This window comes from Methylovorus sp. MP688, assembly GCF_000183115.1.
Lineage (GTDB): Bacteria > Pseudomonadota > Gammaproteobacteria > Burkholderiales > Methylophilaceae > Methylovorus > Methylovorus glucosotrophus.
Window position 1 is genome coordinate 922,747 of the sequence record NC_014733.1, and the last position, 55,647, is coordinate 978,393.

A 55,647-nucleotide genomic window follows, 5' to 3' on the forward strand; every position below is an offset into this window, starting at 1 on the left:
GTACGCGCTTCACGCACGATGTAGCGGGCCACGAATTCCGGCGTATCTTCAAACATGTGGATGAAGCCGTTCAGTTCGCGCAGGATCTCATTCGGGATATGGCGGCTGGTGCGGGTTTCACCATGCAGGAAAATCGGGATTTCCTCATTGCGGTAGCGGATTTCGTCGACGAATTTGCGCAGGTTATCCAGCGCTTCTGGCTTCTCTTCGACGAACTCTTCATCGTCAATCGACAGAATGAAGGCCGAGGCGCGACTTTGCTGCTGAGCAAAGGAGGTCAGGTCACCATAACTGGTCACGCCCAGTACTTCAAAGCCTTCTTCTTCGATGGCTTTGGCCAGCACGCGTATGCCGAGACCGGAGGAGTTCTCCGAGCGAAAGTCTTCATCAATGATGACGACAGGAAATCTGAACTTCATATAGGCCTCCGAAGGCTGCCCGAAATGGCGAAAGGAGCGGAATATAGCACGTTTTCGTGACGTGACAAGCCTTTGAGCAGTAAAGCTTTGTCCGTGTGGAATCGAATATGCGAATTGGAGCGGCTTGGCGGCCGAACGTTCATAAAAATGTCATATTGGCGCATGCATTTTCTGGGGGCTGCCGGGGGCAAAATCGCGACTTTTAGAGCCTGTATTTCTGGCGGTCTGGTTATGCTTGCAGCAGCCCAGACGAAATCAACGCCTGGGCAACCATATTTTTCGCCATAGTTCCCGCGCAGCGCCCCTAGAGCTGCATCAGCGCATCGCGCACGCGCAACTCGTCGACGCCTTTGCCAATAAAGACAATGCGGGTCAGCGGCTCGTCTTCATCCCAGCCTTCCAGCAGGGTGGGGGGGTAGAGGGTATGTTGCACCGCATGCACGGCAATCGGCGCAGGCTGGTCTTCGGCGTGAATAATGCCCTTGAGCCGCAGCAATTGCTCGCCAAAGGTCGCGCATAGCCATTTCAGCACCGGCTCCAGTTGATCCCAGGTCAGCGGCTTGGGCAGGGTGACGGTGAAGCTCACAATCTCGTCATCGTGCACGGCCTTGGGCAACATGCCGCGGCCCGCCTTGGAGCGCGTGGGTGCGCGCAACCAGCGTTGTGGTTGCGCCTGCTTGCCATCCTGACTGAACAGGCCCACATCAATCAGGTGTTCGGGCTCAATCTCGCCATGACGGATCATGTGTTGCGTAGCGCCTGGGTTGAGCTCAGTGAGCGTCGCCGCCAGCGCTTCCTGCTGTTCCGGTGTGGCCAGGTCGGACTTGGTCAGCAGCAGCACATCGGCCACGGCGGCCTGCTTGCGTGCTTCGCCATGTTTTTCAATCTGCTGAATGCCATATTGACTGTCGATGGTGACCACCACCGCATCCAGCCGGTAGGTCGAGCTGATCACCGGCTCGTTCATCAGGTTGGCGAGGATGGGGCCTGGGTCGGCCATGCCGGTGGTTTCGATCACCAGGCGCTTGAATTCGGGAATCGCTGATAACGCGCGCTTGAAGAACAGATCGCGCAGGGTATCGGCCAGTTCATTGGTCAGCGTGCAGCACAGGCAGCCCGAGCTAAGTAACACGGTGTTGTCAGCGACATGCTCGCTTTCCACGGTGCGGGCCAGTATGTGGTCCAGCCCGGCCTCACCCAGCTCGTTGATCACCACCGCCGTATCTTTCATGCCGGGGTTGTTGAGCAGCTTGTTCAGCAGCGTGGTTTTGCCGCTACCGAGAAAGCCGGTGAGCAGGGTGACGGGAATGCGGGGATCGTGGCTCATGGATAACCTGTTGCTTGGGGCCAAAAGGCAGAGTTTAAAAGGTTGGTGATGTGTCGTTGCCAGGAATGCGCCAGACCAGACTCTTGCCTGACCCGGCTACATCGCTCAAGTTCTATTGTAGCCGCAGAATCTTCAGCTTGGAAAACCGCTCATGCTGCGTCTTGCTCTTCTTCATGCGCCGCATGCCACGCCGGGAAGGGGTCGGGCAGTTTGCGCCAGTCAGATACGCCGCTGGCCATTTCCTCATCGCTTAGCAGGCAGGCATCAAAGCCTGCCCGTATCGCGGATTCGTTCATGTTCATGCCTATCAGCACCAGTTCCTGCTGGCGGTCGCCCCAGGGTTCCAGCCAGCGCTGCTTGATCATGGCGAGGGACTCTTCGTCCTGCGGCCAATAGTCAGAAGGGGTAGCCGCCCACCACATGCCCGCCAGTTCATTGCGCGAGATGGCCCCCGCTTGAGACCAGTTGGCGCAGAAATCAGGACGGCTGGCCAGCCAGAAGTGGCCTTTGGATCTGACCACACCTGGCCATTCCTGGCCCAGCCATGCCCACAGGCGTTCTGGATGAAACGGTTTGCGCGCCCGGTAGACAAAGCTGCTGATGCCATATTCCTCGGTTTCAGGCACGTGTTCGCCACGCAGCTCCTTCAGCCAGCCAGGGGCATCCTGTGCGGCTTCGAAGTCAAAGCGGCCGGTATTCAGCACGCGATCCAGCGGCACCTTGCCGAAACTGCTGTGCACGATGTCGGCACGCGGATTCAATGTCTTGAGGATGCCTTCCAGCTGGCCGATCTCGGCAGGCGTCATGAGATCGGTTTTATTGAGGACGATCACATCACAGAATTCCACCTGCTCGACCAGCAGGTCGACCACGGTGCGCGTGTCTTCTTCGCCCATGGTTTCGCCACGATCCGCCAGGAAGTCACGCGAGCTGTAGTCGCGCAGGAAATGGTAGCCATCGACCACGGTGACCATGGTATCCAGGCGCGACACATCCGACAGGCTGACATCGTTTTCATCGCGGAAGGTAAACGTCTCGGCCACCGGAAGTGGTTCCGAGATGCCGGTGGATTCGATCAGCAGGTAATCAAAGCGGTCCTCGGCGGCCAGGCGGCGGATTTCCACCAGCAGGTCTTCGCGCAGTGTGCAGCAGATGCAGCCATTGCTCATCTCCACCAGCTTTTCTTCGGCGCGCGATAGTGCCGCGCCGCCTTCACGTACCAGGTGCGCGTCAATATTGACTTCGGACATGTCGTTGACGATGACCGCGACGCGGCGACCTTCGCGATTATTGAGAATATGGTTGAGCAGCGTGGTTTTGCCGGCGCCGAGAAAGCCGGAGAGCACGGTGACAGGGAGTTTTTTCATGGGATGTCCTTCGCTAGGGAGTGTGGCTGGTGTCGGTGGCGCTCAATGCCCGAACTGGCGCTCGCGACGCTCGTGTCTTTCCTGGGCTTCCACGCACAGCGTGGCGGTCGGGCGGGCCAGCAGGCGTGCCAGGCCGATGGCTTCGCCGGTTTCTTCGCAGTAGCCATAGCTGCCTTCTTCAATCCGGCGCAGCGCGGCATTGACCTTTTTCAGCAATTTGCGCTCGCGATCGCGCGCCCGCAGCTCCAGTGTGCGGACTTCTTCCTGGGTGGCGCGGTCGGCCGGGTCGGCGGCATCTTCGGTTTCGCGCAGGTGCTCGCCGGTATGGGCGGCGTTATCGCTGATTTCGGCCTTGAGGCTTTGCAGCAGATGGGCAAAGTACGCCAGTTGCTCTCCGTTCATGTAGTCGGTGGCGGGCATGGCGAGTAGCTGTTGTGGGGTCAGGTCTTGTGGCATGTGGGTCAGCAGGGGCTGAATATGTTTGCAACAATGTTGCGATCCCGTGCATGCTAATGCCTGGCGTTAAAAAATGCAACCTAGTTGCATTTATGAAGGTGGTGTTGCAGGTAATGAAAACGATGCCGTGTTAAAGACAGGGGCTGGAAGGTGAGACTGGCTGCCACGGATGAGTGGCAGGGGTTCGAGGCTTAGGCCTGCGCGCGCTGGCAGTCGGCGCAACAGCCTTTAATGTTGAGTTCGATGGAATCGACGGTAAAATGCTCGGGTATCTGCGCAGGCAATCTGGCATGCACGCCTTCCAGGCAAAACACCTTGCCGCACGAGGTGCATTTGAAGTGAGCATGCTGATGCAGCGTATTTTTTTGCGTGTGCTGGAAGCGGCGAGCCCGGTCATGCCCCATAATAGCGTGCGCCAGACCATGCTCCAGCAACCAGTCCAGAACGCGGTAGAGCGTGACCCGGTCAAACGATGCTTCGCTGCCCAGAGCTTGCAGGATTTCAGGATGGGTGAGGGCGTGCTGAGCGCCCGCCAGTACATTGAGTACGGCAATACGTGAAGGCGTGGGACGTTGTCCGGCGTCCCGAATCAATTGTTCTGCGTTTTCCATAGGCTTGAAAAGGTTGTCAGCTTTCAAGTGTCAGAGATAACGCCGGAAACGTCAACCACATGCCCACAAGGGCGGAAAAAGAATCAAACACGCATGAATGTATTTTACGAAGAGGATGGTGGCTTCAAGGTTGCCGCCATCATGACCGAGAATCCGGGTTCCTTGCAGGTCGAGGCCCTGACCGGCAAACGCTCCAAGATCAAGTCTGCCAATGTGCTCATGAAGTTTGAGCAATCCCTGTCCGGGTTCATGGAAGCCGCCAATGCCGAGGCTGAGCAGCTGGATATCCCGTTTTTGTGGGAATGCTGTGGCGAGGACGAATTTGCCTTTGATGCGCTGGCGCAGGATTACTACGGACAAAAACCCACGCCGGTGCAATCAGCCGCGGTGGCGATTCGCTTGCACAGCGCGCCGGTGTATTTTTATCGCAAGGGCAAAGGGCACTACAAGGCCGCGCCTGCCGATACCTTGAATGCCGCGCTGGCCGCGATTGAAAAGAAGCGCCTGCAAGCCGAAAAAATTGCCACCTTTGCAGAGCAACTGAAGGCAGGTGAGCTGCCCGAAGAGTTCCGCAGCAAGCTGGACATGCTGTTTTACGATCCCGACAAAAACTCCATGGAATGGAAAGCGCTGGAGCAGGCGGCGGCCGAAACCCATACCGGGCATGTGCAAGTGCTGGCGGCTGCGGGTGCCATCGCTTCCATACACGATTACCATCTGGGCGCTTTTCTGCGCGAATATTTCCCCAAAGGCACAGGCTTTGATGCTGTGGACGCCTTGCCACCGGTCGACGACCTGCCGCTGGCCGAGGTCGAAGCTTTCAGTATTGATGACAGCACGACCACCGAAATCGATGATGCCCTATCGGTAACGCCGCTGGGCAATGGTCTCACCCGTGTCGGCATTCATATTGCCGCCCCGGCGCTGGGTATTCTGCCGGACTCACCGTTGGATGCGGTCGCGCTGCACCGTTTGTCTACGGTCTATATGCCGGGCAACAAGATCACCATGCTGCCGGAAGAGGCCATTGAGCCTTTCAGCCTGAATGCAGGCCATGAGCGGCCTGCGCTGTCGCTGTATCTGGATGTGGCGGCGGATTTCAGCATTGTGCATCGCGAGAGTCGTGTGGAGCGCGTGCGTATTGTGGAAAACCTGCGCCATGATGCGCTGGAGCCTTACTTCAACGAAGCCACGCTGGCGGAAGATAGCGGGCATCCCTATTGGGCGCGCCTGCTGTTCCTGTTCAATCTGGCCGAAGCGCTGGAAAAAGCCCGTGGCAAATACGACCCGACGCGGCCGCCACAGCTCGATTACAACTTTTATGTCACCGACGGCAAGGTGCAGATCGTGGCGCGCCGTCGCGGTTCGCCCATGGACAAGCTGGTGGCCGAGCTGATGATAGAAGCCAACAGCCAATGGGGTCTGCTCTTGAAAGAGCATGCCATTCCCGGTATTTACCGTGCGCAGAATGGCGGCAAGGTTTACATGACCACGCAGGCTGAGCCGCATCAGGGCCTGGGCGTGGGGCAATATGCCTGGAGCACTTCGCCTCTTCGCCGCGCGGTGGATCTGATTAACCAGCGCCAGGTGATCTCGGTATTGCGCGCGGAGCCGCCGGTATATCCGCCGAATAGCGATCTGCTGGCCTCGGCCATGCGCAATTTTGACCAGACTTACAATGCCTACAATGAATTTCAGACGCGCATGGAGCGCTACTGGTGCCTGCAATATCTGGTGCAGGAAAACATCCAGGAAATCGGCGCCACGGTGTGGCGCGAGAATCTGGTGCGGCTGGATAACCTGCCGTACATTACCAAGGTGCACAGCCTGCCGGAGCTGGCACCGGGCACCCGCGTCAAGCTGGAAATTCGTCAGGTGGATACGCTCATGATGGAACTGGACACCCGATTCAAAGGCGTGGAGACACCCGTAGCCGAGGTGGCAAATGTTTAGGATGGGACGCAACATCGCACGCAGCATACACCGGGCCATTACGCATGAAGACAGCGTGGATGTGAGCGAGATCGACGGCGTGCGCTCGCTGCATCTGGGCTCGGATACCGTGCAAAGCTCCATGCGGGTCAAGGCGCCTTATGATCTTGAACTGAAATACACGCGCGGCATGATGGTGTTTCTGCTGTTCAACAAGCAGGTGCGCAATCTGGTCATGATCGGCCTCGGTGGCGGCTCGGTGCCCAAGTACATCTACCAGTACCTGCCGCAGATTGCCTGCAAGGTGATCGAGATCAATCCCCGCATTATCCAGGTGGCACGCAGTCACTTTTTTGTGCCGCATGATGAATACCTGCCTTCGGGCGAGGCGCGTTTTGAAGTCGTGCAGGCCGATGGGGCCGTGTATGTCGCCGAAAATGCCGACAGCATGCAGGTGCTGGTGATCGATGCCTTTGACAGCCGCGGCATCCCGCAGGACCTCTGCACCCAGTCTTTCTTTGATGACTGCTTTGAAGCGCTCACGCTGGATGGCATGCTGGTGGTCAATCTGTGGGGCTCGGACCGCAACTTTGATGTCTACCTGCAACGCATCGAGCAAAGTTTTCATCAGCGCGTGCTGGTTATGCCGACCGGCCGCCCTGGCAATATCATCGTATTTGCCTTCAAGCGTGCGCCGCAGGATCTGCGCTGGAGCTCGCTGCGCGAACGTGCGCGTGCGCTGGAAGCCGAATACAAGATCGAATTCATGGATTTCATTGAGCGCTTGCGCGACCATAATCCGAATACCCCCAATCGCTTGCTGCTGGAAAGAGAGTCCGCGGAATGAAATCCCATCAATTTTTTGCCACCTGCCCACGCGGGCTGGAAGCGCTGCTGGCCGAAGAGCTGCAGCAACAGGGCGCGCGCGCCGTGCAGGTGACCGATGGTGGCGCCTCGTTTGGCGGCGACATGGCGGTATGCTACCGCGTCAATCTGCACAGTCGCCTGGCGACGCGCGTGCTGCTGGAAGTGGTGCGCGGCAACTATGCCAGCGAAGATGATCTTTATCAGGCCGCGCTCAAGTTCAACTGGCCGGAGTGGTTTGATGTGGGCCGCAACTTCATGGTCAAGGTGACTGGCGTCAAATGCCCGTTGAAAAGTCTGGAATTCGCCACCCTGCGTATCAAGGATGCCGTTTGTGACCGTTTCCGCCAGGCCGTGGGCAGCCGCCCTTATATCGATACCAAAGAGCCCGATGTCCGCATCCACGCCTATCTCGCTGCCGAGCATTTTCAGTTTTACCTGGATACTTCCGGCCATGCGCTATACCAGCGCGGTTTGCGCCGTGCCAGCATAGAAGCGCCGCTGCGTGAAAACCTCGCCGCGGGGATCCTCAAGCTGTCCGGCTGGCAGCCGGGCACCTCGCTGCTGGACCCGATGTGCGGCAGCGGTACCTTTTTGCTCGAAGCCGCCATGATGGCCTTGCACATTGCGCCCGGCAGCCGCCGTCATTTCGGCTTTGAAAAGCTGAAGAATTTTGATGCCGACAAATGGAAGACCCTGCGTCAGCAAGCGCAGAGCCAGGCCAAGCCTGCGACCTTCCAGAAAATCTACGGCAGCGATCAGGATTTGCGCGCCGTGCGCGTCACCAAGCAGAATCTGCAGGAGGCTGGGTTGCTGGAAGCCGTGCAGCTGAGCCATGCCGATATGGTGGAAGTGCCGCCGCCCGCCGAAGCCGGTGTGCTGGTGGCCAACCCGCCTTATGGCGTGCGTATTGGCGAAGATGAAGAGCTGGCTGCGCTTTACCCCAAGATGGGCGAAGCGCTCAAGCGCAAGTTTGCTGGCTGGAACGCCTACTTTCTGACCAATGACCTGCGCATGCCCAAGCTGATGCGACTGGCGCCTTCCAAACGCACGCCTTTGTTCAACGGCCCGCTGGAATGTCGTTTGTTTGAAATCCGCATGGTGGCAGGCAGTAACCGCAAGGAGAAGCCTGCCGATGAGTGACAGCCTGGATGAACTGCGTGCCCGGGTAAATGCCTTCGTCGTCGAGCGCGACTGGGCGCAGTTTCATACGCCCAAAAATCTGGCGATGGCGATGATCGTGGAAGCGGCGGAAGTAGTGGAGCATTTTCAATGGGACACCCCGGCAGAAAGTGCCACCATGGATGCTGCCCGCAAGACGGAGATTGGTCATGAGTTGGCCGATACCTTTGTCTATCTGCTGCGGATTGCCGAAGTCTGCGGCATAGACCTGATCGCCGCGGCCAATGCCAAGATAGACCTTAACGCGAAGAAATATCCGGCTGATCTGGCGCGTGGCAGCAATGCCAAATACACCGCTTATCAAGTGCCGCCTGAGACGAAAGACTAGCGCTCAAACGCCTTGCCATGCTCGCGCCATCTCTGGCTAGCCTGCTTGATCAATACACCGGTTTGCCCTTGCAGGGCAGAGCAGCCGAGGTAATGCGGCCTATCCAGGCCGTATTGCCCATATCGCTCTCCGGCAAAAACAATTCCCCTAGCGTTTTCTGGCCTTTGACGTCCGACATGCTCAGCACAAACAGCACGCGCTGATCGGCACGCAGGCGTATATCCCAGCCATGCGCGGTCTGATCTACCGTGCTGGTGCGGTTGGGGTAGGATTCGGCCAGCCTTTGCAGCAGGCAATAACTCGCGTTTTCACTGCTATCGGCAAACTGGTAGCGCGCCTTCAGCAGCATGGCGCTGGATTGCGGAGCGTTGCTGGCACAGCTGCTTAGTAACAATGCGATCAGCATACTGGCAAATGTCAGCATGCCGGGGTTGCGGCCTTGATGCATGGCGATTCCTCGCAGGGTGGTCATGATGCGCCGGATTTTAGCAGGCAACAGGCGAGGAATAGGCGGCGGTTTCTGGTAAAATTACATTTTTGCCAACGTCCTGAATTTATTCATGTCCAGCCTCCAAATGATCAGCCTTCGCGGCAGCGCAGCACTCTCCGATTTTCGTCTCGATAAAATTCTCACTGCGCTCAAGGCAACTGCCCCGCGTATCAGCCATCTGTATGCCGAGTTCTGGCATTTTGCCTGGTCTGAAACCACGCTGACCGCTACTCAGCAGGACACCCTGAAGAAGATTCTGACCTATGGCCCCAAGCTGCACGAAGAGCAGCCGCAAGGTGAATTGCTGCTGGTGGTGCCGCGCCCCGGCACCATTTCGCCCTGGGCATCCCGTGCGACCGATATTGCCCGCCACTGTGGGCTGGAAGCCATGCAGCGCCTGGAGCGCGGTGTCGCCTACTATGCGGCCACGGCGGATGGCTCACCGCTGACCGACGCGGAAAAGCAGGCGCTGAAAGCGCTGATTCATGACCGCATGACCGAAGCCGTCTTCCCGACGCTGGAAGATGCAGCCCGTCTTTATCACATTGCCGAACCAGCGCCGCTGGCCACGGTGGACATTCTGGCCGGTGGCAAGCCCGCACTGGAAGCGGCCAATAGCGAAATGGGCCTGGCGCTGTCGCCGGACGAAGTGGATTACCTGCTGGAAAACTTCACCCGCATCGGCCGCAACCCGACCGATGTGGAGCTGATGATGTTTGCCCAGGCCAACTCCGAGCATTGCCGCCACAAGATTTTCAATGCCGACTGGGTGATAGATGGCGTAAAACAGGACAAATCGCTGTTTGCCATGATCCGTAATACGCATCAACTGAACCCAGGCAATACCGTGGTGGCGTATTCCGACAATGCCTCGATTGTGCAGGGTGAAACCACCCGCCGCTTTTACCCGCAAGCTGATGGCGAATATGGCTACATCGAGGAAGACATGCACTTCCTGATGAAGGTGGAAACGCATAACCACCCCACGGCGATTTCGCCATTTGCCGGTGCTGCTACCGGTGCTGGCGGTGAAATCCGCGACGAAGGTGCGACCGGTTCCGGCTCCAAGCCCAAGGCTGGTTTGACCGGGTTTTCCGTGTCCAACTTGAATATTCCCGGCTTCAAGCAGCCGTGGGAAACCGATAACGGCAAGCCATCGCGCATTGCTTCGGCCTTGCAGATCATGATTGACGGCCCACTGGGTGGTGCCGCCTATAACAACGAATTTGGCCGCCCCAATATCGCGGGTTATTTCCGTACGCTGGAACTGGAAGCCGCCGGTGAGCTGCGCGGCTATCACAAGCCCATCATGCTGGCGGGTGGTGTGGGCAATATCTCCGCCAAGCATTCGAAAAAGAATCCGATTCCGCCGGGCGCCTGTCTGATTCAGCTGGGCGGTCCCGCCATGCTGATTGGCCTGGGCGGCGGCGCGGCATCCAGTATGGATACCGGTGCCAATACCGAAAACCTGGACTTTGACTCGGTGCAACGTGGCAACCCTGAGCTGGAGCGCCGTGCGCAGGAAGTTATCGACCGCTGCTGGCAGCTGGGGGATGACAATCCTATTCTGAGTATTCACGACGTCGGCGCTGGTGGTATCTCCAATGCCTTCCCCGAGCTGGTGAACGATGCCGGTGTGGGCGCGCTGTTCGAGTTGCGCAATGTGCATAACGAAGAGCCCGGCATGTCCCCGCGTGAGCTGTGGAGCAATGAAGCGCAGGAACGCTATGTCATGGCGGTGGCGGTGGAAGATCTGGCACGCTTTGCCGAGATTTGCGAACGTGAGCGCTGCCCGTTTGCCGTGATTGGCCATGCCACCGAGCAACGCCACCTGACCGTGGCCGACAGCCATTTCTACAACAAGCCTGTGGACATGGATTTGTCCGTGCTGCTGGGCAAGCCGCCCAAGATGACGCGCACCGTGACGCATCTGGAGCGCGACCTCAAGCCTTTTGATGCCAAGGTGTCGCTGAAAGAAGCCGCCGAGCGCGTATTGCGCCTGCCAGGTGTGGCCGACAAGACCTTCCTGATCACGATTGGTGACCGCACGGTGACCGGCCTGATCGCCCGCGACCAGATGGTGGGCCCATGGCAGGTGCCAGTGGCCGATGTGGCGGTGACGCTGGCCGGCTACGAAACTTACCGCGGCGAAGCCTTTGCCATTGGCGAAAAAGCGCCATTGGCGCTGATTGATGCCCCGGCTTCCGGCCGCATGGCGATTGCCGAATCCATTACCAATATTGCCGCCAGCCGCATTGAGCACTTGTCTGACCTCAAGCTTTCTGCCAACTGGATGGCGCCTGCCGGTCACCCCGGTGAGGATGCTGCACTGTTTGATACCGTGCGTGCCGTGGGCATGGAGCTGTGTCCGCAACTCGGCATCAGCATCCCGGTCGGCAAGGATTCCATGAGCATGAAAACCGTGTGGGAGGAGGGCGGCGACAAGAAAGCCGTGACCGCCCCGATTTCGCTGGTGGTCACTGCCTTTGCCCCCACGCCCGATGCACGCCAGACCCTGACGCCACAACTGCGTACGGATCTGGGCGATAGCAAGCTGATATTGATTGATCTGGGCAATGGCCGCAATCGCATGGGCGGGTCTGCGCTGGCTCAGGTATATGGTGCCACCGATAACGTAGCGCCCGATCTGGATAAACCGGAACAGCTCAAAGCCTTCTTTGAGCAGATTCAGGCGCTGAATGCCGCTGGCAAGCTGCTGGCATACCACGACCGCTCGGATGGCGGCTTGTTTGTCACCCTGGTAGAAATGGCGTTTGCTGGTCGTTGTGGCATTGATATTGATCTTTCTGCCTTGTCTGGCGATGCCGTCAGCGTGCTTTACAACGAAGAGCTGGGCGCCGTGATTCAAGTGCCCGCTGCCGAAGCATCGACCATTGCCGAGCAGCTCAACCAGGCTTTGCAAGGCTGTGCGCATGTGTTGGGCGCACCGGTAACCAACAATCACGGCATCATCATTCGCCAGCATGGTGAGGTGGTATTTGCCGAGCTGCGTACTGATCTGCATCGTATGTGGTCCGAGACCACCTACCAGATGCAAAAGCTGCGCGACAACCCGGTATGTGCCCAGCAGGAATACGACCGTATTCTGGATGTGCAAGACCCCGGCCTGCATCAGTACCTGACCTTTGATATCGCCAACAAGATCGAAGCACCTTATGTGGCAACCGGTGTGCGTCCCCGCATGGCCGTGCTGCGCGAGCAGGGCGTCAATGGCCAGGTGGAAATGGCGGCGGCGTTTGATCGCGCTGGCTTCCAGTCGGTGGATGTGCACATGAGCGACATCATCAGCGGTCGCGTCAGTCTCAAGGACTTTGCCGGTGTGGTGGCCTGCGGTGGCTTCTCCTATGGCGATGTGCTGGGGGCGGGCGAAGGCTGGGCCAAGTCCATCCTCTTCAATAGCCGCGCTAACGATGAGTTTTCAGCTTTCTTCCAGCGCGAGGACTCTTTCGCGCTGGGTATTTGCAATGGTTGCCAGATGATGAGCAACCTGCGCGACCTGATTCCCGGTGCCAGCCACTGGCCGCATTTTGTGCGTAACCGCTCCGAGCAGTTCGAGGCGCGGGTGGCCATGGTGGAAGTCCTGGATTCGCCTTCGCTGTTTTTCAGTGGCATGGCGGGTAGCCGCATGCCGATTGCTGTCGCGCATGGTGAAGGTTTTGCGGAATTTTCTGATGAAAGTGCGGTCAACAGCGTACTTGCCGACAAACTGGTCAGTATACGGTTCGTTGACAATACGGGGAGTGCGACGGAAACCTATCCATTCAACCCCAATGGTTCGCCACAGGGTATTACCGGACTCACTACGCGCGATGGGCGTTTTAGCATTATGATGCCGCATCCGGAGCGTGTATTCCGTACCGTGCAGCACTCGTGGCATCCTGATGGTTGGGGTGAAGATGGACCGTGGATGCGTATGTTCCGTAATGCACGCAAGTTCATCAGTTGATGTGTGAACGTGGATGTTAATTAAAATACGATAATAAGATTAGAGAGAGAACAGCATGAAAACAATCAAGGCAATCCTGTTGGCAGCAGCACTCTGTATTCCGTTTTCGGCCTTTGCGCTGACAGGCGATGAGCAGGTCGAGTACACCGATGCACTGGGTACCGGCAAGCTCAAGGTGGTCAAGAAATACTTCAGCGAACACAAAGTGGACGTTAACGACAAATACTTCGCCTGGTCGGCTTTGCAGATTGCCGCCAATAAAGGCCAGTTGGCCGTGGTGAAGTATCTGGTTGAGCAAGGCGCTGATGTGAATTACCAGCACCCCATGACCAAAATGACGCCGCTGCATCTGGCGGCCTATGATGGCTATACCGATGTCGTCAAGTACCTGATTTCCAAGGGCGCTGACGTCAATATCAAGATGCGTGGTGGTGTTTCCATCGTGCGTGCCGTCAGGGACACAGGTAACACCAAGATGGTAGAAGTGCTGGAAGCTGCAGGCGCCAAGGACGATGGTTGCGAAGGCCAATGTAACTAGGCTTGTTATCAAGCCCATGCAGTTAAAGCTGGTGTTTAACCCGCTATAATCCGAAGAGCGAAGCCTGTCATCGAACACAGGCTTCGCTCTTTTGCATTTCCCGGCCGCTTGGCCCAATCCTGCAACGATTGGTAGCCCATGAAACTGATAGCCTCATACTGGATTCCCGCCTTGGGAATCCTCACATGTATTTCCGGTAGCGCTTATGCGCAACCTCCGCAATATTCCCCCCATATTCAGGTGCTGGCTGCCTCCTGCGCGGCCTGCCATGGCACCGATGGCAATAGTGTCGGTGGAACGCCCGTGCTGGCCGGTCTCGATAGCCTGCATTTCATTCGCCAGATGAAAGCATTTCGTTCTGGCGAGCGTCCGGCGACCGTGATGCAACGCCACGCCAAAGGACTGACGGAAGACGAGATCGTAGGCCTGGCTGCGTTTTTTTCCACGCAGCCGCGGGTGACTGGCAAGCTTCCTCCGTCCATGAAGCTGGAGCCCTCCCATGATTGATAGACGCAATTTCCTCAAGCTCGGCTCGGCGGCGGCACTGCTGACCGGGTGCTCGCCTTTGCTGCGTGCGGCCGGGAGACCCAAGCCCAGAGTCGTGGTGGTCGGCGGTGGCTATGCAGGTGCGGCTGCCGCGAAATATCTCAAGCTGTGGGGCGGTAATGCCGTCGATGTCGTGGTGGTGGAGCCCAGCTCGCAGTTTGTCTCCTGCCCCTTAAGCAATCTGGTACTGGGTGGCAGCAAAACCATCGACGACCTCACCTTCAGCTATGCCGCGCTGAAGAAAAACCATGATCTGCAATGGGTGCGCGACTCGGTGGTGGCGATTGATCCTGAACATAAAAAGCTGATCCTGGGCCGCAGTGATTTTGGCTATGACAAGCTGATCCTCGCTCCCGGCGTCGACTTTATTTACGATGCGCTGCCGGGGCTGGAAAGCGACGCTGCCCGCAAGCAGGTGCCGCATGCCTGGAAAGCCGGGGAGCAGACGGTCAATCTGCGCCGCCAGCTGGAGAGCATGCCGGACGATGGCGTGTTTGTGATGAGCATCCCCAAAGCGCCGTACCGGTGTCCGCCCGGGCCTTACGAGCGCGTCTGCCAGGTGGCATTTTACTTCAAGCAGCACAAGCCTAAGGCGCGCATTATCGTGCTGGATGCCAATCCGGAAATCGTCTCCAAGAAAGGCTTGTTTACCAAAGCCTGGGCGGATCTTTACCCCGGCATGATTGAATACCGTCCCAATAGCGTGGTGGTTGAGGTGGATGTGGCGGGCCATACCCTGATGACGGAGTTCGATAGCATCAAGGGCGATGTGCTGAATGTGATTCCGCCACAACGCGCCGGTATCCCAGCGCAACTGGCGCAGGCCAACAATATCGACAAGCGCTGGTGCGAGGTCGATTTTCTGACATATGAATCTATGGTGGTTCCGCATGTCCATATCATAGGCGATGCGGTATCAGCGGCCCTGCCCAAGTCGGCGCACATGGCGACATCGCAAGCCCGGGTATGTGCCAATGCCGTGCTGGCTGCGCTGACCGAGCAGCCGATTGATACATCGCCGGTGTTTGCCAACACCTGCTACAGCTATGTCAGTGACCATATGGCGATGCACGTTGCCAATGTGTACCGCTACAACCAGGCGAAAAAAATAATGCTGTCAGCCGAAGGCGGCGGCGTCTCAGACGCACCCTCCGAACTTGAGGCCGACTATGCCCGCTACTGGGCGCAGAATATCTGGTCTGATGTGCTGACATAACAACATCAATGACTCTTTACAGGAGCAAGTGAATGCCCAAGCCGAGTATTCGACTTCCGTTCGGCGGATTCTGCATGATGCTGGCGGGGATCATGACCGTCGCATCTGCCAGCAGCCATGCCGATCAGGCCGTTGAAGCGCCCATCCCGGCAGATGTGGCAAGTGCGGTGCGCTTGCCCGCTGGCTTCAGCCTGAATGTGTTTGCCCGCGTGAATCCGGGCGAAGGGTATTTCAGCGGCCCGCGCATGATGGCGTTTGGCCCGGATGGCAATCTCTATCTCACCACCGGGATGGGTGGCCAGGTGCTGATGCTGCCTGATCGCGACAAGGACGGCAAAGCCGATGAAACCGTGGTGGTGGCAGACAAGCTGAATGCGCCCAACGGCATTGTTTTTGTGGATAAACAGCTGCTGGTGGCAAATCAGGATGGCGTAGTCCGGCTGGAGCAGCAGGGCGGCAAGTGGCCAGCTAGCAAAGCGCAGCCCATCATCAGTGGACTGGCGACGGGTGGGCATACCCTGAAGACCATCAGGCAGGGGCCGGATGGTTATCTTTATCTCAATGTTGGCTCCAGCTGCAATGTTTGCGTGGAGCAAGACCCTAGCCGTGCGGCTATTCTGCGCTATACCGTGGATGGCAAGCCTGCCGGGGCATTGGTGACGCTTGGGCGCCATGCCCAGTCAGCGGTGTGGGCGAGTGGGCTGCGCAATTCACAGGGCTTTGCCTGGCATCCGCAAACCCAGGCCATGTTTGCCACCAACAATGGCGCCGATATGCGCTCGGAAACCCGCGGCGGGCGCGTGAATGATGATATTCCGCCTGAACACCTGAACCAGATTGAATCCGGCAAAAACTATGGCTGGCCGCATTGCTGGGGCCAGCGCGTGCCGGATCCCAACTTTGAAGGGCCCAGCGGATTCTGCGATGCCATGCAGCCGCCGGCCATCACCTTTGACGCGCACTCCACGCCACTGGGCATTACGTTCCTGAATCAAAGCGGGTTCCCCAGGGATTACCAGCAGGATGCCATCGTGGCGCTGCATGGCTCGTGGAACCGGGTAACCCCCTCGGGATACAAACTGGTACGTGTTAGATTCAAGCAGAATCAACCCGTTGAAGTCACGGATTTTGCCACTGGCTGGCTGCAAGGAAACGCGGCCTGGGGGCGCCCGGTGGATACACTGATTGGCCCGGATGGTGCCTTGTATGTGTCAGATGACCGCTCCGGCCTGGTGTATCGCATACGCTATCAGGGCAAGTAATCGTTTTTAATGAAGGAAAGTACCATGAAACACAAACTGCATTTACTCTCCTGGCTGGTTGCCGGGCTCTTGCCGGTGCAAGCCATGGCGCTGGCAGACGAAGCGGCCGCCAAGCCAGCCGATATGCTGATTTACATCAATCCGCAGGAATACCAGCACCCGATCAAGCTCTGGCAGTTTTACAACGACTACTGGTTTGCCCAGGGCCCGGCAGTGGAGCCGGTTGCCAAAGAGGTGATGGGGGCCGAGTTTGGCAAGGTCGGCATGTGCGAGAGCAATCTGGTGGGTAATACGCTGGTCAAGCTGCAGCCCAAGATGTTCTACAACCCGCACATGAAGATTTTCTACGGCACCATTATCGCCAGCGCTTATAGTGGTAGCGGCAAGCCGATAGGCACCTATGTCGGCGAGTCGCAAAAAACCGGCTATCTGGATGTTGTGCCTGCCTATCAGGTGGAACAATCCTACAAGCTCGCCATGCAGCAAGTGGTAACCAAGATGAAAGCCGATCCCGCATTCAGCGATGCCGTGAAAAATGGCATTCCCTCCAACGAAACCGCTACGCCATGTTCCATGGTGAGCGTGCTGCCTTCTATAAAAAGTCCTAAATAACCAACCCAGGAGATATACGCCATGACCCGAATTCCCCGTCTCACCCCGCTTGTGCTTGCGTTGTCCGTGCTGTTCGCGCCGCTGGCGCATGCCCACGAAGGCAAAACCATAGGCGGCTTCAAAACGCCAGAATCCGTGCTGCAAACCAAGGATGGCCGCGTGTTTGTGTCTGAAATCGGCGAATTCGGCAAAGATGGCGATGGTCAGATCAGCGTCATCTCACCCGATGGCAAGGTCAGCGTATTCGCAACCGGCATGGATGATCCCAAAGGCCTGGCGATTATCGGGCAGGATATTTATGTCACCGACAAGGCGCGCGTGCTCAAGGTCAAACCCGACGGCAAGTGGGAAGTGTTTGCCGATGCCAAGGCATTTCCGGTGACGCCGCAGTTCCTGAATGACATTGAGCCTGATCCCAAAGGCAATCTCTACGTCAGCGACAGTGGCGATATCAACACCGGCAGCGGTGGCGCCATTTACCGCCTGGACAAGGCCGGCAAGGTTACGCTGGTGATCGACGGCAAGCAGGATCCCAAAGTACTCAGCCCCAATGGCCTGGTGGTGGATGATACCGGCGATGTTCTGCTCGAAGTCGACTTTGCCTCCGGCATCCTCTACAGCTACAACATGAAATCCAAAAAGCTCACCAAGCTCGCGGAAGGTTTTGGCGGTGGTGATGGCCTGGTGCATGCCAGCTCCGGCGTTATCTACGTCAGCGACTGGAAAAACGGCAAGGTATTTGAACTGGGTCACGACGACGAAGTGAAATTGCTGAAAGACGGTTTCAAGGCATCTGCCGACATTGCCCTTAGCAAGGATGAAAAATACCTCATCGTGCCTGACATGAAAGCAGGCGAAGTAGTGTGGCTGCCTTTGCATCCGAAAAAGCATTGAAATATATAAAAATTACGATTTAGTAGCGCCTCAACAGAGGCGCTTTTTTTTGCCTAGTCATTTTGTAATTGAGATTGCCTCTGGGGGATATATCCACAAAAAATTAATGTATTTATTCTATTAATTTTGAATGTAATGAGATTTTAATCATGAAAATTTCAAGAGCATATGTTGTAAACGGAGATAAAACGACGGCAGGTGGCCGTGTTGAGTCTCTACCATTACCCTCCCCTTGGACGATTGGTAATGAGGCGGCCGATATAAGTTGTGAAGGCGACAAAGTATGGTGTCCCGCCTGTGATAGTTATGGTGTAACGAAATGCATACCTCCTTTTAGACCGATGCTAGGGTCAGATGGTAGGCAAATCAATCTGGATGGTGATTTGTGTGTATGCAAATGTTCTGTTCCGCCGAGATTGGTCGCCCGGATGACCAACTACACAGCCGGATTTAATTATGACGCTATTTTAAAAATGTATGGTTGCGAAGAGTGGTTGGAGTATGCGGGCCTTAAATTATCGGAAAGTATTATAAAGAGGGCTGGCGGCAAGGTATTTCAATTCAAAGACAGTGAAACAGGACAGCCGTTGTCAAATAGAAAAGTAGTAATAAAAAAAGGAGGGGAAGTGAGTGAGGCTGTGACAGATAGTGATGGAAAAATTGATGTCATGGCAGATGATGGCCAGCTGATAAGTCTGTTTATGGTGTTTACATCTCCCAATAAACTCCTGATTTCTGGAGGCACATATGACAGATAGAAATTATATAGTCCAACGATGGACACATGAAATTGCTGAGCATGACCATAAGCATGGACAAGTTGTCGAAATAACCGTAAACGACCGGGCGGCAGTCAGAGAGGCAATTATCCATAGAGTTATTGAAAGTGGCATGAATTTTGTTACACGTTCAGACTGGGCTGCAAGTAAAAATAGATCGGCCAATATGAAGGATGATTGGAACTATACAATGATTGCGATTCATCATGCTGGGCGCAGCATGTCTTGCGGCCCAGCAGCGCTTCAATTGCAGGATGTCCAGCATTTGCATATGTACGAAAAGGGTTTCGATGATATTGGGTACCACTATGCAATAGATTGCATGGGTAACATATTTGAGGCAAGGGACATCAGGTTTAAAGGGCAGCATCTTAAAGAGTACAATACAGGAGCCATAGGGATAGTCCTATTAGAGAATCTTACAGTGCCAGGAGAGGGGGTGGGGGGTAAGTCCAAGTTTACAAGTTTATTTTTCGCAACACCTGTGGCGCCTGAAGCCCAGATTGACTCTGCCAGAAAATTAGTCTTTATTCTGAGTGAATTTTTCCCCATCAAGATATTAGGCGGGCATCGAGAGTTTCCATACCAATATGATGAAAACAAAATATGTCCTGGTAATGTTGGCATGGAGTTAGTGAAAAATCTGCGTAAAGTAACGGGGCTGATGGAACCATGAGAAAATATAAGATTGCTATTGGATTGATTGTCTTATTTTTGGTCTGGCTGAATGTTGGGTTAGCAGAAGATGCTTGGATTGAAGAAAGTTATATTGTAATTTTTTTGAAAAAAGAGATGACCTTAAAGTTGACGTTTATTAATCCATTACTTACTGAGGCTGATTTGCCTTCAATCCAAGAGTTACCTCAAAAAACCCGAAGTGATCTGGCAGAGTATTGCCGTTATCGGTTTGGTATAATAAATGCATCTGATAAAACGCTGGAAGAATGTGCCTCCCGGCCTTTCCTCTCAGAATATTGGTTCCTGAATATTGATAATTGACATTAGTTTTTGGGGTTCACATTCTCTCTAAGTTTTGAACGCTTAATTACCGATAGGTAATTTTATGATGATAAATGGTCGAGGTTGTTATGAAAATTACCGATCGGTAATTGTGTATTAATCATTCAATGGTTAGATGCTGGTTACAGGAAGGCGACCGGAGAAAAACGGGCATGGTCTCATCATTTGCATTGTGTTCATGCAAACAATCCCACTAGGCCTTCCAGCCCCACATGATTCAGCGCGTAAGTAGCCTGCTGCTGCACGATAGGTTTGGCATGATACGCGACACCCGCAGTGGCGACGGACATCATCTTGAGGTCGTTGGCGCCGTCACCAATCGCGACTACCTGATCCGCGCTCAGTCCTAGTTTGTCGCGGGTGGCGATCAGAAAATCGGCCTTGGCCTGGGCGTCGACGATATGGCCGAGCACCTTGCCCGTGAGTTTGCCGTTCACGATTTCCAGGGAGTTGGCCTGGGCATAGTCCAGGCCCAGCATGGCTTTTACCTTGTCTGCAAAGAAATCAAAACCACCAGATACCAGCATGGTGCGTATGCCGTTTTCGCGGCAGGCGTCTATCCAGGTCTGGGCGCCGGGGTTGAGTTGCAGTCGCTCGTCGATCACGCGTTGCAGGGCGGAGTCTTCCAGGCCTTCCAGCAGAGCCACGCGGCGGCGCAGGCTTTCGGCGAATTCGATTTCACCGCGCATGGCGCTTTCGGTAATGGCGGCGACTTGTGGTTTGAGGCCGTACATATCGGCGATCTCGTCTATGCATTCAATGCTGATGAGGGTGGAGTCCATGTCCATCACTGCCAGGCCGAAGCGCTTGAGGGTGTGCTTGTCATCAACATAGGCGCAGTCAATCTGTTGCTCGCGACAGAAGTCGATGACGTTTTGCTGCGCTTCGGTTTGTCGTGGCAGGCTGTAGGCGTGCTCGGCCAGTTGCGTGAATTGCAGCCCTTGCTGGGCACCGCTGAGCTGGTGCAAGTGGGCGAGGTGCGAGAAGCTAATGGCAGAGCCTTGAACAACGAGACGCATGGCAGGGATCGAAGTCTGTGAGTAAGGCTGGCATTATACATTGCGCGGGCTCTGCATGCGGCTTCCGGGCCGCTATCTGCACTGGCGCAATAGGCCGAATTGCGCGAAAATGCGGTATTGCATCCACACTAAGCCCCTTCTATGAATTTGCACGAGTATCAGGCCAAAAGCCTATTGCAGCGCTACGGTTTGCCCATTCCCCAGAGTCAGGTCGCAGAGAACCCCCAATCCGCCGTTGAGGCCGCCAAGAGCATTGGTGGTGATGCCTGGGTGGTGAAGGCGCAGATTCACGCGGGTGGCCGCGGCAAGGCCGGTGGCGTCAAGGTGGTGAAGTCGTATCAGGATGTGGAAGCGGTGGCCGCCAGCTTGCTCGGCAAGCCGCTGGTCACGTATCAGAACGCGCCGGATGGTCAGCCTGTATTGCAGGTGCTGGTGGAGCAGACCTTGCCGATTGCGCGTGAGCTGTATCTCTCTCTGCTGGTGGATCGCAGCCTGGAGCGCGTGGTGATGGTAGCCTCGGCTGCGGGCGGCATGGATATTGAAGAAATCGCTGCCACTCAGCCGGAAAAAATTCTGCAGGAAGTGTGCGACCCCTTGAATGGTCTGGTGGATTTTCAGGCGCGCAACCTGGCGTTTGGCCTCGGTCTGGCCGGTGAGCAGATTGCCGCCTTTGTGCGCCTTGCCAAGGGCTTGTACAAGCTTTTCAAGGAAAACGACCTTGCCTTGCTGGAGATCAATCCGCTGGTGGTGACGGCCGAAGGTGCGCTGGTGGCACTGGATTGCAAGATGAGCGTGGACGATAACGCGCTTTACCGGCAGAAGGCCCTGGCCGAGCAGCGCGACTGGAGCCAGGACGATGCCAAGGAAGCCGAAGCGCACAACGCCGGGCTCAATTACATTGCACTCAACGGCAACATCGGCTGTATGGTCAACGGCGCCGGGCTTGCCATGGCGACCATGGACCTGATCAAGCTGCATGGTGGCGCGCCTGCCAACTTTCTGGATGTGGGCGGTGGCGCAACGGCGGCCACTGTGGCGCGCGCGTTCAAGATCATTCTGGCTGATAGCAACGTCAAGGCCATCCTGGTGAATATCTTCGGCGGCATCATGCGCTGCGACATCATTGCCGAAGGCATCATCACCGCGGTGAAAGAAGTTGGCATCCAGATTCCCGTTGTCGTCCGTCTCGAAGGTACAAACGTTGAGCTTGGCAGAAAGATGCTGAGCGAAAGCGGTCTCTCGATTATCTCGGCAGCCGGTCTGACCGATGCCGCCCAACAGGCGGTGCGTGCCGTCAATAATGCAGCAGTGAAAGCGTAATCATGGCAATTCTGGTTGATCAACATACCAAGGTCCTGTGCCAGGGGTTTACCGGCAAGCAGGGTACTTTTCATTCCGAGCAGGCGCTGGCCTATGGCACCCGCATGGTGGGCGGCGTGACGCCTGGCAAGGGCGGTCAGCAGCATCTGGATTTACCCGTATTCAATACCATGCGCGATGCCGTGCGTGAAACCGGTGCCAATGCATCGGTGATCTACGTGCCGCCACCTTTTGCTGCTGACTCTATCCTCGAAGCCTGCGATGCAGGCGTTCCGCTGATCGTCTGTATTACCGAGGGCATCCCCGTGCTGGACATGCTCAATGTCAAGGCCGCGCTGAAGGCCAATGGAGCCCGTCTGATCGGGCCCAACTGCCCAGGCGTCATCACACCCGATGCCTGCAAAATCGGCATCATGCCGGGCAGCATTCACCTGCGTGGCAAGGTGGGGATTGTTTCCCGCTCCGGCACCCTCACGTATGAAGCGGTACACCAGACCACTGCCTTGGGCCTGGGCCAGTCCACCTGTGTCGGCATAGGTGGCGATCCTATCCGCGGCATGAACTTTATTGATTGCCTGGCATTGTTTGAACAAGACCCCGAAACCGAAGCCATCATCATGGTGGGCGAAATTGGCGGTGCCGACGAAGAGGCGGCTGCCGAGTACATCAAGCAGCATGTGACCAAGCCAGTGGCAGGCTATATTGCCGGCCAGACGGCGCCCAAGGGCAAGCGCATGGGCCATGCCGGGGCGATTATCTCCGGTGGCAGCGGCAAGGCAGAAGACAAGATACGGGCCCTGGAGCAGGCGGGTGTTATTGTCGCCAGCTCACCAGCCGGACTCGGCGAAGCAGTACAAGCGGCCATCAAGGCCGCGACCCCAGCGAATTGATCACAAAGGAATCACATGCGGCGCTATCCTGACAAGGTTGCAATAAAACTCCTGCTGGCCCTGGCAGCTCCCGTGCTGGCATTGCCATTGGCCTTGCCCGTCGCGCAGGCCGCCGAGCAGATTCCCTATTTGCTGACGGTATCTTCCAAAGGCGATATCGCCACGGTCAAAGCCATTCTGGACAGCGGCGCCAGCCCCAACACCAAGGATGCCGATGGTGTGACCGCGCTGATGTATGCGGCGCGCAAGGACAAGGCTGATGTGGTCAAGCTGCTGCTGCAGAAGGGCGCCAACGTCAATGCCAAGGATAACGGCGGCTGGACAGCGCTGATGATGGCGGCCAAAAAGAACTTTGTGGCCACGGCAAAAGTGCTGCTGGAAAACGGCGCTGACCCCAAAATTCGCGATGAATCCGGCTGGAGTGCATTGGGCATGGCCGCCACGTCTGGCTACAGCGAGATGGTGGATCTGCTGGTGAAGAATGGCGTAGATGCCAGCGCCAAGAGTGACGATGGCAAGAGCGTGCTGATGTATGCCGCCAAGAATGGCGACTTGCCCACGATCAATACCCTGATTGATAACGGGGCGGACATGCGTGCCCGGGATCGTTTCGGCGCAACGGCCCTGATGTGGGCAGCCCGCGAAGGCAATGCCGCTGCGGTGAAGCTGTTGCTGGAGCGTGGTGCTAAGGTCAATGAGCAGGATAGCTCCAAATGGACTGCGCTCACCTGGGCAGTCAAGAAGTCGAATGTCGATGCCGCTACTGTGCTGCTGGACAATGGCGCTGACGTCAATCATCGCGATTCCGAAGGCACGCCGCTATTGCAGCTGGCGGTGGACAATGGCTCGGTTTCCATGGTCAAGCTGATGCTGGAGCGCGGCGCCAATGTCAAAACCAAGGATCAATACGGACTGACAGCCCTGGTATATGCCCTCAAGGGTGGCAACGCAGAAATCGTACAACTCATCAAAGATGCAGGTGGAAGCTATTAGTAAATCGCAGATGCAGGTTGCCATCGCCCAGATCAATTGCGTAGTGGGCGATCTCGCCGGGAATGCTGCCAGGATATTGAGCTATGCGCATGAAGCCAAGGCCGCTGGCGCCAGCTTGATGCTGACACCAGAGCTGGCCTTGAGCGGTTACTCGCCGCAAGACCTGTTGTTGCGTGAAGACTTTACCCACCATTGCCAGCGTGAACTGCAAGCGCTAGCCAAGGCATTGCCTGCGGATATTACCGTGGTCGTCGGCCATCCCCACCGTGAGCATGGGCGGTGTTACAACGCTGCCTCGGTATTGCAGGGCGGACGCATCGTGCTTACGTATCACAAGCATGCCCTGCCTAACCATAGCGTGTTTGATGAGGTGCGCTACTTTTCTCCCGGTAACAAGGCTGGCGTGTTTGAACATCAAGGCGTGCGCTGCGGTATCCTGATTTGCGCCGATGTCTGGGAGCCAGGCCCGGCAAAAGTCAGCAAGCAGGCCGGTGCTGAATTGCTGCTGGTGCTGAATGCCTCGCCGTTTCACCTCGAAAAACAGCAACAGCGCTACAAGGTATTGGGCAAGCGCGTGGAAGAGACCGGCTTGCCGCTGGTATATGCCAATCTCGTGGGCGGCCAGGATGAGCTGGTGTTTGATGGCAACTCGGTGGTGATTGATCGTTGTGGCGCGCCTGTGCAGCAATTGCCTGCCTTCACTGAGCAGCTGGCGCTGGTCAGCATAGATCTCAGTCCGCAGAACCGCGCCAACCCGCTGCCTGCCGAGATCGCGCCAGGTCTGACACGTGAAGAATCTGCCTACCAGGCATTAACTCTTTGCCTGCGCGATTATGTGCAAAAAAATGGTTTCCCCGGCGCCGTGCTGGGCTTGTCTGGCGGGATAGACTCGGCGTTGACCCTGGCGATTGCCGTCGATGCCCTGGGCGCTGACAAGGTGCATGCCGTGATGATGCCTTCGGAATTCACTGCCGACATGAGCGTGGATGACGCCCGCCAGATGGCGCAATTGCTGGGGGTTAAATACACGGAGCTGCCGATCAAGCCGCTGTTTGACCAGTTTTGTGCGACGCTGGCCGAACCTTTTACCGGAACCAGCTTTGATCTCACCGAAGAGAATCTGCAAGCCCGCATTCGTGGCATGCTTTTAATGGCATTATCGAACAAGTTTGGTAGCATAGTGCTTACCACGGGCAACAAGAGTGAAATGGCCGTGGGCTATTCCACCCTGTATGGTGATATGGCTGGCGGTTTCGCTGTACTGAAGGATATCTCCAAGACATTGGTGTATCGTTTGGCCCGCTACCGCAACAGCCTGTCGCAGGTGATTCCCGAGCGCATCATTATTCGGCCACCGTCGGCGGAACTGCGGCACGGGCAAACCGATCAGGATAGCCTGCCGCCCTATGATGTGCTGGATGCCATCATGGAGGCGTATGTCGAGCGGGATAGCAGCCGGCAGGAAATCATTGCCATGGGATATCGCGAGCAGGATGTCGCGCGCGTGCTCAACCTGATAGACCGCAATGAATACAAACGGCGACAATCGCCGATTGGCGTGCGAGTGACAGAGCGCGGATTTGGTCTGGACCGACGGTATCCTGTGGTGTCCAGATTCGTGAGCAAAGACTGAATCAACTAAAAGAGGCTAGGGGACATAAGCAAATGAAGAAAATTGAAGCAATCATCAAACCATTCAAACTCGACGAAGTGCGTGAAGCGCTGTCTGAAATCGGTGTGAATGGCCTGACCGTGACAGAAGTAAAAGGCTTTGGCCGTCAGAAAGGCCATACCGAACTTTATCGCGGTGCTGAATACGTGGTGGACTTCCTGCCCAAGATCAAGGTTGAGCTGATTATTGCCGACAGCCTGCTGGATGCCGCGATGGAAGCTATCATCAAGGCAGCTCGCACTGGCAAGATTGGTGACGGCAAGATTTTCGTGTCGAATGTCGAACAAGTGGTGCGTATTCGTACTGGCGAAACGGACGAGGCCGCCATCTAGGCTGGCCCCAGGTGGGCTAGATCCTCTTTATGCCGGTCATTGCCAAGACAGTGCTGTTGCTGACCATGTCAAACGTCTTCATGACGTTTGCATGGTATGCCCACCTTAAAAGCCTCAATGACAAACCCTGGTATGTCGCTGCATTTCTCAGCTGGCTGGTCGCGTTTGTCGAATACATGTTTCAGGTGCCTGCCAACCGCGCAGGCTTTACCGTGCTCTCCCTGGGCCAGCTCAAGGTGCTGCAGGAAGTCATCACGCTGATGGTCTTTGTGCCGTTTGCCGTGTTTTATATGCATCAGCCACTCAAGCTGGATTATCTGTGGGCGGGTTTGTGCCTGCTGGGCGCGGTATATTTCATGTTTCGGAGTTAAGTCAGTAAGTCAGGTAAGTCTGTTAAGTGCCCGGCGTTCGTCATGAACGGACATTCAATAAAACAAAAGGCCCGACGCCATGGCGGCTCGGGCCTTTTGTCATTCTGCTGCCAGGCGTGTGTTGTCCGCTGGCTAATAGCCCAGTGCGCGCGCCGTCTGGTAAAACACAAAGCTCACTACCCACGCCAGGCCCAGCGACCATAATAGCGAGAGCATCATGAAGCCTATGCTTTTGGACTCGTTCTTGAGCGTGGCAATGGTGGAGAGGCAGGGGGTGTAGATCAGCGTGAACAGCATGAAGCTCATGCCTTGTACCCAGTCCAGCTTGGTCGCCATGACTTGCATCAGGGCATCGCCCTGCAGGCCATAGATCACGGCGAGCGCGCCCACGACGATTTCCTTTGCCACAAAGCCAAAAATCAGCGCTATCGCCAGCTGGCCGTCAATGCCAACCGGGTTGAGCACGGGCGCCAGCCAGGTGCCTATCATGCCGGCAATGGTGCCTGCGCTGGCTGCAGGAACGTCGCTGGGGAAGTTGGTCAGCGCCCAGACCAGCAGCACCCCGATGATGATGAACTTGCTGGCGCGCGTGAGGAAATGGCGCACCTCTTGCCAGCCGCGCAACCAGATCTGGCGTGGCGTGGGGAAGCGATAAGGCGGCAGCTCCAGAATAAACGGCTCGGTGCTGCTATAGCGGCCTTTGTAAATCACCGCCGTCAGGAAAATGGTGGCAAAGCTCACCATGTAGAGCGAAAACAGCACCAGCGGTGCCTGCTTCGGTGTGAACAGCGTGGCCGTCATGAACAGGAACACCTGCAGGCGGGCCGAGCAAAGCGAAAGCGGGATGACCAGCATGGTGAGCAGGCGCATATTGCGCGAACGCATGACCCGGGTTCCCATCAGGGCCGGCACATTACAGCCAAAGCCCATCAGCATCATCACAAAACCACGGCCATCCAGGCCCATCTTGGCCATCAGCGCATCCACCAGAAAAGCGGCGCGCGACAGATAGCCGCTGTCTTCCACCATGGTCATTACCAGGAAAAACAGCACGATGATCGGAATGAATGCCGCGACCGTGCCGATGCCGTTGTAGATGCCATCCAGCATCAGGCCGCTGAACCAGGCAGGCGCATTCTTCAGCAATGGCTCCAGTACATCGGCACGGAACAGATCCAGCGCCCAGGCAATGCCTTCCTGCAAGGGCGTGCCCAAGGTAAAAATAAACTGGAACAGCAGATACATGGCAGCAAAAAACAGGGGCAGGCCTAGCCATGGGTGCAGCAACACACGGTCTATGCGTGAGGTCACCACATCATCCAGCTGCGCCGGGTAATGCACGGTGCTTTTGACGATGGCTTCCATCTGGTTTTCGATGGTGTCGTCGTTTTTCAGTTGTTCGCGAATCTCCGCCGGGCTGGGGTGCTGCTCGGCCAGATGGCGGGCGGCTTCCTTCAGGGCTTCCGGGCAGCCATTGCCATGCTTGGCGCTGATCTGCATGACAGGCATCTGCAATTGCTGCTGCATGCCGGGCAGGTTGAAGGTGATGCCGGATTTTTTTGCCTCGTCGCTCATGTTCAGCAGCAGAATACAGGGCAGGCCCAGCGCTTTTACCTGCAAGGCGAGGGAAAGCTGACGGTCTATCTGCGAGCCATTGAGCACGATGACGGCAAGGTCGACATCGTTGTTTTCAAGAAAATGCCTGACCACGGATTCATCATCTGAAAACCCATGCAGGTCATAAATGCCTGGCAGGTCGATGATCTCGACGATGTGACCACCCAGCAGCAGCTTGGCGGCCATCAGGTCTACCGTGATGCCCGGCCAGTTGCCGACACGCGCCGAAGCGCCGCTGACACGATTGAAAAAAGTGGATTTGCCCGTGTTGGGCATGCCGAGCAGGGCGATACGTTTCATTGTTGGCTAATCTGTATGCGGCGCGCTTCAGTGATGCGCAGGATGATATCGGTGGTGCCGATGCGAACATGCAAGGGGCCGTTAAAACTGGCACGGCGGATGACTTCGATTTTCTTGCCGATGCGGAAACCCAGCGCGGCAAGCCGTTGGAACAGGGATTCATCAGCATCTATACCGCAGATCACCGCATGGGTGCCAGGCTGCAGTTGTGAAAGGTCGGACATTGGTTTGTTCAACAAATGATAATTATTCTTATTATTTCACAATTTGCTCAAGCTGGCATGCCGGATTTGTGTTTGCCATCTCGCTGCTTGGCTGAATTCTTCACTGTCGCCAGCCACGATGCTCGCAGTGGGTGCTCTTCCGCCAGCATGTGCAAGCTGCATTCCGCCACGGTCTGGCTGCGTTTGGTGATACGGCATTTCCTGAGCTGGTCTCTGCGGAAGAAATGCAGTGTGAGGCTGGCGCCTTCAGCCAGTCGTGCTACCTGTTCCTGTAACTGTTTGGCGCTGGCTTTGATGCCATCGGCGGCAATAATCACATCCTGTGCGGCCAGGCCCGCCTCTTCGGCCGAGCTGTTGCGATAGACATGCGCGATGCGCGTGTCCTGCTCGTTGGCCAGCTGCAAGCCCCAGGCGCTGCGCAGGCTGTTGCTGGCAGTAGGCTTGGCTTCATCCTGATAATCAATGCCAACGTTGGCAAGCAGCTTGCGGAAGGCGGGGTCCTCGGTACCACGTACCAGCTTGTCCAGAAGTTTGCGCAAGTCGTGCCCGGTGTGCTTCAAGATAAGAGCATCCATCTGTTCTTCGGCCATGGCTGCCCCCGTTAACTGGTAATCCCGCCACATGCCTTGCATCAGGATATCCAGCGAGCTGCCTTTCTTGCGCAGGGTAAGGTCAAGCGCCAGTGCCACCAGTGAGCCTTTCAGGTAATAGCTGATCTGCGCATTCGGCGTGTTCTCATCCGGCTTGTAGAGCTTGATCCATGCATCAAAGCTGGATTCATCGACACGTTGCACATGGCGGCCAGGCGTGCGCAGGTAGCGGGTGATGGTTTTGGCCAGGTCCTTGAGATATTCCTCGGGCGACATCAGGCCACTGCGTACCAGCATCAGGGTATCGTAATACGCAGTAAATCCTTCAAACACCCACAGCAGGCGGGTGTAGGCTTCCTGCCCGAGGTCGGGTTCCACAAATGCCTGGGGGCGCATGCGCTTCACATGCCAGGCATGGAAATATTCATGGCTGCACAGCCCCAGGAAATCCTGATAACGGCTGGTATCAGCCTCCGCACCTGTGGAGGGCAGCCAGCTGCGCGGGCAGATCAGGCTGGTGGAGTCGCGATGTTCCAGGCCGCCATACTGGTCATCGCCCGCGGCATACAGCATGAAGTCGTAACGCTCAAATGGCGCGCTGCCAAAAAAGCCGATATGCGTTTCGCACAAGGTCTTGAGGTCGCGGGCTATTCTTTTAAGGTCTGCCTGATGCGCGCCTGAAATAATCAGGCGGTGCGGAATGCCAGCGGCCTTGAATGTCACGATAGCGAGCTTGCCTATCTCCACCGGGTAATCAATGAGCGCGCGATAGTCAGGCGCCTGGTACAAGCCGAATCCGGCGCGATTTACCTTGATGGCGGGAAGTGCGGTACCGACTTGCCAACCTTTGATGTCGGGAGCATGCAGCGTCACCTGACAGGGGGCATGTTCTTGTCCTGTCACACAGAGAAACAGGCTGGAGCCATTGAAGTAGCCGCGTTCGTCGTCAAGGTAGGCCGTCCGCACCGAGAGGTCGTAGGCATATACCTGATAGCGCAAGGTCAGCGGACCTTTGCAGGGGGCACACTGCCAGAGGTGTTTGCTGACTTTTGCGATCTCGACGGCCTTGCCGCTGGACATCGCCTCCATGCTCACAATATGGCGCGCAAAATCTCTTACCAGATAGCTGCCCGGTATCCAGGCAGGCAGTGAAACCTCTTGCCCCTGAGGATCGGGCTTGGCGATAGTGCATTGCACTTCAAAGAGATGAGTGGCGGGCTGGCCGAGACGAACTTGATACGAAATGGTGGATATCATCAGGATATGGGCAAGCGAATAAAAATGCGAATGCATGCCAGTGTAAAGCACTCGGCGGCATGTGCAAGTGATGCATAAAAATGCCTGGGTTCACGTGGGCGACGCATAAAAAAAAGACCTGGCTAGCCAGGTCTTTTTTAATCGCGCCAAGTGCTAGGCCCGAACAACTCCGGGCTTAGCCGGGCTTACTTCTTGGCAGGATTTTCTACAATCTTCGCCTTGCTGCGCAAATCGGACAGCAGTTTTTCCAGCTGGCGTTGTTGCAGTTGTTTTTTCAGGGCATCCTGTACTTTTTCAAAAGGCATAGGTTGCGCGTCACGCACATCTTCCAGCTTGATGACATGCCAGCCAAACTGGGTTTGTACGGGATCTGCAGTATAGCTGCCCTTTTTCATCTTGGTGACGGCTTCGCTGAACGGCTTGACCATGCTGCCTGGTGCAAACCAGCCCAGATCACCACCATTTTCCTTGCCACCTGGATCCTTGGATTTTTCCTTGGCCAGCTTGGCGAAATCAGCACCCTTGCCGAGTTGAGCAATGATGTCCTTGGCTTCTGCTTCGGTGGCAACCAGAATGTGGCGTGCGTTGTATTCCTTGTCGCCGACTTCCTGCTTGTACTTCTCGTATTCAGCCTTGACCGCAGCATCGCTCACGGGATTTTTTTTCAGGTAGTCTTCCAGATAGCTGTTCACCAGCAATTCACGGGCGGCCAGCTCTTGTTTGGCCACGTACTCAGGGCGTTTGTCAAAGCCGCTGCGTTGCGCTTCCTGATAGATCAGCTCGCTGCTGATCAGGCGGTTGACGATGACGGTACGTACATTGTCATCCACATTCTGGCCGCGGGCAGCCGCATCCTTGGTGATGTAATCGAAGAGCGACTGCTTGATCGGCTTGCCGTTGACGGTGGCCACAGCCGGGTCAGCCGCCATCGCCAGGCTGGAAATGCCGATGGCAACGATGGCCAGCAAGGCTCTAAGTGTGATTTTCATGTTCATACTTCCTTGTCATTTCAATGAGGGGTTGATTAGGGATTGTTTTCATCGGGAGCGAGAGCACGAATGCTGAGCGCGTGAATTCTGCTGGGTATCAAGTCTGCGAGTGCCTGGTAAACGATCCGATGCCGGATTATGGGTGATTTGCCGCTAAATTGCGAGCTGACAACGCACACATTGAAGTGTCCACCACCGCCGTTACCGGCATGCCCCGCATGCAGGGCGCTGTCATCCTGAATGGTAAGATCAACAGGCTCCAGCACCGCCAGCCGTGTGCGGATTTCGTCTAGAAGTGACATCAGGCGGGCAGGGTCTTGCGAAAAGGTTTGACGCTGACCTCGGCATACACGCCAGCAGCCACAAAAGGATCGGCATTGGCCCAGTCTGTGGCTTCCTGCAGCGTGGCAAATTCAGCCACGATAAGGCTGCCGCTGTAGCCTGCCGGGCCGGGGTCTATGCTATCAATCGCCGGGAAGGGGCCTGCCAGCAACAGACGGCCAGCATCCTGCATGGCCTGCAATCTTGCCAGGTGTTCCGGGCGGGCCTGCAGGCGTTTTTGCAGACTGTCTGGCGTATCTTGCGCCACGATGGCATACCACATCACTCGTTGCTTTCCATGTATTTGTTGAGGACCAGGGTCTGGCCGATGATGAACAGAAACATCAGGCCCATGGTGCCGAACAGCTTGAAATCGACCCAGATGTCGGTGGAGTAGTGAAAGGCAACGTACAGATTGAGGAAGCCCAGAAAGGTAAAGAACAAGGCCCAGGCCAGATTCAGTTTGCTCCAGACGCTATCCGCCATGGTGACCTGTTTTTCCATGAGGGCGCGCATGGCATTCTTGCCAAAGAAAAACTGCGATACCACCATGGCAATGGCGAATACCCAATAAAGTATGGTCGGCTTCCACTTGATAAAATTTTCGTCATGCAAAAACAGGGTGGCGCCGCCAAAGACAATAATGATGACGCCACTGGCGATCAGCATGTTATCGACCTTGCCATGCTTGAACTTCACCCAGGCGATTTGCAGCACTGTGGCGATCATCGCCACCGCTGTCGCGGCATATATGCCGGAAATCTTGAAGACAATGAAAAACAGAATGACCGGGAAGAGGTCAAAAAGAAACTTCATAACAAGCCTTACGCGTGAGGATGAGTTGCCGCATTTGCATGCGTGAGGTATTAGCCCTATCGGTATTTTGCTATGATTCGTCTTGTGCCACAAGACTTTACACTTCATGTTCTTCATTGCCAGCCCGACATGGCGTGCTGCAAGATGTTTTCGAGACGCTTTTCTTGATTGATCTGCATAGCCACTCCACGGTTTCCGACGGTACGTTGACCCCGGCAGAACTGGTGCGCCACGCGGCAGCCCAGGGGGTGAGACTGCTCGCGCTGACCGATCACGACGATGTCGCCGGCCTGGAGGAGGCACGCCAGGTGGCGGATGAGCATGGCATGCAGTTTGTCTCCGGGGTTGAAATCTCGGTGACCTGGAAACGCCGCACCCTGCATATTGTGGGCTTGCGCATAGATCCGGCCTACCAACCGCTGGTCGATGGCCTGGCCCGAATCCGGGCCGGTCGTCATATCCGTGCCCAGGGCATGGCAGCGAGCCTGCAGGCGGCCGGTGTCGAAGGCAGCCTGGAAGGCGCTTATAAGCACGCCAAAGGCATTATCAGCCGCACCCATTTTGCCCGCTATCTGGTCGAGGCTGGCTATGCCGCCGATACACGCAAGGTGTTCAAGCGCTATCTGGTCAAAGGCAAGCCGGGGTATTACGAACACCACTGGGCCGACCTGGATGAAGCACTCGGCTGGATTATCGAGAGTGGTGGCGTTGCCGTGCTGGCGCATCCCGGCCGCTACGATCTTGGCCGCACCAACATGCTGTTATTGCTGGAGGAGTTTCGGTCTTTGGGCGGCAGCGCGATTGAAGTCGTCACTGGCAGCCATACGCCCGACCAGTTTCAGGAGTTTGGCAAACTGGCACGGCAATTCAGCCTGCGGGCATCACTGGGGTCGGATTATCATGGCCCTGGCCACACCTATATCGAGATGGGGCGCTTGCCCGATCTCCCGCATGGATGCACTCCGGTCTGGCAGGATTGGCCAGAGCTGGAAAAACTTGCTCCCTTACCTTCTGCAGCATCTCCACTTTAACGACAGGCACGTCTGAATGGCCCAATATTTTGTTTTACATCCGCAGAACCCCCAGCCGCGCCTGATCGCGCAAGCCGTGGAGATTCTGCGCAATGGTGGGGTAGTGGCCTATCCCACCGACTCCAGCTACGCGCTTGGCTGCGTGGTCGGCAACAAGGACGCGCAGGACAGAATACGTGCCATCCGCGGCGTGGATGATGACCATTTGTTCACCCTGGTTTGCCGCAACTTGAGCGAACTTGCCGTCTATGCCCAGGTGGATAACAGCCAGTTTCGTCTGCTCAAGGCCAATACGCCGGGGCAATACACCTTTATCCTGAAAGCGACGCGTGAAGTGCCACGTCGCCTGCAGCACCCCAAGCGCAGCACCCTGGGGCTGCGCGTCCCGGATCACGCCGTAACGCAAGCTTTGCTGGAAGCATTGGATGAGCCTTTGCTCAGCATGTCGCTGCAATTGCCGGGGGAGGAAGATGTCCTGAATGAAGCCTGGGAAATCCGCGACCGGCTGGAACACCAGCTGGGCCTGGTGATTGATGCCGGTGCCTGTTCCGCCACGCCGACCACCGTGATTGATCTCACCGGCGACAGCCCCATATTGGTCAGAGCCGGTGCCGGGAGCCTGGCACCTTTTGGCCTCACTGAATAACGTTCCACTTTTTAAGGAAATCCTCGTTCGCCATGGAACTCACTTTCATCCAGAAAATTGCAATTTATGCGCTGCCCGTTATTTTTGCCATCACCGTCCATGAAGCGGCGCATGGCTATGCCGCCCGCTATTTTGGCGACATGACGGCCCATCAGGCTGGCCGCATTACGCTGAATCCGCTGCGCCACATTGATCCGATCGGCACCATCCTGATTCCGGCGCTCACCCTGTTTTTTGGTGGCATCCTGTTTGGCTGGGCCAAACCCGTGCCTGTGGATTTCTCGCGTTTGCGGCATCCTAAAAAAGACATGCTGTGGGTGGCGGCGGCTGGTCCTGCGTCCAATCTCATCATGGCGCTCATCTGGGCCCTGATCTGGAAATTTGCCCCCGCGCTATCGCCGAGTATGGCCGTGCCATTAAGCCTGATGGCGCAGGCTGGCATCATGATCAATGTGGTGCTGATGGTGCTGAATCTCTTGCCGCTACCACCGCTGGATGGCGGACGGATTGCCGTCAGCCTGCTGCCCAACCACCTGGCGGAAAAATACGCAGGCGTTGAGCGTTATGGCTTTGTTATTTTGCTGGTGCTGCTGTTTACCGGGCTGCTGTCGCAGATCATGCATCCTTTCATAAACGCCTCGATCAGCTTAATATCTTGGCTATTCAAATAACAATTCACTTTTTGGACTTCTAGACATCATGGCGGTTGAGCGTGTTTTATCGGGGATGCGTCCCACAGGCAATCTACATCTTGGGCATTATCATGGCGTACTGAAAAACTGGACGCGCCTGCAACATGAGCATGAGTGCCTGTTTTTTGTGGCTGACTGGCATGCGCTGACCACCCACTACGACACCCCTGAAGTCATTGAGGAAAGTGTCTGGGAGATGGTGATTGATTGGCTGGCCGCCGGTGTAGATCCCGCCAGTGCCACCATTTTCATCCAGTCGCGCGTGCCTGAGCATGCCGAGCTGCACACCTTGCTGTCCATGATTACTCCGCTGAGCTGGCTGGAGCGCGTGCCTACCTATAAAGACCAGCAGGAAAAGCTCGCCAGTAAGGATCTCTCGACCTACGGTTTCCTGGGCTACCCTTTGCTGCAAAGTGCTGACATCCTGATTTACAAGGCCAGCCAGGTGCCGGTGGGCGAAGACCAGATTCCGCATATTGAATTCACGCGCGAGATCGCCCGTCGCTTTAACCATATTTATGGTCGTGAAAAAGGCTTTGAAGAAAAAGCCCAGGCCGCGATCAAGAAGCTGGGCAACAAGCGCGGCGCCTTGTACGAAGAGCTGCGCACCCGCTACCAGGAAAGCGGCGATGATGAAGCGCTGGAATCCGCCCGTGCCATGATTGATGAGCAACAGGGCATGAGCCTGGGCGACAAGGAGCGTTTGCTGGGTTACCTGGAAGGCGGCGGCAAGATCATCCTGCTGGAACCGGAATACAAGCTGACTCCGGCCTCCAAGATGCCAGGGCTGGATGGGCAGAAAATGTCCAAATCCTATAACAACACGATTTCATTGCGTGAATCGCCAGACGTGGTGGCCAAGAAGATCAAGACCATGCCGACCGATCCTGCACGTATTCGCCGTACCGATCCGGGTGATCCGGAGAAATGCCCGGTATGGCAGCTGCATGAAGTGTATTCCGACGACAAAACCCGCGAGTGGGTGCAGCAGGGCTGCCGCAGTGCTGGCATTGGTTGCATTGAATGCAAGACGCCGGTGATCGAGAGCGTGCTGGAAGAGCTGAAGCCCATACAGGAACGTGCGGCGCAGTATGCCGAAGACCCGATGCTGGTCAAGAATGTGGTAGCCGAAGGCTGCGAGCGCGCCCGCAAGCTGGCACGCGAGACCATGCGGGATGTGCGCGAGGTCATGGGCCTGAATTACTCTTGAAGCAGATATGAACCACTGGCTTGCGCTTGGTATTGCAATCATCGCTGAGGTGATTGCCACCACGGCCCTCAAATCCACCGAGGGCTTCACCCGCCTGGTGCCCTCGCTCATGGTGGTGGCAGGCTATGGCACTGCGTTTTATTTCATGACAGTCAGCCTGCGCGTGTTTCCGGTCGGCATTATGTATGCCATCTGGGCTGGCGTCGGCATCGTGCTGGTGGCCATCCTGGGCTGGGTGTTCTACAAGCAATCGCTGGATTGGCCGGCCATACTCGGCATTGCGCTCATCATCAGCGGTGTCATCGTCATTCACGTGTTTTCGCGCGCAGTGGCTCACTGATGCAGACCCAGCTCGCAATTGACGTTCGTATCTATGGCGAGCAACTCGACACCATACCGCAGGATCTCTATATCCCGCCCGATGCGCTGGAAGTTTATCTGGAAGCCTTTGAAGGGCCGCTGGACCTGCTGCTTTACCTGATCCGCAAACACAATCTGGATATCCTGGATATTCCCATGGCGGAGCTCACGCGCCAGTACATGGACTATGTGGAAAAGATGCGCGCCACCAAACTGGAGCTTGCGGCTGACTATCTGCTGATGTCCGCCATGCTGATCGAGATCAAGTCACGCATGCTGTTGCCCAAGCCCGCGGATATTGAGCAGGAAGATGATCCACGCGCCGAGCTGGTCCGCCGCCTGATGGAATACGAAGCCATCAAGCTGGCTGCGCAACGCCTGGATGAGATGCCACAGGTCGGGCAGGAGATCGTGGTGGCACATGCCTATTTTGAGCAGATTACCGTGGCAGGCCCGCCCGGCATCAGTTTTGAAGACCTGGTGGCGGCCTGGCAATCGGTATTGCAGCGAGCCAGCCATTTTCAACACCACCGTGTCGGCCGCGCCGAACTCTCGGTGCGCGAGCACATGAGCCTGGTGTTGCGCCGATTGCAGCGCGATGGCATGGTGGAATTCATGGATCTGTTTGATGTGGTGAATGATGGTCTGCCCAAGCTGGTCGTGTATTTCCTGGCGATACTCGAGCTCGCGCGCGAAGGGTTGGTCAAGATCACCCAGCAGGCCTCATTTTCGCCCATTTATTTGCAAGCACAGGAGCGATAGCGTTTTGCAGGAACCGCTGAATACCGCGCAAATGAAACAAATACTGGAAGCCGCCTTGCTCACCGCCGGGCAGCCGCTTTCGCTGGATGAGTTGCTGCGCCCCTTTGATGGCCGCATGGAGCGCGCCACCTTGCGCATGCTGCTGGATGAGCTGAAGGCTGATTGGCAGCAGCGCAGCATGGAGCTGGTGCAAGTGGCCAGCGGCTGGCGCTTTCAGGCGCGTCCAGAGTTTTCGCTGTATCTTTCACGCATCAGTCCGGAGCGCCAGCAGCGCTACTCACGGGCGGCGATGGAGACCCTGGCCATCATCGCCTATCGCCAGCCGGTGACGCGCGGCGATATTGAGGAAATCCGTGGCGTGGCGGTCAACCCCAACATCATGCGCCAGCTGATCGAGCGCAACTGGATTGATGTGGTTGGCCAGCGCGATGTGCCGGGGAGGCCATCGTTATATGCCACCACCAAGACTTTTCTGGATGATCTGAACCTGCGCTCGCTGTCTGAATTGCCCGCGATGGAGAACTTCAGCCAGCAGGATATTCTGTTTGAGCCGCCGCAACCCGAGTAGCTCCTGCAAGTTTTAATTTTTTAGCGCTCTGGTTGCCCGTATAATAAGCACTTAATTATTCAGGCAAGATTCAGATGGCACGTCCCTTCAAACAGCAACGCAACCCCGGCAATATCAAACCCACTGCTTCCGTCAGTACCGATCCGGATGCAGTGCCACAGCGCCTGCACAAGCTGCTTGCGCTGGCAGGCCTGGGCTCACGTCGCGAGATGGAAGAGCTGATTCTGAGCGGCCGCATCACCATCAACGGCAAGGTGGCCGAGGTAGGTGCTGCCGTAGTGCCTGGCGATGTGGTGCGCTTTGATAGCCGCCCGGTGCATCTGCCATTTGAGGCCGAGCTGGCCCAGGTGCTGATCTACCACAAGCCTGAAGGCGAAATCGTCAGTCAGGATGACCCGGAAAAACGCGCTACCGTATTCGACAAGCTGCCCCGTGTGCGCGGCGCCAAATGGATTGCCATTGGCCGTCTCGATATCAATACCTCCGGCTTGCTGATTTTCACCACCTCAGGCGAATTGGCCAACCGCTTCATGCATCCGCGTTACGAAGTGGAGCGCGAATATGCCGTGCGCATTTTTGGTGAGCTGACCGAAGGTGAAATGCTGCAGCTGACGCAAGGCATTGAGCTGGAAGACGGCCCGGCCAGTTTTGACAGTATTCGCCCCCAGGGCGGTGAAGGTGCCAATCACTGGTATCAGGTTATTCTGCGTGAAGGCCGTAACCGTGAAGTGCGCCGTTTGTTCGATGCTTTCCAGAAGCCGGTCAGCCGTTTGATGCGCGTGCGCTTTGGCCCGGTCAATCTGCCACCACGCCTGAAGCGCGGCCAGATGCTGAATCTGGACCCCAAGGAAGTGCTGGGCTTGCTGGAGTGGGCGGGCTTGCCCTTGCCCAAAGCGCCGTTGCGTCAGCGTACCGCGCGTGAAAAAGAGAAAGCCGGGCAGGTATTTACTCCTAAAGCCCGCCGTGCCGCGCCTGAACGCGAGCCTCGCGCCGAGGGCACAACAGGCCGTCCAGCCTATGGCGCTCGCCCGGATGCAGCAGGCCGTGCCGATGGCAGAAAAACCAGCACCAGCCCGGCGCGCAAACCTGCGCAATCACGCCGTATTCGTCAGGATGCCGATATCCCCGCGCCGCGTTCGCGTCGCCCTGCCACCAAGCGTTAAGCGCCTGGCAAGGCCTTAACCAAGACCTTAACTAAGTCATATCCCGGCCGAGCTGCTGGCAAATCAGCCGCTCGGCATCGTCTGCCGTCACCGGTGGGCTGAACAGATATCCCTGGATTTTTTCGCAGCCATTTGCCCGCAAAAATTCGGCCTGGGCTTGCGTTTCCACCCCTTCCGCCACCGCACTCAGCTTGAGTGTTTTTGCCAGTGCCAGTATCGCTTGGGCAATGGCGCTGCCTTCCGGATCATCGGGCAAGCCCTTGATGAAGCTGCGATCGATCTTGATGGTATTGATGGGGAACTGCCGCAGATAGCTCATGGATGAGTAGCCGGTGCCAAAGTCGTCAATGGCGATATCCAGCCCGGCCTGACGCAGCATGTGCATTTTTTCGATCATCACGCTGGACTGATCCATCAGCACGCTTTCCGTCAGTTCGATATTGAGCAGTCTGGCGTCAAGCCCGACCTTGTTCACCATATTGACGATGTTCTGCACGATATTCGGGTGGTGGAACTGGCGACCTGAAAAATTCACATTCATGATCAGACCGCTTGCGTAGCGTTCCTGCCAGGCTTTCGCCTGCAGGCAGGCGGTTTCCAGTACCCACTCGCCAATCTGCATGATGAGCCCGGAGGCTTCGGCCAGCGGGATGAACACATCAGGGCGTATATTGCCCAACTCGGGCTGGTGCCAGCGCAACAGGGCTTCGAAACCGACGATCTTGCGGGTTTCCAGCGCAATGATGGGTTGGTAGTAAAGCTCCAGCTCATGACCGGGTAGGGCTTTTTGCAGCATGGACATCAGCTTTTCCTGCTGGTGCGCCGAGTCTTCCAGCTCACGCGAGTAATAGCGGAAGGTATTCTTGCCATCGGCCTTGGCCCAGTACATGGCGGTATCCGCATTGCGCAACAGCCCGGATACATGGTCGGCATCGGCGGGGAAGTTGCTGATGCCTATGCTGGCACCGACAAATACCTCGTGCGCGTTAATGACAAACTTTTCCGAGAACAAGGCGATGATGGCGCTGGCGGTGGCGTCAATCGCCGATAGCGGCTGATCGCGCAGGATAATGGCAAACTCATCGCCGCCTATGCGACAGAGGATGCTGCCCGGCACCAGGGTTTGCAGTATGCGACTGCCAGCCTCCCGCAACAGGCTGTCACCGGCCAGATGCCCCAGGGTATCGTTCACGCTCTTGAAGTTATCCAGATCAATAAACAGAGGATGCTGCCCGGCACCAGGGTTTGCAGTATGCGACTGCCAGCCTCCCGCAACAGGCTGTCACCGGCCAGATGCCCCAGGGTATCGTTCACGCTCTTGAAGTTATCCAGATCAATAAACATCAGGTAGCAGCTTTGCTGGCGCTGGGCCGCATGTTCCAGCATCAGCGTCAGTTGTTCATTGAAGAAATGCCGGTTGGGCAGGTGCGTGACCGTATCGTAGTAGGCGAGTTTATCCAGCTGCTCTTCGGCCAGCTTGCGTTGCGAGAGTTCATCTTCCAGGCGCTTGCCATGGTTGTACAAACTCAGCAGCATGCCGTCTATGCCTTTGGCCAGGGTGCCGAATTCGTCACGCCGTGCCATGTTGGTACGCAAGCCGTAGTTCTGCTCGGCGGAAACGCGGCTGACAAAGGTGGTGAGCGAACTCAATGGTTCGGTAATCAGCAGGTTGAGCCGTGCCGCAATCAGGCGCGCAGCCAGCATGGCGAGCAGACCCGCCATCAACACCACCAGGGCAAACAGCCCCAGGCGCGCATTCAGCTTGTTGAGGTTGATCTCGATATACAGAATGGCCAGCGGCTTTTGTTCCAGTATCAGCTCATAACGCCGGTTCATGCGATGCAGCCCGGTATAGGGAATGCGAATATCCGGTGCATGCGGATTTGCTTCCTTGGCGTAATGGCTGAAGCGGCTACCGTTGTAGAGGTAGACTTCGGCGCGATTGATGCTGGGTACCAGTCGCAGGCTGGACAGTATCTCGTCTGCAGTTTTTTTGTCTTCAAATGCCACCGCGGCGCTGAGGTTGCTTTTCAGAATCTCGGCCTGGGCATTGAGGTCATTCTCGATATCGGTCAATGCGCTCTGATACTGAAATACCAGCATGACGGCAAACACCACGATCAAGGCGGTTGCCGTGACGATGAATTGTAAAATCAGCAGCTTGGTGCGTATCGAGCTGATGTTGAAACCTTTATGTGCCATCGTCTTCCTTGCGTACGGTCTTGGCCAGCCTCAGCAGTTTGGAACTGATGGTGAGGTTGGCGCGCCTGGACTGCACCAGGTCCACATTAAAGCTGAGGCGTTTGTTTTCCACATTCATCTGAATCATGGCCTGGCTCTGGCTGCCTTCACCTACGATCAGCACCGGGCTGCCAGCCAGTCTTGTCAGCATCTGACGGGTTCCGGAGTCCGTGGCCTTGCCTATGTAAAGCAGCTGGCATTCGTCGGTGTCACGCTGCATGGGTTCGATAATGCGCAGGCTACGGCCGTTGATCTGCTTGCTGGCGAGCAGGCGCACATTCACCAGCGTGGCCTGGTTAGGCAGCAGGCATATATTGAGCGTATCGCGGCCATTGTCCGGCCACTCGGTAAATACCACGAAGTTGTAGAGATAGGCGGCGCGCATATCGCTGATCGGGATTACATCTTCCCCGTGGCTGCGCAGGATGGGCAGCAGGGAGGCAGCAAGCAACAGGAACGCGCGGCGGGTCAGCATCACTTGAAGTCGTAGATGCATTGCAGCCAGAAGGTGCGGCCGTTCTGGGCGATGCGATCGGGAAGCATGTAGCTGGAAGCGGCCACGGCGTAATCACGATCCAGCAGGTTTTTCAGGCTGGCCGAGACTTCCAGATTGGGGATCACCTGACGCGATACCAGCGTCAGGTTAACCAGCGTATAAGAGGGCAGGGTGGCCCGGCTATCGTCCGGGCGCTGCCCCATGTACAGCACTTCCAGGCCGGAATTGAGGCGCGGCCCGAGAAGCGGATAGGAAACACTGCTTTTCGCCATGTGGCGCGGCGAGTTGATCATCTGCTTTCCGCTAGGGTCGCGGTTATCCTGCCAGGCATAGCTGGCGCGCATATAGGCACCATTGTCCCAGTGCTGTTCCAGCTCGATGTCGGCGCCACGGGCATGGCTGTCTGGCCAGTTGAAATACTGCAGGGTGTTGCCATTGACGTAGGTTTCACCGATGCGACGCTGGGTCTGATAGTGGTAGAGCGAGCTCAGGATGCGGATATTGGGCAGTGGGCGATGTTCAAGCACCAGTTCATAGGCTTTGACCAGCTCGTTTTTCAGGTCGGGGTTTTCGCGCTGTATGGTGCGGTCGCTGTAGTACTTTTCGTAGACATTGGGCCGCCTGAACGCGGTGGAGTAGGAGGCTTTCAGCATCGTCATGCCACTGAGCTCATAGGCCAGGCCGGCGCGTGGCGAAACCTGGTGCAGATGATCATTGCCCATGTCCAGCCGGGCGCCATAATTCAATGTCAGCCGGGGCGAGATACTGTATTCATCCTGAATATAACTGCTGACCGTCTGCGTCTGGCGATGCAGGGTGCCCGTCGGCAACTCGAAATCCTGCTGATAATCCTGGCGATACTCCCCGCCCATGAGCAGGCGATGGCCGCCAAAGCGCGTATCTACAAACTTGATATCCGTGCCCCACCAGCGTCCGATTCCGCGTTCGCTGAACAGCTCGCCGTCATACATGTAGCGGCCGGCATTGCGGTATTGGCCGTAGTAGGTACGCAACGACATCTTGAGCACCGGGCTCAGCGTGTCATCGTATTTGAGATTGAGGAAACCACTGGCGTCGCCCAGGCTGCTGGGCTTGGCGTTGAAATCCGCACTGTAGGCGGCCGTGGGGTCATCCTTGTAGCGGGAGACATAGCCGCCTTCCATCGACCATTGTTCGTAACTGCCCTTGATGAAGTAGCGGCGATTGCGTTCGCCATCCAGATCACGGGCCACGCCATCGCTGCCACCGCTGGCAAACTCCTTGAAATGCAGGTTTTGCCCGGCGCTGTAAAAGGTGGAGGCGGACATCAGCACATCCGCGCCGTTATCCAGCACCTTGCCATAGGTAATGCGCTGTTTGCGTCCCTGATAGCTGGAAAACTCGGTGCTGACCTGGGTGCCGTCAAATTGCTGGCCGGTTTTGGTAATGATGTTGATGATGCCGTAGAAGGCACCGTTGCCATAGGTCACGGACCCCGGCCCTGACACATATTCCACGCGCTCGATCAGTTCGGTATCCAGCAGGCCATCCTGCCCGAGGTATGCCGAGTTGTACAGGTTGTCGTTGGCCTGAAAACCATCAATCAGCAGCATGACGCGCCCGGGATAATCGCCAGTGCGGCCGAATCCGCGGCCACCCATGTAGTCATACTGGCGGTCATTTGACACTTGCAGGCCGCGCATGCTGGCGAGAATGTCGGCCAGCGTGCGGTAACCGAACAGCTTGATGTCTTCGGCCGTCACGATACTGACGGCGGAGGATGACTGGCTGATCTGCTGCGAAATGCTGGCAGCCGTCTGCACATCCGTTTCGACCAGTTGTTCCAGGGGAATGTCAGTGATATCGCCAGCGGCCAGCGCGGGGCCTGGCAGTACGGCAAGGCTGCCAAGCAGGCAGGCCATGAGGGAACGGCTTGAGATCAGGATATGCATGCCAGATAAATCGTGTGGTACAAACAGTTTGGGCTAGCGCAGCGTGTGGTATGCGGTAGCCTTTTTGTCGTGTATGGCCTGATCCTTGAGGTTGAAATCAATTAAGCGTTGGCGGGCAGGGGGAGCTGCTCTTTGCTGAGCAGAAACACAAACTCATTGCCGGACTCCACTTCCAGCCAGGTAAACGGCAGGTCGGGATAGGCTTCATGCAGGGCATCGCGGTTATGGCCGATTTCCACGATCAGCAGGCCGCCGTCATTCAGGTGATGCCAGGCTTCACGCAACAGGGTGTGGGTATGCTCGAGGCCATCAGTACCGCTGCCCAGCGCGATCTGCGGTTCGTTGCGATACTCTTCCGGCAGTTGTGCCATGGAGGGGGCATCGACATAAGGCGGGTTGCTGATGATGAGGTCGTAAGTCTTGCCTTGCAGCGCGCTGAACATATCGGACTGGATGGCCGTTATCTGATCCTGCAGCCCGTAGTTGGCGATATTGATATTGGCGACCGCCAGGGCATCGGTGGAAATATCCACTACATCGACTTCGGCATTGGGGAAGGTGTGCGCCAGCAACACGCCCAGGCAGCCACTGCCAGTGCAGATATCGGCTGCGCTTTCCACCATTTCGGGGTAATCAATCCAGGGTGACAGGCCATCTTCCAGCAGCTCGGCGATGAAGGAACGCGGCACAATGACGCGCTCATCCACATAGAACTTGAAGCCCTTGAGCCAGGCCTCGCGCACGAGGTAGGCGGTGGGCACGCGTTGTTCGACACGGCGTTCCAGCAGATGCGCCAGATGCTTGCGTTCGGACTCCAGCAAGCGGCTATCCAGGAAATTATTCAGTGTGTCGTGCGGCAGATGCAGCGCGCTCATGATGAGCCAGACGGCTTCATCATAGGCATTGTCGGTGCCATGGCCAAAGAAAATGCCGGCCTCTTCAAAACGGCTGACGGCGAAGCGCAGCCAATCGCGGATGGTGATCAGCTCTTCGCTCAAACGAGGGTAGTGGGTCATGTCAGCAGGGTTTCCATAGTCAGGCGGTAGGCGTCTTTCAAGGGCTCGATATCGGCCACGCCAACGCATTCATTCAGTTTGTGGATGGTGGCATTCAATGGGCCGAATTCAACGATCTGGCTGGCAATATCGGCAATGAAGCGACCATCGGAGGTGCCACCGCTGGTCGAGAGTTCCGGCGTGACACCAAAGGCGGTTTCAATGGCGGCGCTGATGGCTTCGACCAGCGTGCCCTTGGGCGTGAGGAAGGGCTTGCCGGAAAGCTCCCATTGCAGGTCGTATTCCAGTGCGTGCTTGTCCAGAATGGCATGCACGCCCTCGCGCAAGCCTTCTGCCGTGCTCGCCGTTGAAAAGCGGAAGTTGAACTGGATGGTGACTTCACCCGGCACCACATTGGTGGCGCCAGTGCCGCCGTTCATATTGGAGATCTGCCAGGAAGTGGGCGGGAAGTATTCATTGCCGCTATCCCACACGGTGTCGGCCAGCTCCTTGATTGCCGGGGCTACCAGGTGAATGGGATTTTTGACCAGATGCGGGTAGGCGATGTGGCCTTGCACGCCCTTGACGACCAGTTTGCCGGAGAGCGAACCGCGGCGGCCATTCTTGATCATGTCGCCGACGACTTTGCTGGAGGTGGGTTCGCCGACGATGCAGTAATCAATCAGCTCGCCGCGGGCTTTCAGCGCCTCAACGACCTTGACCGTGCCATGAGTGGCAATGCCTTCCTCATCTGACGTGATCAGAAGGCCAATCGAGCCTTGATGATCCGGATGCCGGGCAACAAATTCCTCAATGGAGGTAATAAACGCCGCCAGCGAGGTTTTCATGTCGGCCGCGCCGCGCCCATACAACATGCCATCCTTGATGGTGGGCTCAAAGGGCGGGGTATGCCATTGGTCGACCGGGCCGGTAGGCACCACATCGGTATGGCCTGCGAAGACCAGTAGCGGGCTTGCGGTGCCGCGTCTCGCAAAGAAATTGTCGACATCGCCAAAGCGCATGCGCTCAATTTTGAAACCCAGCGGTTCTAGCCGCGAAATCAGCAGTTCCTGGCAACCCAGGTCTTCTGGCGTGACCGAGCGCCGGGCAATCAGGTCCTGGGCCAGGTCTAGGGTTTTACTCATGGTTCAGCAGCTTTCCGTAGGTGGATTCATCGAAACCCAATGCCAGCAGTTTGCCATCAGCGACCAGAACCGGGCGTTTGATGACGGAGGTTTTATCCTGCATGAGGCGTATGGCAGAGGTATTATCGGTGACCGCGGATTTTTCTGCTTCCGGCAGATTGCGCCAGGTCATGCCGCTACGGTTGACCAGTTTTTCCCAGGAGGTTTGTGTCAGCCATTGCTGCAGGGTGCTGGCGTCTACCCCCAGCTTTTTGAAGTCATGGAATTCATAAGCCACCTGGTGTTCATCCAGCCAGCTGCGTGCTTTTTTCACGGTGTTGCAATTGGGTATGCCGTAGAGTTTCATCTGCCTGTCTGACATCAAATAATCAAATACCGATTTTAACAGCCCGGCCCTGGCTTTAGGCGGGCATTATCAACGGGTGTTCTGCCATGTGTATTGTCATGGGTGCAGGAATGGAAAAGGCTAACCCAGGTGGCACCCAGGTTAGCCTAGCAATCACAGCAGCCCTGCAATTCCTGCGTTAGATGCCGCGCAGCAATTCGTTGATGCCGACCTTGCCCAGCGTTTTGGCATCAACCTTCTTCACGATCACGGCGCAGTACAGGCTGTAGCTGCCATCCTTGGAGGGCAGGTTGCCGGATACCACGACGGAGCCCGCAGGTACGCGGCCATAGGTGATGCTGCCGGTTTCGCGGTCATAAATCTTGGTGCTCTGGCCTATGTAAACGCCCATGGAGATCACGCAGTTGTCTTCTACCACCACGCCTTCCACCACTTCGGAGCGGGCGCCGATGAAGCAATTGTCACCGATGATGGTAGGACCAGCCTGGATGGGCTCCAGCACGCCACCAATGCCTACGCCGCCGGACAAGTGCACATTCTTGCCGATCTGCGCGCAAGAACCGACAGTCGCCCAGGTGTCGACCATGGTGCCTTCGCCGACGTAGGCGCCGATGTTGACGTAAGACGGCATCAGCACAGCGTTTTTGGCGATATAGGAACCGCGACGCACGATGGCGTTAGGTACCACGCGGAAGCCACCGGCCTTGAAATCGGCTTCGGTGTAATTGGCAAACTTGGGAGGCACTTTGTCGAAGTATTTGGTCACGCCATCATCCAGCAGGACGTTGTCTTCCAGACGGAAAGACAGCAGCACGGCTTTCTTGATCCACTGGTGCGTCGTCCATTCCTGGGTATCGCCCACGCGTTCGGCAACACGCAGCTTGCCCGCATCCAGATCAGCCAGCACGCTGAATACAGCATCCTTGACTTCGGCCGTGGCGGTGGCAGGGGTAATGTCGGCGCGACGCTCAAATGCGTCTTCGATGATGGCTTGCAATTGACTCATGAATGTTCCCGGATAAATGCGTAAAAACCGCTATTTTAACTCAAAGAGCCCGCTTGATCTGCCTAATTGCAGTTATGCGAGGCGGAATGTGAAGTGAGGCTGCCGGACATGGCAGCCTCCTGGTCAGGCTTACTTTTTACCGCTGATGGCTTGCTGGTAAAGCGGCATCACGGTGGGGATCAGCGATTTGATATCCGCAATCCGACTCTCGTCAGAAGGGTGGGTGCTGAGGATTTCCGGTGGCTTGGAGCCGCCTTGCTGCCCCATCTTTTCCCACAGCGTAACGGCGGCATTGGGGTTGTAGCCCGCACGAGCGGCCAGCTCCAGGCCCATTTCATCGGCTTCGTGTTCGGCCGTGCGGCTATTGGGCAGCGTCAGCGCTACCGCCGCCACAGCACCACCCAGCGCCAGGGTTTTGGTGGCATTGTCCGCACTCTTGGTGGAAAGGCCAATCAGCGCAGCAGCGCCGAGCAGGCCATATTGCTGCACCTTGGCACGCGACATCTGCTCCCGCACATGCTCACGCAGCGCGTGCGAGATTTCATGCCCCATCACCGCAGCCAGTTCGTCATCGGTCGGTTTGATCTGGTCAAGCAGGCCGGTGTACACCATAATCTTGCCGCCTGCCATGCAGTAGGCGTTGATCTCCTTGCTTTCCTGCACATTGATTTCCCATTTCCAGTTCAGGGCATCCGGCCGGAATACGCCTACCTGGGCGATCAGACGTTGCGCGATGGCGCGCACACGCTGGGTTTCCTTGCTGTCCGTATTCAGCAGTTTTTTCGATTCTGCTTCTTTGAGCGTCTGCTGGTAGGCGAGTGCTGATTGCTGCTCGGCTTCCTGTTCCGATACCAGGCCGACATATTGTTTGCGGTCCACACCGACGGCGCCAGACTTGGTTGTGCTGGTGGTGGCGCAACCACTCAGCGTCGTGGCAACGAGAAACGCCAGAATCAGGGTCTTCCTCATGTTGATCTCCTGCTGAATTTCATGGGTACTAAGTGAATGTGTGCCATTGGGATGGCATCGTTTTACTGTTTATTGTGGTTATTTCTTCATTACAAGGTCACCTGCGCTCCCAGCTCAACGACACGGTTAGGCGGCAACTTGAAATGGTTGGTAACGCTATCGGCGTTACGGAACATGGTGATGAACAGTTTCTCACGCCAGAATGCCATCTCAGAGTGACGCGCGGGGAACAAGGTTTCCTTGCCGATAAAGAAGGAGGTGTCCATGGTCTCCAATTCCAGACCCTGTTCGGCGCATAGCTCCAGATCGCGCGGCAGATCGGATTCGTCCTTGAAGCCATAACGCACGCTGACGCGGTAAAAATCATGTGGCAGGGCTTCGACGATGATGCGTTCGCGGCGCGAGATAAACGGTTCATCCTCAATCTTCACGGTCAGCAACACGACCTTTTCATGCAGCACCTTGTTGTGCTTGAGGTTATGCAGCAAGGAATGGGGCACACCGTAGGGATTTGGCGTCATGTAAATGGCATTGCCCTGCACGCGGGTAGGCGGGAAGCTGCCAATCGCATCGACAAAAGGCGCCAGCTCCATGGCTTCACTCTTCAGGCGGCGGAACAGAAGGTCACGCCCGGTTTTCCAGGTGGTCATCAAGGTAAAAATGACAATACCGATCAGCAGTGGGAACCAGCCGCCATCGGGGATTTTGAGTACATTGGCACCGAAGAAGGCTAGGTCGACGGTCAGAAAGACGGCAATCAGCGAGCCAGTACGCAGCCAGCTCCAGCCCCAGATGCCATGGAACACAACGCCCGCCAGTAGGGTCGTGATCACCATATCGCCAGTAACGGCAATGCCATACGCGGCGGCAAGATCACCTGATGAACCAAAGCCCAGTACCAGCGCCATGACGGCCAGCATCAATCCCCAGTTGACGCGGGGGATGTAAATCTGCCCTTGTTCCTTATCTGACGTGTGCATGACCGGCATGCGGGGCAGATAGCCAAGTTGCAATGCCTGGCGCGAAACCGAGAATGCGCCGGAAATGACGGCCTGGGCGGCAATCACGGTCGCTACCGTAGCCAGAATGATCAAAGGAAACAGCAACCACTCAGGCGCCATCAGGTAAAACGGATTTTTAACGGCGGCATTGTCATGCAGGATCAGCGCGCCCTGGCCAAAGTAGTTGAGCACCAGCGCTGGCAGCACAAAGCCGAACCAGGCAAGGCGGATGGGTTTTTTGCCAAAATGCCCCATGTCGGCATACAGCGCTTCAGTGCCAGTAACGGCCAGTACGACCGAGCCCAGCGCCACAAAAGCCACCCAGGGGGCCGCAGCAAAAAAGCGCACTGCATAAATCGGACTCAATGCCTGCAGCACAAGCGGTTCGTGCATGATGTTGACCGCACCCAACACCGCCAGCGTACCGAACCACAGCACCATGATAGGCCCAAAAAAAGCACCCACGAGCGCGGTGCCTTTGCTTTGTACCCAGAAGAGAATGAAGATGACGACCATGGTGATCGGGATGATGGCGCCATGCATGTGCGGCGCGGCTACTTCCAGACCTTCCACCGCGGAAAGTACCGAAATGGCGGGGGTGATCATGCCATCCGCGTAAAACATGCAGGCCCCGAGAATACCAATCAGCATGATCATGCGCTCTTTGCGCACATTGCCTGCCACGTTGCGACTTGCCAATGCCAGCAGCGCCATGATGCCGCCTTCGCCGCGGTTGTCTGCCTTCATGATGAAGGCCACGTATTTCACCGACACGATCATGATCAAAGACCACAGGATCAATGACAGGATGCCGAAAATATTGTCATGCGTCAGCGGCACCGGGTGCGGGCTGACAGCAAACACTTCTTTCATCGTGTAAAGCGGGCTGGTACCGATGTCTCCATATACAACGCCAAGTGCAGCCAATGCCAGGGCAGGGAGCGGGGTCTTGCCGGTTTTTGCGGATTCCATTCAGACAGGCTTCTGATAATAGTTTGCAAATTTTAACAGGGTTCAAAAAATGCCTGTCCAGCTTTTTATGATTATTTTTGTTATGCAAGCCAGTCCTCTGCAATGTTTCACGCGAAAAAACGACACAAAAATAGCCATATTTTCATTTATAAACAGGTGCTTGAATTTTTTTAATCAAACGGACTATTGCTGGACATAGTCCGGTTTTCTACTATTCGTTCCACAAGCTTGCTCTGATGCCATTCCAGAGCTCGGGGGCTTTAGGTTTTTTGTAATTATTTTAATGGCTTACATAAAAAACACGGGGAAATTCAATCATGAATAAAATCAAAATCGGTTTGCTGATCGGTCTGGAGAACTTTATCCCTGACACCGATGCCACGTTCACCGCTGTTGGTGGCAAGTTCGAGAAGAAAACCCAGGACGGCTACACCGGTGTAGGCATTTCTGGCAAGACCGCTGGTGAAATCGATATTGGCGAGCGCATCGATGTATCGTTCACCAAGAACATCATCATCACCAACATCACGCTGGGTCTGCTGTTTGATGGTCCTGAGTACGGCGATGTGAATGAAAAGGCCAAGATCACGGCGACTTTCCTGGACGGTACCAAGTCTGACTTCTTCCTGACAGCGACGGGTCTGAAGACGGCAACCTGGACAGGTCCTGGTACCGTGAGCAACATCAGTGAAGCCAGCTACGGCGAAGGCGCACTGTGGGCAATTGCCAATCCGTTTGGTGACAAGCAGGTGAGCGCACTGTCCTTTACTGCTGTATTGGGTACATGTGGAAGTGGTGCATGCAACAACCAGTCTGACTACGTTCTGCACTGCATTTCGGCCGTACCAGAGCCTTCAACCTACGCCATGATGATGGCAGGTATTGCAGCTGTTGGCTTCAGTGCTCGTCGCAAGGCCAAGAAAACCCAAGCTTAATCTGCTTGCGTTGATCTGAAAAAGCCCGGTGCAAACCGGGCTTTTTTTATGTCTATTGAGCTAATTCAAATGGTTTCCGTGCATTACTGAGGATGGACCTGATCTACCGTTGTCTTGACCAGGCCATCGGAGAGTTGCAGTGTTATCCCCTTGCCCTTTTGCAAGGTCTGGACGGATTTCAGCAGGCTGCCATCTTCCGCATAGGCCAGCGTATAGCCTCTGCTGAGAATGGCTTGAGGATTAAGGTGCACCAGGTTTTGCTGCAGGGTTTGCAATTGGCGGGTTTGGCGATCCAGCTTCTGGCGCATGGCTTGTTGCAGGCGCCATTGCCATTGCTGCAGTTGATGGCCGCGGTGGGCGATCTGTTGGCTGGGGGAGAGCAGGCGGCGGGTGAGGTAGTCCATATGTTGCATACGCTGGTTGAGCAGCTGTTGCATGGCACGGCTCAGGCGACGGCTGAGTTGCGCTTGTGCTTGCAGCAGGGCCTGGCGGTCGGCACTGACCAGTTCGGCTGCAGCGGTGGGGGTCGCGGCGCGAACATCGGCAGCAAAGTCAGCGATGGTGAAGTCGGTTTCATGGCCGACGCCGCTGATCACCGGCATGCTGCAGCCGTGGATGGCGCGGGCGACGATTTCTTCATTGAATTGCCACAGGTCTTCCATGCTGCCACCGCCACGGCAGACGATCAGCACATCGACTTCGGCGCGGGCGCTGGCGGTTTCAATGGCGGCAGCAATCTGCGCGGCGGCGCCTTTGCCTTGCACCGGGGTGGGGTAAATAATGACTTCCAGCGAGGGCATGCGCCGTCGCAAGGTACTAAGCACATCGCGCAGGGCCGCGGCATCGGGCGAGGTGACGATGCCGATGCGTTGCGGATGTGCAGGGATAGGGCGTTTCAGCGCAGCATCAAACAGCCCTTCGGCTTGCAGCTTGGCCTTGAGTTTTTCGAAAGCCTCGAACAGTGTGCCGAGGCCTGCGCGTTGCAAAAACTCGATGGTGAGCTGAAAATCGCCGCGGGCTTCATACAGGGTGACCAGTGCGCGTGCTTCTACCTTGTCGCCTTCGCGTGGTTGCCAGTCTAGATAGCTGTTGCGGCCGCGAAACATGACGCAGCGCACCTGGGCGCCTGCATCCTTGAGTGAAAAATACCAATGACCGGAAGCGGCACGCGTGAGGTTGGATATCTCGCCCGAGACCCAGAACAAGGGAAATGCACGTTCCAGTGTGTCGCGAGCCAAACGATTCAGCTCGGTCACGGTCAATATGCGGGGCGCTGATTCAGCCATTTCGGTGCTTACCTGTAATCCGTTACAATGGCTCGATTATAAAGTGTTGAGGAAATCTCCATGACAATAAAATTCCTGCAAGGCAGAACCGGGTATGTGCTGGGCTTTATTGCCAGCTTTGGTCTGGTGGCCTTTGCCTTGTATATCCAGCAAAAACACAATCTTGAGCCTTGTCCGCTCTGCATCTCGCAGCGCATTGTCTACATGGTGCTGGGCGTGCTGTTTTTGCTGGCGGCCTTGCATAATCCCAAGGCGGCAGGTCGCAAAGTATATGGATTGCTGCATTTTGCAGCGGCTGTGACCGGCGTGGTGATCGCTGCGCGGCACATGTGGATACAGGCTAATCCGGACAAGGTGATGGCCGAGTGTGGCGCGGGCTTTGACTATCTGTTTGAGAGCTTCCCCATGAAAAAAGCCATGGAACTGGTGTTCAAGGGCACCGGCGAATGCTCGGCGATAGACTGGACGTTGTTTGGCCTGACCATTCCGCAGCTGTCGCTGATTGCGTTCTCGGCGCTGGGCCTCTATGCGGTCTATCTCGCATTCCTGAAAAAGAACTGAATTCAATTTTTATGTATAAAACCCTGGAAGATTTTGTCGGCAATACGCCGCTGGTTCAACTCAAGCGTTTGCCTGGCAATACCAGCAATACCATATTGGTGAAGCTGGAAGGCAATAACCCCGCCGGGTCGGTAAAAGACCGGCCAGCGCTGTCCATGATCAAGCGGGCCGAAGCCCGTGGCGATATCAAGCCGGGCGATACCCTGATCGAGGCGACTTCTGGCAACACCGGTATTGCATTGGCCATGGCGGCGGCGATGCGCGGTTACAAAATGGTGCTGGTCATGCCGGAAAACCAGAGCCTGGAACGGCGCCAGACCATGAAGGCCTTTGGTGCCGAGCTGGTATTGACCCCACGCGATGGCAGCATGGAGCTGGCGCGCGATGTGGCGATGAAGCTGCAAGCGGAAGGCGAGGGCATCGTGCTGGACCAGTTTGCCAATATGGATAATCCGCTTGCGCATTACGAGGGCACCGGCCCTGAAATCTGGCGTGATACTGGCGGCAAGGTCACACACTTTGTCTCCAGCATGGGCACTACCGGCACCATTATGGGCACTTCGCGCTACCTCAAGGAGCAAAACCCGGCCGTGCAGATTATCGGCGTGCAGCCGGAAGAAGGCGCGCAGATTCCTGGCATCCGCAAATGGCCGGAAGCTTACCTGCCCAGCATTTACGAGGCAGGCCGCGTCGATGAACTGGTGTATGTGAGCCAGGCTGATGCGGAAAAAACCACGCGCAAGCTTGCCAGCGTTGAGGGCATATTCGCTGGTATCTCATCGGGTGGCGCCCTCCACGCCGCCCTGCAATTGTCAAAAAAGGTCGAAAACGCCGTGATCGTGTCCATCGTGTGCGATCGTGGTGACCGCTATCTCTCCACCGGGGTATTCCCCGGTTAAGCCAGGCCAGCCGTGATCACGCGACGCGATCTGCCTGGTTTGCGTATCACGGTTGGCTGCTGGCGAGCCTCATTAAGCCTGATTCCGCTCATTGTTTTCACGGGCATTGCCTGGTCGCCGTGTCTCGCCATGGCCGCCAGCAGCCTGACCATTGAAGCCGACAAGGTAGAGGCGGAGGGCTGGCAGGCCAAAGCCGTGAAGCTGGTGCTGGCACCAGCCCAGCGTCCGGCGCTTGCTCTTGGCAGCCAGATCAAGCTTGCCAAGGCTCAGGCATGGAGCAGCCTGCATGCCGAGTGCGGGCAGATCAAATTGCCTGCCGGGCGTGGTGCATGGTCATGCCAGCAAGGTCTGGTCACCGCCGATCGTATTCGACTTCCGTTTAACCTCACTCTTGATACAGCCCCCGTCGCCGGTCGGCCCGCCTTGCGGCTGGATGCGCAGGTGCAGGATGCCCAGTTCAGCGATGCTGCCGGTTTGCATGCCGCTGAAAAACTACATGCCCGTGCGCAAGTGCAGGCGCGACAACAAGCCGGGCGTTGGCTATGGGATGCGGCCATCACCTGGTCAGGCGGCGAATTGTTCTGGCAGCCGCTCTATATGCAAGGCCAGGGGCAAACGCTGAATGCCGCTGGCACATGGGATGCGCAGGCCTTGCAGTTGGACAGGGCTGCATTGCAGTTGCCCGGCGTGGCGACCGTGCAGGCGAGCGGCAAGTGGTCAGCGCCTGAGCGGCAATGGCAAACCCTGCATGTGGATGTTCCGGATATGGATCTGGCCAAGGCTTATCCTGCGCTGCTGAAACCCATGATGGAGCAGAGTGCCCTTGGGCATGTGGAGATGGCCGGCAATATTGCGCTAAAGGCAGGCTGGCTGGCAGGGCAACTCCAAGCATTCCAGCTGCGCCTGCGCGATGTGGATATGGAAGACGAGCAGCATCGCTTCGCCTTTTACAAGCTGAATGCGGATATCCCCTGGGATTACGACCAACCACAGTCTGCAACGATGGACTTTGCCGGTGGGCATCTGCTCAAAGTGCCCTTGGCCGCGAGTCAGTTGCAGGCTGAGGTCAACCGCTATGCGCTGACCGCCCCTGAGCTGCGGCTGAATATACTGGATGGCGCGCTGGTGTTATCGGATGTCTCTGCGGCCACGCTGGGCGGACAGTGGTATTGGCATCTGCGCGCCAACCTCACGCCTCTGGATATGCCCGAGCTAAGCACCGCCCTGGGCTGGCCGCGCATGGCGGGCAAGGTGGCGGCCTCTATTCCCATGGTGACTTACAACGCCGGCACGCTGACCACGGATGGGGTGCTGGGCTTCAATCTGTTTGATGGCAGCATCAGCGTGAATAATCTGGGCATGCAAACGCCGTTGGGCAGCAGTCCGCGCCTGCATGCCGATATCGAAATGCGCAATCTGGACCTGGGGCATCTCACCCGCACTTTTTCCTTTGGTGCCATTGAAGGCAAGCTGGATGGCGATATCCAGCATCTGGAGCTGCAGAACTGGCAACCCGTGGCATTCGATGCCGTACTCAAGAGCAGCCCCGGGAAGTATCCGCGCAAGATTTCGCAGCGTGCTGTGGAAAATATCTCGGCCCTGGGCGGTGCGGGGGCGGCGGCTGCCATACAGCGCAGCGTGCTGCGGTTTTTTGATCAATTCAATTATGAAAAACTGGGCTTGAGTTGCCGCCTGCATGCCGATGTATGCACCATGGACGGCGTGGCGCAGGGGCCGCAAGGCTATGTCATCGTCAAAGGCAGTGGCATCCCGGCCATTACGGTCATGGGGTACAATCGCCAGGTCGGCTGGAGCGAGCTCGTGAGCCGCATCCGGCGCGTCACCGAGAGCAATGTCAAACCGGTGATTCAATAGGAGAAATCAACACATGAAACATTTGTACTGGGCGCT

Annotated in this window: 58 protein-coding genes (2 of these 58 cut by a window edge); 33 read left to right on the forward strand and 25 right to left on the reverse strand. The window is 56.6% G+C overall.

The features are described from left to right. The 5 genes from MPQ_RS04535 to MPQ_RS04555 form a co-directional block, all read right to left on the reverse strand. A protein-coding gene (locus MPQ_RS04535) for an arginine/lysine/ornithine decarboxylase (protein WP_013441716.1) crosses the window boundary here: on the reverse strand, window positions 1-419 show its 5' end (the start). The gene continues 1,822 nt to the left of window position 1, outside the view; only the first 419 of its 2,241 coding nucleotides appear in the window; the start codon lies at window positions 417-419; its stop codon lies beyond the left edge, outside the window. Between the two features lie 304 nt (window positions 420-723). Next, window positions 724-1,746 (reverse strand): GTP-binding protein, encoded by a 1,023-nt coding sequence (locus tag MPQ_RS04540; RefSeq protein WP_013441717.1) that lies wholly within the window; start codon window positions 1,744-1,746, stop codon window positions 724-726. A 149-nt stretch (window positions 1,747-1,895) separates the two neighbouring features. After that, window positions 1,896-3,113, reverse strand: coding sequence for a zinc metallochaperone GTPase ZigA (zigA, locus tag MPQ_RS04545; protein ID WP_013441718.1), 1,218 nt, complete (start codon window positions 3,111-3,113; stop codon window positions 1,896-1,898). 42 nt (window positions 3,114-3,155) lie between these two features. Beyond that, window positions 3,156-3,569 carry an RNA polymerase-binding protein DksA gene (gene dksA / locus MPQ_RS04550; RefSeq protein ID WP_013441719.1) on the reverse strand — a complete coding sequence of 138 codons (414 nt, stop codon included), beginning with the start codon at window positions 3,567-3,569 and terminating at the stop codon, window positions 3,156-3,158. Between the two features lie 191 nt (window positions 3,570-3,760). After that, entirely contained in the window at window positions 3,761-4,207 is a 447-nt protein-coding gene (locus MPQ_RS04555; RefSeq protein ID WP_148211143.1) for a Fur family transcriptional regulator, read from the reverse strand. 66 nt (window positions 4,208-4,273) lie between these two features. On the opposite strand from MPQ_RS04555, the gene MPQ_RS04560 reads away from it, so the two are divergent. From MPQ_RS04560 to MPQ_RS04575, 4 genes are read left to right on the forward strand one after another with little or no spacing between them, the layout of a single operon-like run. Then, window positions 4,274-6,133: a ribonuclease catalytic domain-containing protein gene (locus MPQ_RS04560; protein WP_013441721.1), complete on the forward strand. Its 1,860-nt coding sequence runs from the start codon at window positions 4,274-4,276 to the stop codon at window positions 6,131-6,133. Beyond that, on the forward strand, window positions 6,126-6,959 hold the full coding sequence (locus MPQ_RS04565; RefSeq protein ID WP_015829692.1) for a polyamine aminopropyltransferase: 834 nt from the start codon (window positions 6,126-6,128) through the stop codon (window positions 6,957-6,959). Before MPQ_RS04560 ends, MPQ_RS04565 begins: the two co-directional genes overlap by 8 nt. After that, window positions 6,956-8,119 (forward strand): class I SAM-dependent RNA methyltransferase, encoded by a 1,164-nt coding sequence (locus MPQ_RS04570; protein WP_013441723.1) that lies wholly within the window; start codon window positions 6,956-6,958, stop codon window positions 8,117-8,119. Before MPQ_RS04565 ends, MPQ_RS04570 begins: the two co-directional genes overlap by 4 nt. Continuing rightward, entirely contained in the window at window positions 8,112-8,486 is a 375-nt protein-coding gene (locus tag MPQ_RS04575; RefSeq protein ID WP_013441724.1) for a nucleotide pyrophosphohydrolase, read from the forward strand. The genes MPQ_RS04570 and MPQ_RS04575 overlap by 8 nt, the downstream gene beginning before the upstream one ends. Before the next feature lie 49 nt (window positions 8,487-8,535). Here MPQ_RS04575 and MPQ_RS04580 read toward each other — a convergent pair whose 3' ends face one another. After that, window positions 8,536-8,934, reverse strand: coding sequence for a hypothetical protein (locus MPQ_RS04580; protein ID WP_148225302.1), 399 nt, complete (start codon window positions 8,932-8,934; stop codon window positions 8,536-8,538). Window positions 8,935-9,046: 112 nt separating this feature from the next. Between MPQ_RS04580 and purL the strand changes: the two genes are divergently transcribed. The 10 genes from purL to MPQ_RS13555 all read left to right on the forward strand — a co-directional run bounded on the left by purL (window position 9,047) and on the right by MPQ_RS13555 (window position 19,789). After that, window positions 9,047-12,943, forward strand: a complete 3,897-nt coding sequence (gene purL, locus MPQ_RS04585) for a phosphoribosylformylglycinamidine synthase (protein WP_041362044.1) — start codon at window positions 9,047-9,049, stop codon at window positions 12,941-12,943. 55 nt (window positions 12,944-12,998) lie between these two features. Further along, complete coding sequence (locus tag MPQ_RS04590) at window positions 12,999-13,481, forward strand: ankyrin repeat domain-containing protein (RefSeq protein ID WP_013441727.1); 483 nt, start codon at window positions 12,999-13,001, stop codon at window positions 13,479-13,481. Window positions 13,482-13,619: 138 nt separating this feature from the next. Then, on the forward strand, window positions 13,620-13,988 hold the full coding sequence (locus MPQ_RS04595; protein WP_015829697.1) for a cytochrome c: 369 nt from the start codon (window positions 13,620-13,622) through the stop codon (window positions 13,986-13,988). Next, the gene (locus MPQ_RS04600) at window positions 13,981-15,243 is read left to right on the forward strand and encodes an NAD(P)/FAD-dependent oxidoreductase (RefSeq protein ID WP_013441729.1); all 1,263 of its coding nucleotides are present in this window, start codon (window positions 13,981-13,983) and stop codon (window positions 15,241-15,243) included. The genes MPQ_RS04595 and MPQ_RS04600 overlap by 8 nt, the downstream gene beginning before the upstream one ends. A gap of 32 nt (window positions 15,244-15,275) precedes the next feature. Further along, the gene (locus MPQ_RS04605; protein WP_013441730.1) at window positions 15,276-16,505 is read left to right on the forward strand and encodes a sorbosone dehydrogenase family protein; all 1,230 of its coding nucleotides are present in this window, start codon (window positions 15,276-15,278) and stop codon (window positions 16,503-16,505) included. A 24-nt stretch (window positions 16,506-16,529) separates the two neighbouring features. Then, a complete protein-coding gene (locus MPQ_RS04610; RefSeq protein WP_013441731.1) occupies window positions 16,530-17,117 on the forward strand; it encodes a hypothetical protein in 588 nt (195 codons plus the stop codon). Between the two features lie 21 nt (window positions 17,118-17,138). Then, window positions 17,139-18,011: an SMP-30/gluconolactonase/LRE family protein gene (locus tag MPQ_RS04615; RefSeq protein ID WP_013441732.1), complete on the forward strand. Its 873-nt coding sequence runs from the start codon at window positions 17,139-17,141 to the stop codon at window positions 18,009-18,011. Window positions 18,012-18,160: 149 nt separating this feature from the next. Beyond that, a complete protein-coding gene (locus MPQ_RS13835; protein ID WP_148225256.1) occupies window positions 18,161-18,769 on the forward strand; it encodes a PAAR domain-containing protein in 609 nt (202 codons plus the stop codon). Next, entirely contained in the window at window positions 18,759-19,466 is a 708-nt protein-coding gene (locus MPQ_RS04625; protein ID WP_049821868.1) for an N-acetylmuramoyl-L-alanine amidase, read from the forward strand. Before MPQ_RS13835 ends, MPQ_RS04625 begins: the two co-directional genes overlap by 11 nt. Beyond that, on the forward strand, window positions 19,463-19,789 hold the full coding sequence (locus MPQ_RS13555) for a hypothetical protein (RefSeq protein WP_049821869.1): 327 nt from the start codon (window positions 19,463-19,465) through the stop codon (window positions 19,787-19,789). Before MPQ_RS04625 ends, MPQ_RS13555 begins: the two co-directional genes overlap by 4 nt. A 197-nt stretch (window positions 19,790-19,986) precedes the next feature. On the opposite strand, the gene serB is transcribed toward MPQ_RS13555, so the two are convergent. After that, window positions 19,987-20,829: a phosphoserine phosphatase SerB gene (serB, locus tag MPQ_RS04635; protein WP_013441735.1), complete on the reverse strand. Its 843-nt coding sequence runs from the start codon at window positions 20,827-20,829 to the stop codon at window positions 19,987-19,989. Window positions 20,830-20,970: 141 nt separating this feature from the next. Here serB and sucC point away from each other — a divergent pair, with 141 nt between their 5' ends. The 6 genes from sucC to MPQ_RS04665 are packed head-to-tail and all read left to right on the forward strand — an operon-like array spanning window position 20,971 to window position 26,407. Further along, a complete protein-coding gene (gene sucC / locus MPQ_RS04640; RefSeq protein ID WP_013441736.1) occupies window positions 20,971-22,149 on the forward strand; it encodes an ADP-forming succinate--CoA ligase subunit beta in 1,179 nt (392 codons plus the stop codon). A 2-nt stretch (window positions 22,150-22,151) separates the two neighbouring features. Then, window positions 22,152-23,039 (forward strand): succinate--CoA ligase subunit alpha, encoded by an 888-nt coding sequence (gene sucD, locus MPQ_RS04645; RefSeq protein ID WP_013441737.1) that lies wholly within the window; start codon window positions 22,152-22,154, stop codon window positions 23,037-23,039. Window positions 23,040-23,054: 15 nt separating this feature from the next. Beyond that, entirely contained in the window at window positions 23,055-24,032 is a 978-nt protein-coding gene (locus MPQ_RS04650; RefSeq protein ID WP_013441738.1) for an ankyrin repeat domain-containing protein, read from the forward strand. Window positions 24,033-24,042: 10 nt separating this feature from the next. Further along, a complete protein-coding gene (locus tag MPQ_RS04655) occupies window positions 24,043-25,665 on the forward strand; it encodes an NAD+ synthase (protein ID WP_013441739.1) in 1,623 nt (540 codons plus the stop codon). A gap of 32 nt (window positions 25,666-25,697) precedes the next feature. After that, window positions 25,698-26,036: a P-II family nitrogen regulator gene (locus tag MPQ_RS04660; protein WP_013441740.1), complete on the forward strand. Its 339-nt coding sequence runs from the start codon at window positions 25,698-25,700 to the stop codon at window positions 26,034-26,036. A 29-nt stretch (window positions 26,037-26,065) separates the two neighbouring features. Further along, a complete protein-coding gene (locus tag MPQ_RS04665; protein ID WP_013441741.1) occupies window positions 26,066-26,407 on the forward strand; it encodes a DMT family protein in 342 nt (113 codons plus the stop codon). Between the two features lie 132 nt (window positions 26,408-26,539). Here MPQ_RS04665 and feoB read toward each other — a convergent pair whose 3' ends face one another. The 7 genes from feoB to MPQ_RS04700 all read right to left on the reverse strand — a co-directional run bounded on the left by feoB (window position 26,540) and on the right by MPQ_RS04700 (window position 32,521). Then, window positions 26,540-28,324: a ferrous iron transport protein B gene (gene feoB, locus MPQ_RS04670; protein ID WP_013441742.1), complete on the reverse strand. Its 1,785-nt coding sequence runs from the start codon at window positions 28,322-28,324 to the stop codon at window positions 26,540-26,542. Next, complete coding sequence (locus tag MPQ_RS13655; protein ID WP_015829706.1) at window positions 28,321-28,548, reverse strand: FeoA family protein; 228 nt, start codon at window positions 28,546-28,548, stop codon at window positions 28,321-28,323. The genes feoB and MPQ_RS13655 overlap by 4 nt, the downstream gene beginning before the upstream one ends. A gap of 47 nt (window positions 28,549-28,595) precedes the next feature. Next, window positions 28,596-30,431: a M61 family metallopeptidase gene (locus MPQ_RS04680; protein WP_238525348.1), complete on the reverse strand. Its 1,836-nt coding sequence runs from the start codon at window positions 30,429-30,431 to the stop codon at window positions 28,596-28,598. Between the two features lie 149 nt (window positions 30,432-30,580). Then, window positions 30,581-31,384 carry a peptidylprolyl isomerase gene (locus MPQ_RS04685; protein ID WP_013441745.1) on the reverse strand — a complete coding sequence of 268 codons (804 nt, stop codon included), beginning with the start codon at window positions 31,382-31,384 and terminating at the stop codon, window positions 30,581-30,583. 35 nt (window positions 31,385-31,419) lie between these two features. Then, the gene (locus MPQ_RS04690) at window positions 31,420-31,686 is read right to left on the reverse strand and encodes a BolA family transcriptional regulator (RefSeq protein ID WP_013441746.1); all 267 of its coding nucleotides are present in this window, start codon (window positions 31,684-31,686) and stop codon (window positions 31,420-31,422) included. Then, window positions 31,686-31,988, reverse strand: coding sequence for a YciI family protein (locus tag MPQ_RS04695; protein ID WP_013441747.1), 303 nt, complete (start codon window positions 31,986-31,988; stop codon window positions 31,686-31,688). Before MPQ_RS04695 ends, MPQ_RS04690 begins: the two co-directional genes overlap by 1 nt. Then, window positions 31,988-32,521 (reverse strand): septation protein A, encoded by a 534-nt coding sequence (locus tag MPQ_RS04700; RefSeq protein WP_013441748.1) that lies wholly within the window; start codon window positions 32,519-32,521, stop codon window positions 31,988-31,990. Before MPQ_RS04700 ends, MPQ_RS04695 begins: the two co-directional genes overlap by 1 nt. Before the next feature lie 134 nt (window positions 32,522-32,655). On the opposite strand from MPQ_RS04700, the gene MPQ_RS04705 reads away from it, so the two are divergent. From MPQ_RS04705 to rluB, 8 genes are all read left to right on the forward strand, one after another. Beyond that, window positions 32,656-33,552, forward strand: coding sequence for a 3',5'-nucleoside bisphosphate phosphatase (locus tag MPQ_RS04705; RefSeq protein WP_013441749.1), 897 nt, complete (start codon window positions 32,656-32,658; stop codon window positions 33,550-33,552). A gap of 16 nt (window positions 33,553-33,568) precedes the next feature. Continuing rightward, the gene (locus MPQ_RS04710; protein ID WP_013441750.1) at window positions 33,569-34,198 is read left to right on the forward strand and encodes an L-threonylcarbamoyladenylate synthase; all 630 of its coding nucleotides are present in this window, start codon (window positions 33,569-33,571) and stop codon (window positions 34,196-34,198) included. Window positions 34,199-34,230: 32 nt separating this feature from the next. Further along, window positions 34,231-34,869, forward strand: coding sequence for a site-2 protease family protein (locus tag MPQ_RS04715; RefSeq protein ID WP_013441751.1), 639 nt, complete (start codon window positions 34,231-34,233; stop codon window positions 34,867-34,869). 28 nt (window positions 34,870-34,897) lie between these two features. Beyond that, on the forward strand, window positions 34,898-36,100 hold the full coding sequence (locus tag MPQ_RS04720; RefSeq protein WP_013441752.1) for a tryptophan--tRNA ligase: 1,203 nt from the start codon (window positions 34,898-34,900) through the stop codon (window positions 36,098-36,100). A gap of 7 nt (window positions 36,101-36,107) precedes the next feature. Further along, entirely contained in the window at window positions 36,108-36,440 is a 333-nt protein-coding gene (locus MPQ_RS04725) for a multidrug efflux SMR transporter (protein WP_013441753.1), read from the forward strand. Further along, entirely contained in the window at window positions 36,440-37,222 is a 783-nt protein-coding gene (locus MPQ_RS04730; protein ID WP_013441754.1) for a ScpA family protein, read from the forward strand. The genes MPQ_RS04725 and MPQ_RS04730 overlap by 1 nt, the downstream gene beginning before the upstream one ends. A gap of 31 nt (window positions 37,223-37,253) precedes the next feature. Further along, window positions 37,254-37,790, forward strand: coding sequence for an SMC-Scp complex subunit ScpB (gene scpB / locus MPQ_RS04735; RefSeq protein WP_369750512.1), 537 nt, complete (start codon window positions 37,254-37,256; stop codon window positions 37,788-37,790). Between the two features lie 74 nt (window positions 37,791-37,864). Further along, window positions 37,865-38,953: a 23S rRNA pseudouridine(2605) synthase RluB gene (gene rluB / locus MPQ_RS04740; RefSeq protein ID WP_013441756.1), complete on the forward strand. Its 1,089-nt coding sequence runs from the start codon at window positions 37,865-37,867 to the stop codon at window positions 38,951-38,953. A 31-nt stretch (window positions 38,954-38,984) separates the two neighbouring features. Here the strand turns inward: rluB and MPQ_RS04745 are convergent, their stop codons facing one another. From MPQ_RS04745 to MPQ_RS04790, 10 genes are all read right to left on the reverse strand, one after another. Beyond that, window positions 38,985-40,145 carry a bifunctional diguanylate cyclase/phosphodiesterase gene (locus MPQ_RS04745; protein ID WP_049821870.1) on the reverse strand — a complete coding sequence of 387 codons (1,161 nt, stop codon included), beginning with the start codon at window positions 40,143-40,145 and terminating at the stop codon, window positions 38,985-38,987. Next, complete coding sequence (locus MPQ_RS04750; protein WP_041362052.1) at window positions 40,142-41,155, reverse strand: diguanylate cyclase domain-containing protein; 1,014 nt, start codon at window positions 41,153-41,155, stop codon at window positions 40,142-40,144. The genes MPQ_RS04745 and MPQ_RS04750 overlap by 4 nt, the downstream gene beginning before the upstream one ends. Continuing rightward, window positions 41,145-41,669: a YfiR family protein gene (locus MPQ_RS04755; protein ID WP_013441757.1), complete on the reverse strand. Its 525-nt coding sequence runs from the start codon at window positions 41,667-41,669 to the stop codon at window positions 41,145-41,147. Before MPQ_RS04755 ends, MPQ_RS04750 begins: the two co-directional genes overlap by 11 nt. Next, complete coding sequence (locus MPQ_RS04760; RefSeq protein ID WP_013441758.1) at window positions 41,669-43,591, reverse strand: TonB-dependent siderophore receptor; 1,923 nt, start codon at window positions 43,589-43,591, stop codon at window positions 41,669-41,671. The genes MPQ_RS04755 and MPQ_RS04760 overlap by 1 nt, the downstream gene beginning before the upstream one ends. Window positions 43,592-43,722: 131 nt before the next feature. Next, on the reverse strand, window positions 43,723-44,637 hold the full coding sequence (gene prmB / locus MPQ_RS04765) for a 50S ribosomal protein L3 N(5)-glutamine methyltransferase (RefSeq protein WP_013441759.1): 915 nt from the start codon (window positions 44,635-44,637) through the stop codon (window positions 43,723-43,725). Continuing rightward, window positions 44,634-45,761 carry a succinyl-diaminopimelate desuccinylase gene (gene dapE, locus MPQ_RS04770; RefSeq protein ID WP_013441760.1) on the reverse strand — a complete coding sequence of 376 codons (1,128 nt, stop codon included), beginning with the start codon at window positions 45,759-45,761 and terminating at the stop codon, window positions 44,634-44,636. The genes prmB and dapE overlap by 4 nt, the downstream gene beginning before the upstream one ends. Beyond that, entirely contained in the window at window positions 45,754-46,122 is a 369-nt protein-coding gene (locus tag MPQ_RS04775; RefSeq protein ID WP_013441761.1) for an ArsC family reductase, read from the reverse strand. The genes dapE and MPQ_RS04775 overlap by 8 nt, the downstream gene beginning before the upstream one ends. A gap of 163 nt (window positions 46,123-46,285) precedes the next feature. After that, entirely contained in the window at window positions 46,286-47,113 is an 828-nt protein-coding gene (gene dapD / locus MPQ_RS04780) for a 2,3,4,5-tetrahydropyridine-2,6-dicarboxylate N-succinyltransferase (RefSeq protein WP_013441762.1), read from the reverse strand. Between the two features lie 129 nt (window positions 47,114-47,242). After that, window positions 47,243-48,082 carry a M48 family metallopeptidase gene (locus tag MPQ_RS04785; RefSeq protein WP_013441763.1) on the reverse strand — a complete coding sequence of 280 codons (840 nt, stop codon included), beginning with the start codon at window positions 48,080-48,082 and terminating at the stop codon, window positions 47,243-47,245. Between the two features lie 89 nt (window positions 48,083-48,171). Further along, window positions 48,172-50,055, reverse strand: coding sequence for a potassium transporter Kup (locus MPQ_RS04790; RefSeq protein ID WP_013441764.1), 1,884 nt, complete (start codon window positions 50,053-50,055; stop codon window positions 48,172-48,174). A 317-nt stretch (window positions 50,056-50,372) separates the two neighbouring features. Here MPQ_RS04790 and MPQ_RS04795 point away from each other — a divergent pair, with 317 nt between their 5' ends. Further along, entirely contained in the window at window positions 50,373-50,990 is a 618-nt protein-coding gene (locus MPQ_RS04795; protein ID WP_013441765.1) for a PEP-CTERM sorting domain-containing protein, read from the forward strand. An 83-nt stretch (window positions 50,991-51,073) separates the two neighbouring features. Here the strand turns inward: MPQ_RS04795 and xseA are convergent, their stop codons facing one another. Next, a complete protein-coding gene (xseA, locus tag MPQ_RS04800) occupies window positions 51,074-52,276 on the reverse strand; it encodes an exodeoxyribonuclease VII large subunit (protein WP_013441766.1) in 1,203 nt (400 codons plus the stop codon). A 60-nt stretch (window positions 52,277-52,336) separates the two neighbouring features. Here xseA and MPQ_RS04805 point away from each other — a divergent pair, with 60 nt between their 5' ends. The 4 genes in view from MPQ_RS04805 to MPQ_RS13840 are tightly spaced (at most 13 nt apart) and all read left to right on the forward strand, a layout consistent with a single transcriptional unit that may run on beyond the window. Continuing rightward, on the forward strand, window positions 52,337-52,837 hold the full coding sequence (locus MPQ_RS04805; protein ID WP_013441767.1) for a disulfide bond formation protein B: 501 nt from the start codon (window positions 52,337-52,339) through the stop codon (window positions 52,835-52,837). 11 nt (window positions 52,838-52,848) lie between these two features. Next, entirely contained in the window at window positions 52,849-53,736 is an 888-nt protein-coding gene (gene cysM / locus MPQ_RS04810; RefSeq protein WP_013441768.1) for a cysteine synthase CysM, read from the forward strand. Window positions 53,737-53,748: 12 nt separating this feature from the next. Beyond that, window positions 53,749-55,611, forward strand: coding sequence for a hypothetical protein (locus MPQ_RS04815; RefSeq protein ID WP_013441769.1), 1,863 nt, complete (start codon window positions 53,749-53,751; stop codon window positions 55,609-55,611). Window positions 55,612-55,624: 13 nt separating this feature from the next. After that, window positions 55,625-55,647, forward strand: partial view of a hypothetical protein gene (locus MPQ_RS13840; protein ID WP_013441770.1) — the start only. The gene runs 172 nt beyond the window's last position; only the first 23 of its 195 coding nucleotides appear in the window; the start codon lies at window positions 55,625-55,627; its stop codon lies off the right edge, out of view.

Coding starts and splice junctions, on each gene's coding strand:
- MPQ_RS04540 (WP_013441717.1), bottom strand. CDS start 1,746: ATGAGCCACGATCCCCGCATTCCCGTCACCCTGCTCACCGGCTTTCTC.
- zigA (WP_013441718.1), bottom strand. CDS start 3,113: ATGAAAAAACTCCCTGTCACCGTGCTCTCCGGCTTTCTCGGCGCCGGC.
- dksA (WP_013441719.1), bottom strand. CDS start 3,569: ATGCCACAAGACCTGACCCCACAACAGCTACTCGCCATGCCCGCCACC.
- MPQ_RS04560 (WP_013441721.1), top strand. CDS start 4,274: ATGAATGTATTTTACGAAGAGGATGGTGGCTTCAAGGTTGCCGCCATC.
- MPQ_RS04565 (WP_015829692.1), top strand. CDS start 6,126: ATGTTTAGGATGGGACGCAACATCGCACGCAGCATACACCGGGCCATT.
- MPQ_RS04570 (WP_013441723.1), top strand. CDS start 6,956: ATGAAATCCCATCAATTTTTTGCCACCTGCCCACGCGGGCTGGAAGCG.
- MPQ_RS04575 (WP_013441724.1), top strand. CDS start 8,112: ATGAGTGACAGCCTGGATGAACTGCGTGCCCGGGTAAATGCCTTCGTC.
- MPQ_RS04580 (WP_148225302.1), bottom strand. CDS start 8,934: ATGCATCAAGGCCGCAACCCCGGCATGCTGACATTTGCCAGTATGCTG.
- purL (WP_041362044.1), top strand. CDS start 9,047: ATGTCCAGCCTCCAAATGATCAGCCTTCGCGGCAGCGCAGCACTCTCC.
- MPQ_RS04590 (WP_013441727.1), top strand. CDS start 12,999: ATGAAAACAATCAAGGCAATCCTGTTGGCAGCAGCACTCTGTATTCCG.
- MPQ_RS04595 (WP_015829697.1), top strand. CDS start 13,620: ATGAAACTGATAGCCTCATACTGGATTCCCGCCTTGGGAATCCTCACA.
- MPQ_RS04600 (WP_013441729.1), top strand. CDS start 13,981: ATGATTGATAGACGCAATTTCCTCAAGCTCGGCTCGGCGGCGGCACTG.
- MPQ_RS04605 (WP_013441730.1), top strand. CDS start 15,276: ATGCCCAAGCCGAGTATTCGACTTCCGTTCGGCGGATTCTGCATGATG.
- MPQ_RS04610 (WP_013441731.1), top strand. CDS start 16,530: ATGAAACACAAACTGCATTTACTCTCCTGGCTGGTTGCCGGGCTCTTG.
- MPQ_RS04615 (WP_013441732.1), top strand. CDS start 17,139: ATGACCCGAATTCCCCGTCTCACCCCGCTTGTGCTTGCGTTGTCCGTG.
- MPQ_RS13835 (WP_148225256.1), top strand. CDS start 18,161: ATGAAAATTTCAAGAGCATATGTTGTAAACGGAGATAAAACGACGGCA.
- MPQ_RS04625 (WP_049821868.1), top strand. CDS start 18,759: ATGACAGATAGAAATTATATAGTCCAACGATGGACACATGAAATTGCT.
- MPQ_RS13555 (WP_049821869.1), top strand. CDS start 19,463: ATGAGAAAATATAAGATTGCTATTGGATTGATTGTCTTATTTTTGGTC.
- serB (WP_013441735.1), bottom strand. CDS start 20,829: ATGCGTCTCGTTGTTCAAGGCTCTGCCATTAGCTTCTCGCACCTCGCC.
- sucC (WP_013441736.1), top strand. CDS start 20,971: ATGAATTTGCACGAGTATCAGGCCAAAAGCCTATTGCAGCGCTACGGT.
- sucD (WP_013441737.1), top strand. CDS start 22,152: ATGGCAATTCTGGTTGATCAACATACCAAGGTCCTGTGCCAGGGGTTT.
- MPQ_RS04650 (WP_013441738.1), top strand. CDS start 23,055: ATGCGGCGCTATCCTGACAAGGTTGCAATAAAACTCCTGCTGGCCCTG.
- MPQ_RS04655 (WP_013441739.1), top strand. CDS start 24,043: ATGCAGGTTGCCATCGCCCAGATCAATTGCGTAGTGGGCGATCTCGCC.
- MPQ_RS04660 (WP_013441740.1), top strand. CDS start 25,698: ATGAAGAAAATTGAAGCAATCATCAAACCATTCAAACTCGACGAAGTG.
- MPQ_RS04665 (WP_013441741.1), top strand. CDS start 26,066: ATGCCGGTCATTGCCAAGACAGTGCTGTTGCTGACCATGTCAAACGTC.
- feoB (WP_013441742.1), bottom strand. CDS start 28,324: ATGAAACGTATCGCCCTGCTCGGCATGCCCAACACGGGCAAATCCACT.
- MPQ_RS13655 (WP_015829706.1), bottom strand. CDS start 28,548: ATGTCCGACCTTTCACAACTGCAGCCTGGCACCCATGCGGTGATCTGC.
- MPQ_RS04680 (WP_238525348.1), bottom strand. CDS start 30,431: ATGCATTCGCATTTTTATTCGCTTGCCCATATCCTGATGATATCCACC.
- MPQ_RS04685 (WP_013441745.1), bottom strand. CDS start 31,384: ATGAAAATCACACTTAGAGCCTTGCTGGCCATCGTTGCCATCGGCATT.
- MPQ_RS04690 (WP_013441746.1), bottom strand. CDS start 31,686: ATGTCACTTCTAGACGAAATCCGCACACGGCTGGCGGTGCTGGAGCCT.
- MPQ_RS04695 (WP_013441747.1), bottom strand. CDS start 31,988: ATGTGGTATGCCATCGTGGCGCAAGATACGCCAGACAGTCTGCAAAAA.
- MPQ_RS04700 (WP_013441748.1), bottom strand. CDS start 32,521: ATGAAGTTTCTTTTTGACCTCTTCCCGGTCATTCTGTTTTTCATTGTC.
- MPQ_RS04710 (WP_013441750.1), top strand. CDS start 33,569: ATGGCCCAATATTTTGTTTTACATCCGCAGAACCCCCAGCCGCGCCTG.
- MPQ_RS04715 (WP_013441751.1), top strand. CDS start 34,231: ATGGAACTCACTTTCATCCAGAAAATTGCAATTTATGCGCTGCCCGTT.
- MPQ_RS04720 (WP_013441752.1), top strand. CDS start 34,898: ATGGCGGTTGAGCGTGTTTTATCGGGGATGCGTCCCACAGGCAATCTA.
- MPQ_RS04725 (WP_013441753.1), top strand. CDS start 36,108: ATGAACCACTGGCTTGCGCTTGGTATTGCAATCATCGCTGAGGTGATT.
- MPQ_RS04730 (WP_013441754.1), top strand. CDS start 36,440: ATGCAGACCCAGCTCGCAATTGACGTTCGTATCTATGGCGAGCAACTC.
- scpB (WP_369750512.1), top strand. CDS start 37,254: ATGAAACAAATACTGGAAGCCGCCTTGCTCACCGCCGGGCAGCCGCTT.
- rluB (WP_013441756.1), top strand. CDS start 37,865: ATGGCACGTCCCTTCAAACAGCAACGCAACCCCGGCAATATCAAACCC.
- MPQ_RS04750 (WP_041362052.1), bottom strand. CDS start 41,155: ATGGCACATAAAGGTTTCAACATCAGCTCGATACGCACCAAGCTGCTG.
- MPQ_RS04755 (WP_013441757.1), bottom strand. CDS start 41,669: ATGCTGACCCGCCGCGCGTTCCTGTTGCTTGCTGCCTCCCTGCTGCCC.
- MPQ_RS04760 (WP_013441758.1), bottom strand. CDS start 43,591: ATGGCCTGCCTGCTTGGCAGCCTTGCCGTACTGCCAGGCCCCGCGCTG.
- prmB (WP_013441759.1), bottom strand. CDS start 44,637: ATGACCCACTACCCTCGTTTGAGCGAAGAGCTGATCACCATCCGCGAT.
- dapE (WP_013441760.1), bottom strand. CDS start 45,761: ATGAGTAAAACCCTAGACCTGGCCCAGGACCTGATTGCCCGGCGCTCG.
- MPQ_RS04775 (WP_013441761.1), bottom strand. CDS start 46,122: ATGTCAGACAGGCAGATGAAACTCTACGGCATACCCAATTGCAACACC.
- dapD (WP_013441762.1), bottom strand. CDS start 47,113: ATGAGTCAATTGCAAGCCATCATCGAAGACGCATTTGAGCGTCGCGCC.
- MPQ_RS04785 (WP_013441763.1), bottom strand. CDS start 48,082: ATGAGGAAGACCCTGATTCTGGCGTTTCTCGTTGCCACGACGCTGAGT.
- MPQ_RS04790 (WP_013441764.1), bottom strand. CDS start 50,055: ATGGAATCCGCAAAAACCGGCAAGACCCCGCTCCCTGCCCTGGCATTG.
- MPQ_RS04795 (WP_013441765.1), top strand. CDS start 50,373: ATGAATAAAATCAAAATCGGTTTGCTGATCGGTCTGGAGAACTTTATC.
- xseA (WP_013441766.1), bottom strand. CDS start 52,276: ATGGCTGAATCAGCGCCCCGCATATTGACCGTGACCGAGCTGAATCGT.
- MPQ_RS04805 (WP_013441767.1), top strand. CDS start 52,337: ATGACAATAAAATTCCTGCAAGGCAGAACCGGGTATGTGCTGGGCTTT.
- cysM (WP_013441768.1), top strand. CDS start 52,849: ATGTATAAAACCCTGGAAGATTTTGTCGGCAATACGCCGCTGGTTCAA.